Annotated in this window: 40 protein-coding genes (2 of these 40 only partly in view); 17 read left to right on the forward strand and 23 right to left on the reverse strand. The window is 35.3% G+C overall.

The features are described from left to right. The 10 genes from uxuA to OLM54_RS07425 all read left to right on the forward strand — a co-directional run. A protein-coding gene (gene uxuA, locus OLM54_RS07380; RefSeq protein WP_264537947.1) for a mannonate dehydratase crosses the window boundary here: on the forward strand, positions 1-467 show its end. It extends 718 nt beyond the left edge of the window; 467 of the gene's 1,185 nt are visible here — the last part of the coding sequence; its start codon lies off the left edge, out of view; its stop codon occupies positions 465-467. A 164-nt stretch (positions 468-631) separates the two neighbouring features. Beyond that, a complete protein-coding gene (locus OLM54_RS07385) occupies positions 632-2,269 on the forward strand; it encodes a glycoside hydrolase family 55 protein (protein WP_264537948.1) in 1,638 nt (545 codons plus the stop codon). 116 nt (positions 2,270-2,385) lie between these two features. Continuing rightward, complete coding sequence (locus OLM54_RS07390) at positions 2,386-6,480, forward strand: two-component regulator propeller domain-containing protein (protein ID WP_264537949.1); 4,095 nt, start codon at positions 2,386-2,388, stop codon at positions 6,478-6,480. Positions 6,481-6,694: 214 nt separating this feature from the next. Then, positions 6,695-9,697 carry a SusC/RagA family TonB-linked outer membrane protein gene (locus tag OLM54_RS07395; protein WP_264537950.1) on the forward strand — a complete coding sequence of 1,001 codons (3,003 nt, stop codon included), beginning with the start codon at positions 6,695-6,697 and terminating at the stop codon, positions 9,695-9,697. A 91-nt stretch (positions 9,698-9,788) separates the two neighbouring features. Continuing rightward, positions 9,789-11,306, forward strand: coding sequence for a RagB/SusD family nutrient uptake outer membrane protein (locus tag OLM54_RS07400; RefSeq protein WP_264537951.1), 1,518 nt, complete (start codon positions 9,789-9,791; stop codon positions 11,304-11,306). A 337-nt stretch (positions 11,307-11,643) separates the two neighbouring features. Next, the gene (locus tag OLM54_RS07405; protein ID WP_264537952.1) at positions 11,644-12,813 is read left to right on the forward strand and encodes a glycoside hydrolase family 88 protein; all 1,170 of its coding nucleotides are present in this window, start codon (positions 11,644-11,646) and stop codon (positions 12,811-12,813) included. A gap of 182 nt (positions 12,814-12,995) precedes the next feature. After that, entirely contained in the window at positions 12,996-15,434 is a 2,439-nt protein-coding gene (locus OLM54_RS07410; RefSeq protein ID WP_264537953.1) for a glycoside hydrolase family 2 protein, read from the forward strand. 152 nt (positions 15,435-15,586) lie between these two features. Then, complete coding sequence (locus tag OLM54_RS07415; protein ID WP_264537954.1) at positions 15,587-17,392, forward strand: glycoside hydrolase family 2 protein; 1,806 nt, start codon at positions 15,587-15,589, stop codon at positions 17,390-17,392. Between the two features lie 61 nt (positions 17,393-17,453). Further along, positions 17,454-18,017, forward strand: a complete 564-nt coding sequence (locus OLM54_RS07420) for a DUF2911 domain-containing protein (protein ID WP_264537955.1) — start codon at positions 17,454-17,456, stop codon at positions 18,015-18,017. Between the two features lie 136 nt (positions 18,018-18,153). After that, the gene (locus OLM54_RS07425; protein ID WP_264537956.1) at positions 18,154-19,551 is read left to right on the forward strand and encodes a serine hydrolase domain-containing protein; all 1,398 of its coding nucleotides are present in this window, start codon (positions 18,154-18,156) and stop codon (positions 19,549-19,551) included. A gap of 840 nt (positions 19,552-20,391) precedes the next feature. On the opposite strand, the gene OLM54_RS07430 is transcribed toward OLM54_RS07425, so the two are convergent. From OLM54_RS07430 to OLM54_RS07440, 3 genes are read right to left on the reverse strand one after another with little or no spacing between them, the layout of a single operon-like run. Next, entirely contained in the window at positions 20,392-22,599 is a 2,208-nt protein-coding gene (locus tag OLM54_RS07430; protein ID WP_264537957.1) for a xanthine dehydrogenase family protein molybdopterin-binding subunit, read from the reverse strand. 7 nt (positions 22,600-22,606) lie between these two features. Further along, the gene (locus OLM54_RS07435; RefSeq protein ID WP_264537958.1) at positions 22,607-23,587 is read right to left on the reverse strand and encodes an FAD binding domain-containing protein; all 981 of its coding nucleotides are present in this window, start codon (positions 23,585-23,587) and stop codon (positions 22,607-22,609) included. Further along, positions 23,584-24,222: a (2Fe-2S)-binding protein gene (locus OLM54_RS07440; protein ID WP_264537959.1), complete on the reverse strand. Its 639-nt coding sequence runs from the start codon at positions 24,220-24,222 to the stop codon at positions 23,584-23,586. Before OLM54_RS07440 ends, OLM54_RS07435 begins: the two co-directional genes overlap by 4 nt. A 178-nt stretch (positions 24,223-24,400) precedes the next feature. Here OLM54_RS07440 and OLM54_RS07445 point away from each other — a divergent pair, with 178 nt between their 5' ends. Then, positions 24,401-25,522 carry a cysteine desulfurase family protein gene (locus OLM54_RS07445; RefSeq protein ID WP_264537960.1) on the forward strand — a complete coding sequence of 374 codons (1,122 nt, stop codon included), beginning with the start codon at positions 24,401-24,403 and terminating at the stop codon, positions 25,520-25,522. 7 nt (positions 25,523-25,529) lie between these two features. On the opposite strand, the gene OLM54_RS07450 is transcribed toward OLM54_RS07445, so the two are convergent. The 4 genes from OLM54_RS07450 to OLM54_RS07465 all read right to left on the reverse strand — a co-directional run bounded on the left by OLM54_RS07450 (position 25,530) and on the right by OLM54_RS07465 (position 28,026). Further along, positions 25,530-25,982, reverse strand: coding sequence for an NTP transferase domain-containing protein (locus OLM54_RS07450; protein ID WP_264537961.1), 453 nt, complete (start codon positions 25,980-25,982; stop codon positions 25,530-25,532). A 38-nt stretch (positions 25,983-26,020) separates the two neighbouring features. Next, complete coding sequence (locus OLM54_RS07455; protein WP_264537962.1) at positions 26,021-26,131, reverse strand: NTP transferase domain-containing protein; 111 nt, start codon at positions 26,129-26,131, stop codon at positions 26,021-26,023. Then, complete coding sequence (locus OLM54_RS07460) at positions 26,118-27,245, reverse strand: XdhC family protein (RefSeq protein ID WP_264537963.1); 1,128 nt, start codon at positions 27,243-27,245, stop codon at positions 26,118-26,120. Before OLM54_RS07460 ends, OLM54_RS07455 begins: the two co-directional genes overlap by 14 nt. A gap of 295 nt (positions 27,246-27,540) precedes the next feature. Next, positions 27,541-28,026 carry a copper resistance protein NlpE gene (locus tag OLM54_RS07465; protein WP_264537964.1) on the reverse strand — a complete coding sequence of 162 codons (486 nt, stop codon included), beginning with the start codon at positions 28,024-28,026 and terminating at the stop codon, positions 27,541-27,543. A 253-nt stretch (positions 28,027-28,279) separates the two neighbouring features. On the opposite strand from OLM54_RS07465, the gene OLM54_RS07470 reads away from it, so the two are divergent. Beyond that, positions 28,280-28,612, forward strand: coding sequence for a YegP family protein (locus OLM54_RS07470; protein ID WP_264537965.1), 333 nt, complete (start codon positions 28,280-28,282; stop codon positions 28,610-28,612). Positions 28,613-28,669: 57 nt separating this feature from the next. Here the strand turns inward: OLM54_RS07470 and OLM54_RS07475 are convergent, their stop codons facing one another. The 11 genes from OLM54_RS07475 to rhaT form a co-directional block, all read right to left on the reverse strand. After that, positions 28,670-29,053 carry a helix-turn-helix transcriptional regulator gene (locus tag OLM54_RS07475; RefSeq protein ID WP_264537966.1) on the reverse strand — a complete coding sequence of 128 codons (384 nt, stop codon included), beginning with the start codon at positions 29,051-29,053 and terminating at the stop codon, positions 28,670-28,672. A 203-nt stretch (positions 29,054-29,256) separates the two neighbouring features. Further along, on the reverse strand, positions 29,257-29,658 hold the full coding sequence (locus OLM54_RS07480; protein WP_264537967.1) for a hypothetical protein: 402 nt from the start codon (positions 29,656-29,658) through the stop codon (positions 29,257-29,259). Positions 29,659-30,054: 396 nt separating this feature from the next. Continuing rightward, entirely contained in the window at positions 30,055-32,610 is a 2,556-nt protein-coding gene (locus OLM54_RS07485; RefSeq protein ID WP_264537968.1) for an adenosylcobalamin-dependent ribonucleoside-diphosphate reductase, read from the reverse strand. A 398-nt stretch (positions 32,611-33,008) separates the two neighbouring features. After that, positions 33,009-33,914, reverse strand: a complete 906-nt coding sequence (locus OLM54_RS07490) for a carbohydrate kinase family protein (protein ID WP_264537969.1) — start codon at positions 33,912-33,914, stop codon at positions 33,009-33,011. A 175-nt stretch (positions 33,915-34,089) separates the two neighbouring features. Then, entirely contained in the window at positions 34,090-34,680 is a 591-nt protein-coding gene (locus OLM54_RS07495; RefSeq protein ID WP_264537970.1) for a LutC/YkgG family protein, read from the reverse strand. After that, positions 34,670-36,073, reverse strand: a complete 1,404-nt coding sequence (locus OLM54_RS07500; RefSeq protein WP_264537971.1) for a lactate utilization protein B — start codon at positions 36,071-36,073, stop codon at positions 34,670-34,672. The genes OLM54_RS07495 and OLM54_RS07500 overlap by 11 nt, the downstream gene beginning before the upstream one ends. An 89-nt stretch (positions 36,074-36,162) precedes the next feature. Then, on the reverse strand, positions 36,163-36,903 hold the full coding sequence (locus OLM54_RS07505; protein WP_264537972.1) for a (Fe-S)-binding protein: 741 nt from the start codon (positions 36,901-36,903) through the stop codon (positions 36,163-36,165). A gap of 342 nt (positions 36,904-37,245) precedes the next feature. Next, on the reverse strand, positions 37,246-38,607 hold the full coding sequence (locus tag OLM54_RS07510) for an FGGY-family carbohydrate kinase (RefSeq protein ID WP_264537973.1): 1,362 nt from the start codon (positions 38,605-38,607) through the stop codon (positions 37,246-37,248). A gap of 93 nt (positions 38,608-38,700) precedes the next feature. Then, positions 38,701-39,975 (reverse strand): TIM barrel protein, encoded by a 1,275-nt coding sequence (locus tag OLM54_RS07515; protein ID WP_264537974.1) that lies wholly within the window; start codon positions 39,973-39,975, stop codon positions 38,701-38,703. A 185-nt stretch (positions 39,976-40,160) separates the two neighbouring features. Further along, entirely contained in the window at positions 40,161-42,302 is a 2,142-nt protein-coding gene (locus tag OLM54_RS07520) for a bifunctional aldolase/short-chain dehydrogenase (protein ID WP_264537975.1), read from the reverse strand. Positions 42,303-42,335: 33 nt separating this feature from the next. Continuing rightward, the gene (rhaT, locus tag OLM54_RS07525) at positions 42,336-43,385 is read right to left on the reverse strand and encodes an L-rhamnose/proton symporter RhaT (protein ID WP_264537976.1); all 1,050 of its coding nucleotides are present in this window, start codon (positions 43,383-43,385) and stop codon (positions 42,336-42,338) included. 370 nt (positions 43,386-43,755) lie between these two features. Here rhaT and OLM54_RS07530 point away from each other — a divergent pair, with 370 nt between their 5' ends. From OLM54_RS07530 to OLM54_RS07540, 3 genes are all read left to right on the forward strand, one after another. After that, positions 43,756-44,796, forward strand: coding sequence for a GntR family transcriptional regulator (locus tag OLM54_RS07530; protein WP_264537977.1), 1,041 nt, complete (start codon positions 43,756-43,758; stop codon positions 44,794-44,796). A gap of 97 nt (positions 44,797-44,893) precedes the next feature. Further along, positions 44,894-45,133, forward strand: a complete 240-nt coding sequence (locus OLM54_RS07535; protein ID WP_264537978.1) for a hypothetical protein — start codon at positions 44,894-44,896, stop codon at positions 45,131-45,133. After that, positions 45,117-45,422, forward strand: coding sequence for a type II toxin-antitoxin system RelE/ParE family toxin (locus tag OLM54_RS07540; protein ID WP_264537979.1), 306 nt, complete (start codon positions 45,117-45,119; stop codon positions 45,420-45,422). The genes OLM54_RS07535 and OLM54_RS07540 overlap by 17 nt, the downstream gene beginning before the upstream one ends. Positions 45,423-45,438: 16 nt before the next feature. Here the strand turns inward: OLM54_RS07540 and OLM54_RS07545 are convergent, their stop codons facing one another. Then, positions 45,439-46,809, reverse strand: a complete 1,371-nt coding sequence (locus tag OLM54_RS07545) for a glycoside hydrolase family 28 protein (RefSeq protein WP_264537980.1) — start codon at positions 46,807-46,809, stop codon at positions 45,439-45,441. A 297-nt stretch (positions 46,810-47,106) separates the two neighbouring features. Between OLM54_RS07545 and OLM54_RS07550 the strand changes: the two genes are divergently transcribed. Together OLM54_RS07550 and OLM54_RS07555 are read left to right on the forward strand one after the other, a co-directional pair. Then, positions 47,107-48,426 carry a rhamnogalacturonan acetylesterase gene (locus OLM54_RS07550; protein WP_264537981.1) on the forward strand — a complete coding sequence of 440 codons (1,320 nt, stop codon included), beginning with the start codon at positions 47,107-47,109 and terminating at the stop codon, positions 48,424-48,426. A gap of 21 nt (positions 48,427-48,447) precedes the next feature. After that, positions 48,448-51,303: a glycoside hydrolase family 2 protein gene (locus tag OLM54_RS07555; RefSeq protein WP_264537982.1), complete on the forward strand. Its 2,856-nt coding sequence runs from the start codon at positions 48,448-48,450 to the stop codon at positions 51,301-51,303. Positions 51,304-51,618: 315 nt separating this feature from the next. Here the strand turns inward: OLM54_RS07555 and OLM54_RS07560 are convergent, their stop codons facing one another. The 4 genes from OLM54_RS07560 to OLM54_RS07575 form a co-directional block, all read right to left on the reverse strand. Next, complete coding sequence (locus OLM54_RS07560) at positions 51,619-52,950, reverse strand: glycoside hydrolase family 105 protein (RefSeq protein WP_264537983.1); 1,332 nt, start codon at positions 52,948-52,950, stop codon at positions 51,619-51,621. Between the two features lie 221 nt (positions 52,951-53,171). After that, positions 53,172-53,501 carry an L-rhamnose mutarotase gene (gene rhaM / locus OLM54_RS07565; RefSeq protein ID WP_264537984.1) on the reverse strand — a complete coding sequence of 110 codons (330 nt, stop codon included), beginning with the start codon at positions 53,499-53,501 and terminating at the stop codon, positions 53,172-53,174. A 155-nt stretch (positions 53,502-53,656) separates the two neighbouring features. Next, entirely contained in the window at positions 53,657-55,603 is a 1,947-nt protein-coding gene (locus tag OLM54_RS07570; RefSeq protein ID WP_264537985.1) for a RagB/SusD family nutrient uptake outer membrane protein, read from the reverse strand. A gap of 21 nt (positions 55,604-55,624) precedes the next feature. Beyond that, positions 55,625-57,671: the 3' portion of a SusC/RagA family TonB-linked outer membrane protein gene (locus tag OLM54_RS07575; RefSeq protein ID WP_264537986.1), read on the reverse strand. It continues 1,091 nt past the right edge of the window; only the last 2,047 of its 3,138 coding nucleotides appear in the window; its start codon lies beyond the right edge, outside the window — the gene reads right to left on this strand; the stop codon is at positions 55,625-55,627.

Here is a 57,671-nt window from a genome sequence, read left to right on the forward strand (position 1 = left end):
CGATTCATCCTGACGATCCGCCCTACCCGATTCTTGGTTTGCCAAGAGTGGTAAGTACAGAGGAAGATTTAATCGAATTGATGAATGCTGCTCCTTCAAAATCAAACGGATTTACGATGTGTACGGGTTCTTACGGCGTTCGTGCCGATAATGATTTACCCGGAATTGTGAGACGAAACGGCGATAAAATGAATTTTATTCACCTAAGAAGTACGCAAAGAGATGAAGAAGGCAGTTTTTATGAAGCCAATCATCTTGAAGGCGATGTTGATATGTACGAAGTTGTAAAAGCGATTCTTGAAGTCGAAAAAAGAAATAACAGTTCGCTGCCAATGCGTCCGGATCACGGGCACCAAATGCTGGACGATTTAAATAAAAAAACAAATCCCGGCTATTCAGCGATTGGGCGTTTACGTGGTCTGGCTGAATTGAGAGGACTTGAAATGGGGATTAAGAAATCTGTTTAAAGTTTTTTTAGCCCCGCAATATTGTCATTTCGACGGAGGAGAAATCGCACACAAAACTCCGTATAGATAATCGCCAATCTTTGTCGAATTACTAGTGTGATTTCTCCTCCGTCGAAATGACAAATAGTGACAAACTACTAACTAACCAAACCAACCACAAAACCATGATTCGTCAAGCCATTATTATCTGTTGCAGCCTTTTTGTAAATAGTATTACAATGGCTCAGGAATTGCCTAAAATTCTACAATCAAAAACCAATTATTTACCTGATTTTAGCTACGCGGGTTATCACTTCGGCGAAAGCCAGATTCCTGAATTTCAAGGGAAAATTATTAATGCCACAGATTTTGGTGTAAAAGCAAATGACGGTTTAGATGATTCTAAAGCTTTATTGAAAGCCATAAAAGCCGCCACGGAAACCGAAGGAAATGTAATTTTGCAATTGCCTGCCGGAAAAATTATTCTGAGTGCTGTTTTATATATCGAAAGAAGCAATTTTGTGCTTCGCGGTACAGGTTCCGGCGAAAACGGAACTGAGATTTATTGCCCGCGACCGATGATGTATTTAAAAGATCCTGAATCGCTGGCAGAACTTCGCGAATATTTAACCACTTTTGATAAAAGACAACGCGAACCTGAAAACAATGTCGATTTGTCTTTTTCGCAATATGCATGGTCGGGAGGATTTATCTGGACACAAATTCCCGGCGAACGTGTAAAATCATATCTCGATAAATACGAACCTACTCCAAATCCTTTGGCGAAAGTAAGTTCCGGAAATATGGGCGAACATATTATAAATGTTTCTGATGTAAAAGGTTTGAAAGCTGGTGATATTGTCGAACTTCAATTGTTTAATAAAGATGGCGAAAACGGCGAAATCATTCAGGATCTTTATAAAGGCGCAAAAGTAAAGCCGGGTTCTCATCATTGGAAATTTCCAATGCTTCCAATTATAAGACAACAAGTTGAAATTACTAAAATTTCAGGCTCTAAAATCACCATAAAAACGCCTTTGACAATTTCGATAAAACCAAGTTATCAGGCGCAATTGGTCGAATGGAAACATCTAAACGAAGTTGGCATCGAACATATTCGGTTTACTTTTCCTGATATTCCAAGAGTTGCGCATCATGTAGAACCGGGAAATAATGCTATATTTTTAACGCGTGTTTTTAATAGTTGGGTAAAAGATGTCACGATCACAAATGCCGACAGCGGAATTTTAGGTGAAGAAATTTCAAACGTTACGATTCAGGATATTGTAACCGATGGAAATCATATGGCGCATTATACCGTTACTTTAGGCGGCGTTCATAATGTTTTGGTGAAGAATTTAAAAATTTATAATAAAGCTGTTCATCCGTTAAGTTTCAACACTTTTGCGACTAAAAACGTGTATCAAAACTGTGAAATTTTTGCCGATGCGCTTTTAGATCAGCATTCTGGAGCAAATCATCAAAATTTATTTGATCATATTACCGTGCATATTTCACCGGACAAAAACAATAGTTATTATTTGTTTGGCGGCGGCGGTGCCGATTATTGGAAACCTTCACACGGACCTTTCAGCACGTTTTGGAATTTGAATGTTCAGGTCGAAAACCCTTCTGAAATAACGAAACCGGTTTTGCTTTACGGCATGAAAGATGGACCGTTTGCAAGAATTATTGGTGTAAATGGCAACGCTAAATTCGAAGTAAAATACGAACCTGACGCTTATATTGAATTTTTAAATACGTCGTTGGACAAAGTGCCTTCGCTGTATGATTATCAATTAAATAAGCGCTTGAAGAAATAATTTTTAAAAAGTTACAAAGGTGCAAAGATACAAAGGCTCAGAGATAATGAGTTTATATCTATTTGTTCCTTTGAACCTTTGAACCTCTGCCTCTTTGCACCTTTAAAAAAAACCTCATGAAATACAAAATAGCTTTTCTGGTTTTACTGTTTATTTCCGGGAATATGTTTTCCCAAAATAAATATCGTCTTAAAAATATCTCGACAACTGACGGGCTTTCGCAGAGTTCGGTTATTGCGATTCATCAGGATAAATTTGGGCAAATGTGGTTTGGTACACGCGACGGTCTTAATAAATACGACGGAAGCCGATTTACTATTTTTAGAAACGATGTAACGAATAAATCATCTATTAGCAACAACGATATTCTGGCTATTGAAGAAGATGATTCGGGACAATTATGGGTTGGAACTTACAACGGACTGAATTGCTATAATCCTGTTACGAACACATTTACAAGATATTTACATACCAAAAACAATCATACGATAAGCAGTAACGCCATTTGGTCGATCAAAAAAATTGGCGGCGAAATGTGGTTTGGAACTTCAAAAGGTTTGACGATTTATAATAGAAAAACAAGTCAGTTTACGTCTGTTTTTAATTCAGAAACAGATAATTCGACCTTGCCAAGCAATAATATTCTGAGTATTTTAAAAACCAAAAAAGGAGAAATCTGGATTGGAACTACGAAAGGTTTGTGTTTGCTGACGAGTAGAAAAAACGGAAAATTCATTTTTAAAAATTATCCTTTAAACAATACCGATTTACTGAATGTTCAGGCTCTTGCCGAAGATAAACAAGGTAATTTATGGATTGGAACAAAAAACGTTGGTCTTTTAAAATTTGATACTTCAGCGAACAAATTTGTTTCTTTTTTATCTCCCGAAAAATACCGCCAAATTAATACGGATATTCGTGCTTTGGCCATTGATAATAACGGTTCGTTGTGGATTGGCGCATACGACGGAATCTACATTTTAGGCGAAGATAAAAGCATTCATGAAATAAATAACAGTAATAACAGCAACGGAATCGATAAGGTGAAATCGGTTTATATGGATAAAAAAGGTTCTGTCTGGATTGGCTGTTATTATAAAGGTGTGAATATTTGGGATGTTTCAAACGTGAATTTCTCCAATTATAATCAGAATTCGAAAAAGATTCCGATGAGTTTTGATGTCGTAAGTTCGATTATTGCTGATAAAAATCAGAATGTTTATTTTGGAACTGAAGGCGGCGGAATCACGATTTACAATACAAAAAACGAAACTACGAGTTACATTAACAGCAAAAGTGGTCAGACGACTAAAAACGACATTAAATCGATGTGTCTCGACAAAGATCATGTTTTGTGGCTGGGCACTTTTTCTAAGGGAATTTCGGCTTATAACACGATTTCTAAACGAATTGAAGACTATAGAATTTCATCGGAACTAAATGATTTACTGAAAGAAACCGGCGTTTATTCGATTAAAACAGAAGGAAACGGCATTTTATGGATTGGTACTTTTAGCAAAGGATTAATCAGGTACAATACGCTTTCTAAAACTTTTCAGATTATTGGAAACGACAATACAAAACCCAATTTTTTAACCAATAATATCATTCGTACAATTCTTGTCGATAGACAAAAACGTCTTTGGGTTGGTTCGCAAAATGGTTTGAATCTTATTTCGTTACAAAATTTCAACCCGAATAAATATGCGATAAAACATTTCTTTTTTGATAGTGCCGCTTTGTCCGGCGATGATATTTTGACATTGTTTCAGGATTCTCAAAACAAAATATGGGTGGGAACAAAAGCAAAAGGACTGCATTATTTTGATGGGAAAAAATTCAACAGAATAAACCTGAAAATAGGAAATACAGTTATCACATCAATCCATTCTATTTTGGAAGATGATGATAAAAACCTTTGGATTAGTACCAATCAGGGTATTATAAAATACAGCACAACCCGAAAAACGGTTATCATTTACGATCAAAAAGATGGTTTGGCGAGCAATGAATTTAATGACAATGCGGCTTTAAAACTTGATTCGAACAAATTTTATTTCGGAAGTCCGTCCGGAGCGACTTATTTTGATGCCCGAAAAATTTCCTTAAATCAATATGCGCCTCAGGTTTTAATTACAGATTTGAAAATCAAAAACGAGACGGTTCATGCCAACGATTCTACAGAAATTTTAGAAGAAAGTATTGGTTATACCAAAACAATAACGCTGGATTACGACAAGGCAAATTTCTCCATTAATTTTGCGATTCCAAACTACATTCGGTCAAAAAACAATCAATACAGTTATCGTTTAACGGGGCTTGAAAATAACTGGACAACGACTAAAAATCCGGAAGCGATTTATGCAATTCAAAATCCGGGAACGTATGTTTTTGAAGTACGCGGCGCCAATAACGACGGAGTTTGGAACAGAGTTCCAACTACTTTAACTGTTGTTGTAAAACCGGCTCCGTGGCGCAGTATCTGGGCATTTTTATTGTACGGAATTGTAATTGGTCTGGGATTATATGGTTTAATCTGGATTATGAAATCGAAAGCCAGATTGAAACAAAAACTGGAACTGGAGTATCTGGAAACCAAACGTATTGAAGAAAATAACCGTGCAAAACTGGATTTCTTTACTAATATTTCGCACGAATTCAGAACGCCGCTGACTTTGATTTTAGGACCATTACAGCAAATTTTAGCCGATTATAACGGTACAAATGAAATGTACAAAAAGCTGTTGGTTATTGAAGGAAGCGCGAATCATCTTCTAAGTTTAATTAACCGCTTGATGGATTTTAGAAAACTTGAAAATCATCAGGTTACATTAGAATCTGCAAACGGAAATATTGTAAAATTTACCAGAGAAATCTTTTTATCCTTTATAGAATATGCGAAAGACGGCGGTTACGACTATACTTTTGAATCATCAAATGAGGAAATTCTGGTGTATTTTGACCGTTATAAACTCGAACGTGTGTTTTATAATTTAATCTCGAATGCATTTCGTTACACACCAAAAGGCGGTACTATTAATATTAAAATCAATCATGATCACGAGAATTTATTTATCGCCGTCGAAGATTCCGGACCCGGAATTGCCGATGAACATATTGACAAAATTTTTGATTTATTTTTTGAAGTTCCGTTGCATAATAACGTTCAGAAAAATTATAATAAAGGAACTGGAATTGGTTTGTCTATCGTAAAAAACATTGTCAAATTGCATAAAGGAAGTATCGATGTAGCAAATAAAAAAACAGGCGGAGTTGTTTTTAAAGTTACGCTTCCGTTAGGTCGGGCGCATTTACTAGACAGTGAAATTATCGAAGATTTTAAAATCAGCGATGATATTGCCCAATATTCCGCACAACTCGAAACGCAGGAAATTACAGAACATGAAGATATTGACGATTTTGTAGTCGATGGCGAAAAACAAACTATTCTGTTAGTCGAAGATCATAAGGTTCTGCGAACTTTTATGAAAAATTTACTCAAAAAAGAATACAATATTATTGAAGCCGAAAACGGAAAAGTGGCTTTTGAAAAAGCACAGCAACATGTTCCTAATTTAATTATCAGCGATGTAATTATGCCCGAAATGGTGGGAACTGAATTGTGTTCTAAAATAAAAGAAAACCTAAAAACGAGTCATATTCCGGTTATTCTGCTCACATCGAGATCATCATTAGTTTATAAATTTGAAGGTTTAGAAAGCGGCGCTGATGATTATATCAGTAAACCGTTTAATTTAATGGAATTTAAACTTCGTGTTAAAAACCTTTTGAATTCAACCGAAAGACTCAAAAACAAATTTGCCAGCGAAGACAATTTTGTTCCGTCAGAAATTACGGTTTCATCTCTGGATGAAGAATTATTGAAAAAAGCATTCAAGATTGTTGAAGAAAACATTTCGAACGAGCAATTTGATATTCCGTTTTTCTGTGCAGAATTAGGCGTAAGCCGCACCATGTTGTTTTTAAAAATAAAAGCGTGGACAAATTATACGCCAAACGAATTTATTCATGAAATACGTTTAAAACGTGCTGCTCAATTATTGGAACAAAATAAACTGAATGTTTCAGAAGTGAGTTATAAAGTTGGTTTTAATAATCCGAAATATTTCAGCAAATGCTTCCAGAAAAGATATGGAGAAACTCCGACACAATTTGCTGATAAATTTTCCAAATCTGCAAGTGTAATTTAGAAAATCCAGTGTTTTCAAGGCTTAAAAAAGGGTATCTGTATTTTTAGATACCCTTTTTTGTATTTCTATATCGTTTGCGACATCTACATTTGTACAATGAAAATCCAAAAAACAAAATTCATATTACTGCAAATTCTATTTATGCTGTTAATAATCGGAATGAGTTTATTGCTTTTTTATTTTATCTAACATTAACCTTAAAACCACAAAATGAATGTTTACAAACCTCAAAATTAAATCGCTTAAATGGTGTTTTCCGGTGCTTTTTTTACTGGCAAATATCATGATGAATGCACAGGAGAAAAAAATTACGGGTAAAGTTACTTCCAGCGAAGATTTACTCGGGCTTCCGGGTGCTAATGTGTATGTCAAAGGATCTTCTGTTGGAGGATCTGCGGATATGGATGGAAATTATAGTGTTTTTGTTTCAGAGAAAAATGCTGTTTTGGTCTTCAACTTTGTTGGCTATCAAACCGTAGAAATTCCTGTAGGTAATAAAACAGTAATCAATGTAAGTTTAAAACCAGATACCAAAAATCTTGACGAGGTAATCGTGGTTGGTTACGGTACTCGTAAAAAAAGCGACATTACCGGTTCTGTATCTTCGGTTACGGCAAAAGAATTAACTGCTTATCCTTTATTAAATGCAGAACAGGCTTTACAAGGTCGTGCAGCGGGGGTTTCGGTACAATCGAATAATGGTGGTGAACCGGGCGCACCTGTAAAAATCAGGGTTCGTGGCGGTACATCGATCAATGCCAGCGGTGATGCACTTGTTGTAGTCGATGGTTTTGCGGGAGTTTCTATGCCGGCGCCTCAGGATATTGCTTCTATCGAGGTTTTAAAAGATGCATCTGCAACGGCAATTTACGGTTCAAGAGGTTCAAACGGGGTTATTATGGTTACGACCAAAAAAGGAAAACCGGGAAAACCTGTTATCGAATTCAGCAATTCTACATCAGTACAATCTGTAAATAACAAACTGGATTTATTAGATGCACAGCAATTTGTGGCGTACAGAAAAAGTTTTACAACACATACAGATGGCGGCGCAAACACAGATTGGCAAGATGTTATTTATCGTGAAGGATTGGTTTCGAATACATCACTTTCGTTTTCGGGCGGATCTGAAAACGTGAGATATTATGTTTCCGGAAACTACTTTAACCAAAACGGGGTTGTAATTAATTCAGGAATAGATAAATACACGATTGTAAGTAATCTTGAAGCTGATTTATCAGATCGTTTTAAAGTGGGTTTGAATTTATTTCAAAGCAAACAAAATAAAGAAGGAATTATTAGCCAGACTGGCGCCGGAGGAACTGGTGCTGCGGGTGTAATTGCTGCTGCATATCGTTTTATGCCTGATAAAGGAATTTATAATGCTGACGGATCTTATACATCAACGGCGCCAATTGGCGATGATATTGATAATCCATACGCAACTGCAATGGAAAATGTTTTAGAAACCGTTTCTATTGTAAACAGATCGAATTTCTTTGCGCAATATAAAATCACAAAAGATCTTGACTTTAAAACTACGTTAGGATTAACAGATAATAATTCGCAAACCGGAAGATTTATTCCGTCAACTTTAATTGCAGGAAAAAATATTAAAGGAGAAGCTTCTGTAAACAATACAAGATTTTCTTCGTTCCTGACGGAAAATTATCTTACGTATAAAAAAGAAATTATCGACAAAGGAATCCTGACGGTTCTTGGTGGTTATTCGTATCAAAAAAATAAAAACGAAGGTTCGTTTGCCGCTTCAAGAGGATTTTTGACTAATACAAATTCGTATCACAATTTAGGTGCGGGAACTGTTTTCTTAAAACCGACTTCTGATTTATCTGAAACGGAATTGATTTCTGCTTTCGGAAGGTTGAATTTTGATTATGACGACAAATATTTATTTACGTTTACAGCGCGTCGTGACGGTTCGTCAAGTTTTAGTAAAAACTACAAATACGGAACTTTTCCTTCCGGTGCTGTGGGCTGGAATATCGGTAAAGAGAATTTTTTAAAGGATAATAAAACCATTTCAAACCTTAAATTAAGAGCGAGTTATGGTGCAACCGGAAATCCGTCAATTGGCGCCTACTCTACTCTTTCGAGGTTTTCTGAAATTTATGATGTAAGCGGTGACGTTATTGTAAACGCGGTTCAGCTGACTTCTTTGGATAATCCGAATTTAAAATGGGAAACATCTTATCAACAGGATTACGGAATTGATTTGGGTTTATTTGATAACAGAATCAATATTACGGCAGATTATTATAAAACAATTACGAAAGATTTATTGTTTAACAGACCTTTGCCGGGCGTTTCCGGAATTGCTTCTCAACTTCAAAACGTTGGTGAATTAGAAAACAAAGGCTGGGAATTGGGCATAAATTCTAAAAACTTTATTGGTGCCGATTTTACGTGGTCTACAAGTTTTAATATTTCTTCGAACAAGAACAAAATGTTGAAATTAGCAGATAATAAAGATCTTATTATCAACTCTACTCCAGGACATTTTCTTGCAACAGATTCTCAAATTTTAAGAGTTGGTCAGCCGGTTGGTGCATTCTACGGCTTTATTTATGATGGTGTAATTCAACAAGGTGAAACTGTGCTTCCGGGAAATTTTGAAACGACTCCGGGTGGAGAAAAATTCAAAGATTATAATGGTGACGGAAAACTGGATTCTAACGATAAAACGATTATCGGAAATCCAAATCCTGATTTTATCTTCGGTTTAAACAATGATTTCAATTATAAAAATATTGATCTGAATATCTTTTTTCAAGGTTCAGAAGGAAATCAAATCTTAAATTATACGTTGATGGAACTGGCTTCTGGAAACAATAATGCAACTACTGAAGTTTTAGATGCCTGGACGCCAACGCACACAGATACAGATGTGCCAATTAATGCGGCAAGAACTAAAAGGGTTACTTCGAGATTTGTGTATGATGGAAGTTATATTCGTTTAAAAAATGTTTCTATAGGATATAGTTTAGATGAAAAAGTGGTGTCTAAAATTGGTTTGAGCAAAGTTCGTTTCTACATCAGCGCGCAAAACCTTTGGACCATTACAGATTATCCAGGTTCTGATCCTGAAGGAAATTATCTAAACGATACGAACGCAAGAAGTAACACCAACTTAGGATTAGAATATGGAAGTTACCCAAATGTGAGAACATTTACTTTCGGTTTTAATTTAAAATTTTAGTTTAAATAATTATTAAACACATAGAAACATAGATTTCAAACTAGCTAACTATGTTTCTATGTGTTAAAATATACCTTAAAAATATAATATTATGAAAAAATATATAGCCTTTCTTTTCTTGGGAATATTCGCTTTTGGATGTTCTGATCTTGAAGAACATCCGGTGGGAGTTATCCGCCCTGACAACTTTTTTAACAATACAGATGACTTGCAAGCCGCTGTAAACGGAGCTTTTGCCAACATTGCCCACAATAATTATTGGGGACGTGAATTTACAATTGCTTTAATGCTTCGCGACGATATGGCAGATATTGGCGACAGAACCACTCAGGCTGCGCGTATCGATGTTAATGATATGAATATGAATGATACCAACGCACTTGTAGCTAACTTTTGGCCACAATCGTATATCATTATTACAGCTGCAAATCAGGCGATTGAAGGTGCTAAAAAAACGCCCGGAGATCCTGCAAAAGTAAACGCAATTGTGGCTCAGGCTTATTTTGCAAGAGCATTTGCGTATTATCATTTGGTTCGAATTTTTGGAGATATTCCGTATGTTGACTTTGTGGTTAACGATGTTTCGCAGGTAAATTCTTTAAGCAGAATGAAAGAAGCAGACGTTTACCCAAAAATTATTGCCGATTTGGAATTTGCAAAACAATGGCTGGAAGACAAACCAAAAGTAAAAGCTGTTCCCGGAAAAGGTACTGCGGCAGGTTATTTGGCATCGGTTTATTTGACTTTAGGAAACTACCAAAAAGCCTATGATGAAGCGAAATATGTGATTTCAAATGAAGCGAAATTTGGTTTAGGTTTAGATGCTGATTTTCAGGATTTATTTAACGCTACAAAAGCGGCGACATTAAAAGAACCTTTGTTTACAATTGATTTTAATAACTTAGTATCAGGAAATTACGGTCAGGATTATACAGCGTTTTTTACAGGTTCATTAAAAGATGACAGTTATAGTTACGGTCAGGGATTTTCTGTTGCAGTTCCGTCTTTAAAAGTTTTTAATACCTGGGATCAAAGGGATTACAGACGTGCAGTAAGTTTTGATACTATTATCAGAAAGAAAACCGGTCCGGGCGGAGCTTTGCAGATTTATCCATCAAGCGATAACGAAAAAGCGCCACGTCCGCATATTGCAAAATATTATCGTTTTCCCGGAAAAGCCGGAGCAAACGGAAGAACTTCGCAACACAATTATATCACAATGCGTTACGCAGAAGTTCTATTGACAGCTGCCGAAGCTTTAAACGAGATCACGCCGGGAACTACAGAAGCTGATGGTTATGTAAACCGTGTTCGTGCCAGAGCGAGAAATAAAGCCGGAAAACAGGTTTCGTTTCCTGCAAATGTAACTCCGGGGCTTTCTCAGGCTGATTTTAGAAAAATGGTTATTGATGAAAGAAGACTGGAACTGGCGTTTGAATACATCAGATGGTATGATATCAAGCGACTGAAAAATGGTCCTGAAGTATTTGGCCCGAACGGATTGGAGCCTCACGCAAATTTTGATCCGAACAAAGATTATTTGTGGCCGTTACCGGGAACTGAATTAGCGATTAACCCTAATTTAAAACCGAATAATCCCGGTTATTAATTGAACGCAGTTATTATTCAACGCAGATGAAACGGATTCGCTATCGCGAAGACGCAGAAAAAAAGGATTTTTAAAATAGTTTAAAAAAAATCTGCGTAAATCAGCTTTTTCGCGATAGCGAATCTGTCAAATCTGCGTGAAAAATTTAAACACATAGAAACATAGATTTATATGCAGAAATCAAAAAAGAGCATAAAAAGAAACTAGTTTCTCACACATAGCTATCTATGTTTGTTAATGCAAGTAAAATGCCTTTTTCAAGCTGTAAAAACTATGTTTCTATGTGTTAAAATGAAATATTTCAATGGTTAATTCCATAAAAAAATAGAACGTAAGTATGAATAAAGTTAGTAATTTTGCTTTAATCCTGGGGTTTGCATTGCTGGTAACAGCGTGCAAATCAGGGATTAATTCTACAACCTCTGCAATAGCAGAAAACCTTCTTGAAAACCGATATAAAATGTTACTGGATTATCCGGTAGATTCGATGTCGATGCCACGAAGTATGACCATCAAAACCAATATAATAAAAAAAGTTCCGTCGCGAGACTGGACAAGCGGTTTCTTTGCCGGAAACTTATGGCAATTATACCGCCTTACAAACGATTCAAAATACAAAGAACAAGCCCAAAAATGGACACCTTTCAGTAAAAAAGAAAGCGTTAATAGTAATTCGCACGATGTTGGTTTTAAGGTGTTTTGCAGTTTTGGAGAAGCGCTGAAAGTGGAAAACAAACAAGAATACAAAGATGTGATTATTAAAGGCGCCGAAACTTTATGCACGCGTTTCAACGCAAAAGTTGGTGCGATTCGTTCCTGGGATTTCAACAAAGAAATTTGGGATTATCCGGTTATTATCGATAATATGATGAATCTCGAATTGTTGTTTGAAGCGTCAAAATTATCAGGAAATCAAAAGTATCATGATATTGCCGTAAAACATGCCAACACCACGTTGAAAAATCAGTTTAGAGAAGACAACAGCTGTTATCATGTTATTGATTATAACCCAAATACAGGCGAAGTTAGAAAGAAAACAACTTTGCAGGGTTACAATGACGACTCGGTTTGGGCACGCGGACAAGGCTGGGCAGTTTATGGTTTTACGATGTCGTATCGATATACCAAAGATCCGGCATATTTAAAACAAGCCGAAGCGACAGCTCATTTTTTTATGACCAATAAAAATTTGCCCGAAGACGGAATTCCGTATTGGGATTTTAAAGATCCGGGTATTCCGAATTCGCCACGTGATGTTTCTGCTGCAACCGTTATGGCTTCTGCATTGTATGAACTTTACGGCTATACTAAAAATAAAAGTTATCTGGCTTTTGCCGATAAAATAATGACGTCTTTACAATCTGAAAAATATATTTTAATCGATGCCGTAAAAGCACCTTTTATTTTGGATCACAGCACCGGAAACTGGCCAAAACACGACGAAATCGATGAACCAATAATCTATGCCGACTATTATTTTCTGGAGGCATTATTAAGAAAAAAGTAATTATTAAGCTACAGAGCGACAGAGGTACAGAGTTACAAAGGGACAAAGGTTTTAAGTCTTTGAACCTATCACTTTTGGGACTTTGAGACTTTGAGACTTTCGACCTTTGAACCTTTGTCCCTTTGAGCCTTTGTCCCTTTACACCTTTGCACCTTTGCACCTAAAAAAAAGCCTTATAAGCTATGAAGAACCGACCGTACCATTATAATTCATTATCTATTTTTGCACTTTTTATTGTTTTTCAATTTTGTCTGAATATTGGTTTTGCCCAGAATAATTCGGCAATGCGAACCAAAACAAATATTAATGATAACTGGCTGTATTTAGAAAATCATACTTCGAATCTTAACGAAGCAAAAAATGCGGTAAACTGGACGTCTTTAAATTTACCACATACGTGGAATGCGGAAGATGCAACAGATTTAAATCCGGGTTACCGACGTGATGCAAGCTGGTATCAAAAAAAGCTGAACATTGCCCAAATAGATAAAAACAAACGCTATTTTTTATATTTTGAAGGCTCGAACGTAACCACCAAAGTATATGTAAACGGCAAAGAAGCCGGCGGACATATTGGTGGTTATATTGGGTTTACGATCGATATTACGAATTTTATAAACGAAGGAAACAACGACATTTTTGTACGCGTTGATAATAGTTATGACATCGAAATAATTCCGTCGCAAAAAAGTGATTTCTTTATTTATGGAGGTATCACAAGAGATGTATGGTTATTGTCGCAATACAAAAACCGAATCGATAATTTGAAAATTACAACACCTGAAGTTTCTGCAAAAAAGGCTTCGGTACAAATTCTGGCTTCGACCATAAATCCTGAAAACAATACAGATTTATCGTTAACCGTGATTCTTAAAAATCCGAAAGGGAAAAAAGTTGCGAGCAAAACAATTTCCGTTTCAGATAAAACTTCAAATATTACTTTCGAAAACATTAAAAATCCTGAATTGTGGGATACTGATAATCCTAATTTATATTCGGTTACGGCAATTTTATCCGAGAAAAACCAAATAAAAGACAGTGTAAACGAAAAAGTAGGTTTTAGATGGTTTGAGTTTAAAGATCACGGTCCGTTTTTCCTTAACGGAAAGCGATTATTGATTCGAGGAACACATCGTCATGAAGAACAAGCCGGTGTTGGCGCTGCAATGACAAACGAGCAACATTGGGCAGATATGAAATCCATAAAAAATATGGGTGCCAACTTTGTTCGTTTGGCGCATTATCCGCAAGATCCTGAAATTTACAAAGCCTGCGACGAACTTGGTTTACTGGTTTGGGATGAATTGCCGTGGTGTCGCGGCGGAATTGGTGATGAACTTTGGCAAACCAATACTAAAAATATGCTTGCCGAAATCATCAATCAAAATTACAATCATCCGAGTATTATAATTTGGTCTTTAGGAAACGAAATGAACTGGCTTCCTGATTTTCCTGATGGTGATAATACCGAAAAAACAAATGTGTTTTTAACTGAATTAAATGACATTGCACACAAACTGGATCCGAACCGAAAAACGGCAATCAGAAAATATTATGAAGGTTCGCAAATTGTAGACGTCTTCTCCCCTTCTATCTGGTCTGGCTGGTATTCAGGAAGTTACAAAAGTTATCAAAAAGCAATTAACGTTTACAAAAAAGAATACAAACATTTTATTCATGCAGAATATGGCGGTGACAGTCACGTTGGGCGTCACAGCGAGAATCCGGTTACGGGCGAAAATGTCATAAAAGCCGAAGGCTGGGAAGAAGCAATTGTACAAACTAAAGTGGCAAATATTGCACAAATTGGCGATTGGAGCGAGAATTATATCGTCGATTTATTCGATTGGCATTTGCATATATCCGAGAACGATCCAACATTTGTGGGTAATGTTCAATGGGCGTTTAAGGATTTTGCAACGCCATTGCGCCCGGAAGATGATATTCCGTACATGAACCAAAAAGGTCTTGTAGACAGAAACGGAATTCCGAAAGATGCGTATTATGTGTTTAAAAGTTATTGGAGCAAAGAACCGTTTACATACATCGAATCGCATACCTGGACAGAACGTCAAGGTCCTGAAAATACGCCAAGAACGCTTAGTGTTTTTAGCAATTGCGAGAAAGTTACCTTGTATCATGACGGGAAATCACTTGGCGAAAAAACAAGAAATCTTGCTCTATATCCTGCAAATGGCTTAACTTGGGATGTCAATTTTAAAAAAGGAGAAAATATTCTGATTGCAATTGGTAAAAATAAAGAAGGCAAAACGGTTTCGGATACTTTGAAAGTAAACTATCGTTTTAACAAAAATGATACGGCAACTTCTTTACAATTGTCTTCTGAAAAATTAAAAAACGGCAATTATCTGGTTACGGCAATTGCAATTGACAATAACAATTTACGCTGTCTGGATTATGAAGAAAGTGTTTATTTTCAATGTTTGAAAGGCGGAAAAACCATGAAAAATCAAGGAACGCCAACGGGAAGTGAATCGATTAGAATGGCAAATGGAAAGGCTTCGATTGAAGTGGTTCCGGATGGTTCCGGTTTACCAATTGAAATGACGGCTTTGAATCAGAGTTTTAAAGGTGAATATTTAAAAATAATACCGCAGTAAGATGCATTTTTTTTTGTCTCTCGCAGATTTTGCAGATTGAGCAGATTTAATTTTAAAAACTTTGCTAATAAAAAATCTGCTCAATCTGCAAAATCTGCGAGAAAAAAAATCATTTAATCTGTGGCAAAAAACAAACAATAATATACATACCAATGAAAAAACTAATAACCACATTACTCCTAACCTTTTCCATTTTTGGATTTGCACAAAATCAAAACTTAATATCAAATGTTCCAAACAGACATACAACTTCACTAAACGGTGTTTGGAATTATATTGTCGATCCTTATCAAACGGGATATTACAGCTTTCATCTTGATCAATATGACAAACAGGAAAAACCTGCGAAATCTGCATTTTTTAGTAATTATCACGCGGTAAACAAACAGGAATTGGTAGAATACGATTTTGATAAATCGCCTACAATTACTATTCCGGGCGATTGGACTTCTCAGGTTACTGAATTGAAATATTATGAAGGAAACGTTTGGTTCAAAAAATCTTTCGACTATGATCTAAAAGCAGGAAAACGTCTGTTTGTTTACTTGGGAGCGATCAATTATAAAGCTGATGTTTATTTGAACGGAAAAAAACTCGGAACTCATATTGGTGGTTTTACGCCTTTTAATTACGAGGTGACTTCGATTGTTAAAACAAAAGACAATTATTTGGTGATTAAAGTGGATAATACGCGCCATAAAGAAGATGTTCCAACCATAAATACGGATTGGTGGAATTATGGCGGTATCACGCGCGATGTTACTTTGATTGAAGAAGAAGCTTCTTTTGTGGAAGATTATAATATTCAGCTGAAAAAGAATAATGCAGGTTTAATTTCGGGGTTTATCAAAATCAATAATTTAAACGCTTCACAAAATGCGGTGGCGATTTCGATTCCTGAATTGAAGATTAATTTTAAAGGAAAAATTGGTGCTGACGGAATTTTAAACTTCGAAATTCCGGCGAAAAAAATATCGTATTGGTCACCGGAAAACCCGAAATTATATGATGTTACGATTGATTTTAACGGACAAAAACTGAAAGATAATATCGGTTTCAGAACTATTGAAACAAAAGAGGATAAAATTCTTTTAAACGGAAAACAGATTTTTTTACGCGGTATTTCGATTCATGAAGAAAACGCAAAAGGCGGACGCGCAAATTCTGAAGAAGATGCTTTGCGTTTATTAAACTGGGCAAAAGAACTGGGCTGCAATTATGTTCGTCTGGCACATTATCCGCATAACGAAAATATTATCAGAACGGCTGATAAAATGGGTTTAATGGTTTGGGAAGAAATTCCGGTCTATTGGACGGTTGAATTTACAAACGATGCAACTTATAAAAATGCCGAAGATCAGTTAACAGCGGCGATTACAAGAGATAAAAACAGGGCTTGTATTATTATTTGGTCGATGGCAAATGAAACGCCAATATCTGATGCGAGAAATACTTTTATTAAAAATTTAGTCGATCACACAAAATCTTTAGACAATACACGCTTAATCAGCGCGGCTTTATTGACGAAAAAAGAAACAATCGATGATGCAATTGGCGAATTTTTGGATATAATTGCCTTTAATCAATATTTAGGATGGTACGGCGGTAATCTCGAAGATGCTGAAAAAATAACCTGGAAAACGAAATACAACAAACCGGTTGTGGTTTCTGAATTTGGCGGAGATGCAAAACAAGGTTTTCACGGAGAAAAAAATGAACGCTGGACAGAAGAATATCAGGAGTACCTGTACATTCAGAATTTAAAAATGATCGAAAAAATTCCGCATTTAAGCGGTACAAGTCCGTGGATTCTGGTAGATTTCAGATCTCCAAAACGACTTTTACCGGGAATTCAGGACGGATATAATCGAAAAGGACTGATCTCAAATGACGGAAATAAAAAGAAAGCTTTTTACATCATGCAGGATTGGTATGCGAAGAAGAAAAAAGAATACTAATTTTTATGATTTCTCTTTGTTATTTTCTTACTTTGTATGAATCTAATAAATTATTATTCTTATGAAAAAATTTAGTTTATTGGCAATTACGCTTTTAATTGCCATTTCTGTTCAGGCACAAGATGCAGTGAAATTTGCTCCGCTTGATGCAAGTCCGCTTGATATTGCCTATTCCCCAAATAAAGCTGTCAAATTCAAAAAAACAGATAATCCATCGCCTGCAATTAAGGTAATTTATTCAAGACCTTCTGTAAAAGGACGTGTGGTTTTTGGAGACTTAATTAAGTTTGGTGAGGTTTGGAGAATTGGTGCAAATGAAAATACAGAAATAAAATTCTACAAACCTGCAACGATTAACGGGGTTTCGGTTCCGGCAGGAACGTACAGTTTGTTCGCAATTCCTGAAAAAGACAAATGGACTATCATCATCAATAAGGAGCTTGATATGTGGGGATCTTATGCTTATGATGAAAGTAAGGATCTTGTTAGAATTTCAGTTCCGGTTAAACCGGTTTCTACAGTAATTGAAACTTTATCAATTGCATTTACATCAAAAGATGCTGTTACGAATTTAGTAATTGGCTGGGACAAAACAACTGTTGAAGTTCCGATAACAATAAAATAATTGCTTGTTATTTCAATTTAAATATCAAAAAGAGACACTTAATTAAATTTAATTAGTGTCTCTTTTTTATTTATTATCATAGTCTATTATACTACAACTATAACTAACCGAAAAACCAACCAAAAACCAACCAAAAATGAAAAAAAACTGTTTATTACTACTATTTTCATTGTCCGTTTTTTCAGGATATGCACAGCAAAAGTTTAAAGTTAACTATGAACAATTAAAAGAATATGAAGGTGTTTATGAATATCAAAATAATACGACCTTACAAATAGCAGCTTCGCCAAAAGACACTATTTTGTATGCTATTATTAATGAAAGCAAATATCCTTTAAAACCTTCTGAAAAAGACGTTTTTCTAAATTCGTCTAAAGAAAAAGTGACTTTTTTAAGAAATAAAACGTCGGTTATTACAGGTTATTCTTCTGATGAAAAAACGTTTAATCTGATCAATAAAAAGGTAGTTTTTCCAAAAGAAATGTGGTATCCAAGACTCAATGCAAAAGATTTTAAATATGTCTATCAGCAGCCTAAAAAAGAACTTGACGGTTTAGTAACCGGAACGCTCGATAATACGGGATTAGACAAAGTATTATTGAATGAAATGATGCAAAAAATTGTCGACGGAGTTTACCCAAACGTACATAGTGTTTTGATTATAAAAGATGGAAAACTTGTTTTTGAAGAGTATTTTTATGAGTACAACAAAACGAAATTGCACGAAATGCGTTCTGCTACAAAAAGCATCGTTTCTGCCCTTACGGGAATTGCAATTGATAAAGGTTTGATTAAAGGCAAGGATGAAACGGTACTTTCTTATTTTCCCGAATATACTTTTAAAAACCTGACGGATGATAAAAGGCAAATTACTATAGAAAATCTTCTAACAAATCAAAGTGGTCTTGATTGCGATGTCAGTAATCCAAAATCTGAAGGAAATGAAACCAAAATGAATTATTCTGATGACTGGATACAATATACCCTTGATTTACCAATGATTGATGTTCCTAACGGACGTGGAATGTATTGCTCCGGAAATCCGATAATAGTGGGCAGAATTATTGAAAAAGCAACAAAAATGACGCTTCCTGATTTTGCAAAACAAACACTTTTTAAAGATATTGGCATTACAAATTTTAAATGGAATTTTAAGCCGGATATATCCAGCGCCGAAACATTTTGCCAGGTTTATTTAACACCAAGAGATATGGCAAAATTTGGTTTGCTTTATCTAAACAAAGGGTTGTGGGGCAGCAAACAGGTTGTTTCTAAAGCATGGATTCAGGAATCGCTAACCAAACATGCTGTTGTTCAAGGTGTAAATTACGGTTATTTATGGTGGCTTAAATATCTTGAAGTAAACGGTGTTCGTTATAACGGAAAAGTGGCGCAGGGAAACGGCGGTCAGAAAATTTATATTTGGGAAGATCAAAATATGATTACTGTTATTACCGGAGGAAACTACAACGTACAATCGCCTGCCGATGAACTGATTCAAAAATATATTTTGCCGTCATTTAACAAAAAATAATTTGATATTAAAAAATGTAAATAACACATTTACATTCGTTTAAAATACCAATTTTAACACCTTTCCAGATGCATAGAGATATAAATTTCATAAAAACATGGGAATTATATAATATTTTATGTAAATTGTGTAAATTTGGTTTTTATAGCCGTTTTATTTTTGGAAGGTATAGATCAAATAATTATTAAGAAACGTTCCACAACTTGTAAAAAGCTTAACTATTATTCAATCAAAAATTCTATACTAACCAAAACCAAATTGAAAAATGGTGCATTGTCATAAACGAAATTTAGATATTATGATTGTGACATTTGCATCATTTTTTTAATAGGGACAAGCATTTTTATTTAAAAACTTCATGACTGGCTCAATTAAAAAATCCCTTTAAAAACAAATGTTGATTTGCTTTTAAAGGGATTCTAATTTATTAATTGATATTAAAATATTTAATCCCTACGGGATATTTTTATCATAGAATCAATATTCTTTTGCTACCAATATTTAAATCCTAACGGATTATTATCTCGTAGAGATTATATGTTTGTGAAAAAATAAAATCACAAAATATTATCCCCTTTTGCTACCAATATTTAAATCCTAACGGATTATTATCTCGTAGAGATTATATGTTGGTAGAAAAAACTACCAATATTTAAATCCTAACGGATTATTATCTCGTAGAGATTATATGTTTGTGAAAAAATAAAATCACAAAATATTGTCTCCTTTTGCTACCATATTTAATCTCAGAATTATCTCGTAGAGATTATATGTTGGTAGAAAAAACAGATAAAATTACACAATATTGTCCCGTAGGGACTACACATTTTATGGATTAAATCATGAAAATGCTACAATTGGCTCTAAAATTTTATCCAGTGTAATTGGCAAATCCCTAACCCGTTTTCCGGTTGCATTAAAAACAGCATTTGCAATAGCCGGAGCCATTCCTACCAAAGCGGTTTCGCCAAGTCCTTTTGTTCCCATCGGGTTGCTTACAGGATCTTTTTTATTGACAAAAAACACTTCTTGTTTTTCAATATCGGCATTTACGGGAACATGATAATCTGCAAAATTATTATTAATCGGACGACCAAAACGATGGTCAATTTCTAAAGCTTCCATCAATCCCATTCCTATTCCGCCAACTGCTCCGCCATACATTTGTCCGGCAGAGGTTTTCTGATTGATTACGGTACCAATATCAGCACAGGAAACCACATGTGCAATTCTGATTTTACCTAAATTCGGGTTAACCAAAACTTTTACAAAATGTACCGAAAAGGAATAAATAGAATATTTTTTGGCTTCTTCTGAACCTTTTGATTCGTTTTCTACCGACAATTCTTCCAGTTTATTTGCAGTAAGCAATGCCGCTAAAGAAACAGATTTCGAACTATTTTTAGCAGAAACAGTTCCGTTTGAAAAAGCTAAATCTGTAATTGGTATATTTTTAAAAGTCGGATTTTCAGAGGCAAGTTCGATAGCTTTACTCACCAGTAAATTACACGCATCATGAACCGCAGAACCTACCGATGATGTTGTTGCAGAACCACCCTGTGTTGGTCCTTTTGGAAGTCCGCTTCGACCCATTTCAATTACCACATTTTCAGACGGTATTCCTGTAATTTCTGCACCAATCGCCGTCATCATTGTTGCCGTTCCCGGTCCCATATCGTTAACGCTGCATTGGAGTACTAAATTTCCATCAGCCAAAAATTTTGCTTTTACTGTACTTGCGTTTCTGTATGAACCAAAAGTTCCCGTTCCCATTCCGTAACCTACAAGCCATTCACCTTCGCGCACGCTTCCCGGTTTATTTTTTCTGTTTTTCCAGCCAACGCGTTCCATTCCGGCTTCATAACATTCTAAAAGATATTTACTGCTCCATGGTTTATTTTGTTCCTGATCTTTTTCGGCGTGATTGCGTTTTCGAAATTCAATAGGATCCATGTCTAATTTATGAGCCAGTTCATCCATTGAACTTTCAAGTGCAAAAGAACCTGTTGCTTCGCCGGGACCACGCATCCAGATTGGCGTACAAGTATCCAGTTCGGCAATTCGATATCGCGTTGAAACATTGGCGCAATCATACATAAAACGCGACATGTTTACGGTTGCTTCTGTAAAATCTTCATAATTAGAAGTCATCGCCGTAGCTTCATGCGTTAATCCGGTAAGTTTGCCGTCTTTGGTGGCACCCAAACCTATTTTTTGAATGGTATAAGGGCGAAATCCAACATTGGTAAACATTTGTTCGCGATGCAAAACTAATTTAACCGGCTTTCCTATTTTTTTTGATCCTATAAGTGCTGCAATTTCATACGGCCAGGTATGTAATCCCATTCCAAAAGCGCCTCCCAGATATTCAGAATGCACTTCAACATCTTCTGGCGGAATTCCAAACACGTTTCCAACGCTTTTTCGGGTTCCTTCAACACCTTGGCTTTTTGTATATAAAACAGGTTTATTTCCGTCCCATTTGGCAATTATATTAGCTAATTCCATCGGGTTATGAACTTCTGACGGAATTGTATATTCTTCTTCTAAAACAACTTCTGCATTTTTATAACCATCTTCGACTCCACGAATATAATCTTTAGCGCGATCGCCTCCCGGAAGTCTGCCTTTATCCTTTACTTTTTCAAGCTCCGTTGCATGTTCTTCTTTTAAATATTCAGCTTTAATAAGACTTGCTGCATATTGCATGCGTTCGAAAGTATCGGCAATTACCAAAGCAATTGGCTGATCGTAATAACGAACGGAATCATCTTTAAATATCTGAAGCGGCTGTCCTAAATTATTGCGCTGTTTTGGCTGTTCGTAGCCGGCAGGTTTATCTACATTTAAATGCGTTATAACCGCCAATACTCCCGGCGCCCATTCGGCTTTTTTAGTATCGATCGTTTTTATTCGGCCTTTGGCAATCGTACTTCCCACTAAACATGCGTAAGTAATTCCAGCGGTTTTATATTCTGCCGAATAAGTGGCCGTTCCCGTTACTTTAGCAAATCCGTCAACTCTGTTTATATTACTTGTCTTGCTCATAATCGAATTATTTAGATGCTGCTATAGTTAACGCTTCGGTGATTGCATTTGGACCAAGTGTTAATTTAAACTCGTTGTCACCATAACTTCTGGCGCCTTTCATGCCTAAATTTGCTGCTTGTTTAAACAGGTCTTCAGAAACTGTTTTTCCTTTCAAAAATTCTTCCACTTCTGTTAATCGCCACGGTTTATGTGCAACGCCACCCATAGCAAGTCTTGCATCATAAATTACATTATTTTTTATATCTAATCCTGCTGCTACAGAAACTAATGCAAAGGCATAACTGCTGCGGTCACGAACTTTTAAATAATGTACATTTTTAGTAAAATTATTGCTGGGAATTTCAACTGAAGTTATGAGTTCTTTACTTTCTAATGTATTGTCTTTTTCAGGATTATTTCCCGGAAGACGATGAAAATCTCTAAATTTAATTTGTCTTTTTCCTTTCGGACCTTCCACAAAAACTACGGCGTCTAAGGCTGCAAGCGCCACACACATATCACTTGGATGAACGGCGATGCAACTATCCGAAGCTCCAAAAATAGCATGCATTCGGTTAGAACCGCCAATGGCTCCGCAACCGCTTTTAGGCGTTCGTTTATTGCACGGCATATCTGTATTGTAGAAATATGAACAACGTGTGCGCTGCAACATATTTCCGCCTACTGTCGCCATATGCCTGATTTGCTGTGATGCTCCGGCGGCTAAAGCCAAAGCCAGCAATGGATATTTTTCTTTGATGGACAGATCTTCGGCAACCTGGCTGTTTTTTGCCAATGCGCCAATAGATACTTTTCCGGTTAGAAATTCTATTTTCTTTAAATCCAAAGCGGTGATGTCGACCAGTTTTTCAGGAGCAACAACATTCTTCTTCATTAAATCTACCAAATTTGTTCCGCCGGCAATAAACATAGCCGAAGGATCTTTGCTAATATTGGTTACTGCAGAGCCGGACGAAAGCGCTCTTATTATTTGAAAATTTTTCATAATGGTTTCCCTCCTTCCTTAACTTCTGTAATGGCATCTACAATATTATGATAAGCGCCACATCTACAGATGTTTCCGCTCATATATTCTCTGATTTCTTCTCTGCTGTTGGCGTGACCTTCTTTAATACAGGCAATTCCAGACATGATTTGTCCGGGTGTACAATATCCGCACTGAAACCCATCATTTTTAATGAAAGCTTCCTGCATTGGATGTAGTTTTTTTCCTTTTGAAAGTCCTTCGATCGTAGTAATTTGTGCATTTTGCTGCATGGATGCCAAGGATAAACAAGATAAAATTCTGGTTCCGTTTACATGCACCGTGCAGGCGCCACATTGCCCGTGATCACAGCCTTTTTTTGTTCCTGTAAGGTGTAAATTCTCTCTTAATAAATCAAGTAAAGTGGTTCTTGGCTCGACATTTAGATTGTGTTTTGTACCATTAACTTCAATGGAAAGCGGTACCGTTTCTAAATATTCTGCAATCTTTTCATCCCATTTATTTTCAGAAGCCATAACCAATGACGGCGGAGCAAAAGCAAGTGCGGTAAATAATCCCGATTTCTTTATAAAATCACGACGAGAATTAGCATCGTCTTCGATTATTTTTTTATTATTTGTTTTTTTAGAAGCCATGCATACTGTTTTAAATTAACAAATTGCCAGAATTAATTCTACCAAATTTAAGAATACTTGATGAAATAATGTTATAAAATTCACACAAACCATCTATTCAGAAAATTTCTATATAAGGAACAATCTTATTTAATTTTCAAAATTGTATTTTTACAATAACAGAAGAAATTTCACCACAATGATTTACCTCGACAATAATGCAAGTACTCGTGTAGATGAACGGGTGTTAAATGCTATGCTTCCGTATTTTACAGATTTTTATGCCAATGCCGGAAGTTCGCATATTGCAGGATTATCTGTAAACGAAGCGGTTGCTTTGGCAACTTGGCAAACGGCAAATTTAATTGGTGCCAGCGAAGAAGAAATCCTATTTACCTCCGGAGCAACTGAGGCTATCAATTTGGCTATTAAAGGTCTTTTAAATCAAGATCGCAAACACATTGTTACGGTGGCAACAGAACATAAAGCCGTGCTTAATACGTGCCGCTTTATGGAAAGCAATGGGTTTGAAGTTACGTACTTGCCAGTTGCGCCAGATGGGGCTTTAGACTTTAATGTTTTAAATGAATCAATTACAGATAAAACACTGATTGTCATAATAATGTTATCCAATAATGAAATCGGTTACATTCAAAATATTGAAGCGGTTTCTACAATAGCTGATGCCAAAAATGCCTTGCTAATGTGTGATGCCACGCAGGCAATTGGAAAAATTAATGTTGATGTAAAAAAACTCGGAATTGATTTTTTGGCACTTTCTGCACATAAATTTTATGGTCCAAAAGGAATTGGTGCTTTGTATATTTCGGCGAAAGCCAAATTAAAATTAATGCCTCAAATACACGGCGGCAATCAACAACGAAAATTGAGAAGCGGCACATTAAACGTGCCCGGAATTATTGGTTTAGGCAAAGCGGCTGAAATTGCTTTTGATGAATTAGAAAGTGATCAAAAGAGAATTTCGAAACTTAGAAATAAATTAGAAAACGGTTTATTAAAATTTGAAGGTTCGTTTGTAAACGGAAATACTGAAAACAGAATTTGCAATACTTCTAACATTTGTTTTCCGGGTGTAAACTCCGAAACATTAATTCTGGCTTTGCAGGATATTTCAGTTTCAAATGGTTCGTCTTGTTCTGCGGTAACATCAGAACCTTCGCATGTTTTAAAAGCTTTGGGTTTATCTGATGAAAATGCGTTGAGTTCGATACGCTTTAGTTTGGGAAGATTTACAACTGAAAATGAAATCGACGAGACAATTGAGCGTGTTTTGGTTTTGGCGGAGAGGTTAAGAGTGTAATTTAATCTCAAAGAATTAGCTTATTATAATCTTCAATTGTATCAATATCGATATTGCCTTTTTCGAACGGAACGGCAATTACATCATCAATAAAACGGTTAATTATCTTTTTTGCGCCTTCATGACCTTGTAATTCGAGAAGTTCATCAAAATATTTTTCATTAAAAAGTACGGGAGTTCCTATCGTTTCAGCGTAAGCAGAAGCAACAATTCCTTTTGATGTATTTTGATATTCTGTAATTAAATTTTCAAAAACAGCCGCTGTTATATAAGGCTGATCGCACACGGCAAAAATACAGCTATCACAATCAGGAGATAAAATCAATAATTCTTTAAGTCCTTTTGCAATTGAAGTTGCTATTCCGTCTTCCCACTCTGAATTGAAACACGTTTTTATTTCGGGAAAATTAAGATCATTTTCTATTAATTCTGTGTTTGATCCTGTAACTATAATAATCATAGTATTGGATACAATAGAAGCTTCTTTAATCGTGTTTTTTAAAGTGTTGTTTCTTTATATTCTAATAATTGTTTGGGCCGGCCTAATCTTGACGAGTTTCCTGCTGCTAAAATAATGATTCCGGTTTTATTCGTTTTATGATTCGGCATATGGCGCTGTAGTATGTATTTTACCCGTTTTATATTTCAGTGAAGTTCCTGTTTTGCCGCTTATTACTGCTTTAATTTCAGCCATAATCGATAAGGCAATTTCTTCCGATGTTTCTGCGCCAATATCAAGACCAATTGGACCGTAAATACGATTTAATTGTTCTTCGGTTATTTTTATTCCTTCGTTATACAAATCATCAAACATTCGGTTCAGCTTTGTTTTTGGTCCTAAAATTCCGATATAATTACAATTTGTCTGTAAAAGTAATTTTAGCATTGCCAAGTCGTATTTGTAATTATGGGTGATTAACACAAAATAAGTCTGACTGTCAATATTTATGTTCTCTAATACTGTTTCCGGTTTTCCAACCTGTATATTTTTAGCTTCAGGAAATCTCTTTTTTGTGGCATGCGTGGCGCGGCCTTCGGCTATTGTAATTTCCCAGCCTATTATTTCGACCATTTTTACCAATGGCTGAACGTCGTTTCCTGCGCCAACAATAACGAGCGAAACGGGTGGCGAAATGTATTCGATTAAAGCTTCCGTTTCAGTATTTTCTTCTATTTCTTTTACAATGGTAAGTTTTTTGCTTAATACTTGTTTAGCATCTGTAATAAGCTGTAATGCAATACTGTCATGATAAACAGGTTCTGTGTTTTCTCTATAAAACAATACTGTTCCGGATTGTTTGGCTTGTTTTTTTAATGAAAATAATGTCGCAATAATCGCCGGTTTTCTTTCTGCTTGCAATTGCTGTAAAAGATGAATTGGATTGTTTTGAATGTTGTCGTCAATGTATTCAAAAAGAATATGCACAACACCGTTACAGCCTAACTGCAATCCTAATTCAAGATCATCATCGTTGTTTGTGTTGTAAATTATTAATTTATTTTGCTGCTGATGAATCGAAAGTAATGCTTTTCGCAACGCATCTCCTTCAAGACAGCCTCCACTTATTGCACCTGTTAAAAAACCATCTTCTATAACCAGCATTCTTGCTCCTGGTTGTCTGTACGACGATCCTTCTACTTTAACGACTGTTGCCAAAGCTGCTTTTTTTCCCTCAAGTTTTGCTTGTGAATATGCGTTAAGAATTTCGGTGATTTCTTTCATAAATTAACTCCTCTTAACAAAAATAGAGAATTATTTTTTGCAAAACACGTGATTTTACCAAAAAGTACTGCGTTAAAATTGGCACTTTGGCACAAAATAAAACGAGTTAAAGTATTCAATTAAATACTTTAACTCATTGGTGTAATTATTTTTAACACATAGAAACATAGGTCTTTTTAGCTAAAAAAAGGCGTTTCACTTATTTAAATGCAAAAAGCCAGCTATGTGAAATAAATATATTCCTTTTTGCTCACTCTTTTGCATCTAAAACCTATATTTCTCTGTTTAAAACTTTTTATTTTTTGAGAACTAAGGAATAATTTAAATCTGATTTAATTATTTCTCTTTTATTATTCAGTAAATAAATTTTGTTTGAGTCGTGGCTAAAAACGCCATAATATATTTGTCTGGATTCAGGCTGATCCCAATTTAGAACATAAATTGTTCCATCCGGATCGTTTTCTAAACCTCTTTCAAGATTAAAATTACCGTGATCTACAAAATTTTTACTTGGTTTACCTTTGTAAATGCTTGTTAGTTCAAATTTATGACTTTCTATTGTTCCGTCTCCCTGATAAATTTTCAATACAGTTTCAATTCCGCTGCAATCTGCGCAAGGTAATGTACCTAAATATATTGTTGCTTCATTTAAGCTGTTGCTGTCTTCAATAATATTTGTTTCAATATCTCGTAAAGGTGTTTCTGTTAGTTTTTCATTCTTTTGGGAATTACAAGACAGCAAAACACATGCAACTATAAGTGTGATCAATAAATTTTTCATAGTACTACTATTTAAAAAGGATAAATATACAGAATATTCTTATATAACAAAAAATGTTCTTTACCCAAATTATTATGATGAATCAAAAATGTCTCCAAAAGGGATAAATTCATTCTTAATTTAATCTTAAAAAATATTTTTTTAGTGCTTGAAATTCTCCAATTTTATTTCCGGCAAAGTATATTTTGTAATACTAAGTTTTGTATTTTTAGCTCTTGCAAAATATCATACCTAACTTTAATAAAAAAAATACATGGGAAAATTTGTAATTACTAAAAGAGCGAACGGCGAATTTCAATTCAATTTAAAAGCAGGAAATGGTCAGACTATTCTGTCTAGTGAAGGTTATGCAACAAAAGCTGCCTGCGCGAACGGAATTGAATCTGTAAAAACAAATTCGCAGGACGATAATCGATTCGAAAGAAAAGAATCAAGTAATGGAAAGCCATATTTTAATCTAAAAGCTTCAAACGGCCAGATAATTGGCAATAGTGAAATGTACGAAAGCACTTCGGCAAGAGATAATGGAATTACATCTGTAAAAACCAACGCAGCTGATGCTGATACAGACGATCAAACTGTTTAATTTTCAAGGATATTATACTAAAAAACGAGGCGTTAAAAACCTCGTTTTTTTTATGTTTTATATTTGTCCGAATTTCTTTTTATAACGAAATAATTCTTCTTCTGTTTTTTTAAGAAGTTTTTCAAGAAGCTTTATTTTATCTTCATAAAGCGTTTTTAAAGTTTCATTCTCCTGATTAATGAGAATGCTTCCGTTATTATTTCCTTTTACATTATTGAAATTATTAAAATATCTCTGGCTGTCGAAACTAATGATATCTTCTACACTAACATCTAAAATACGAGCAATTTCAACCAATTTAACATAAGAAAGAATTGTTTTTCCTTTCTCAATTTTACTATAACCCGCCTGGGTAACGCCTAATTGATCTGCCATATATTCCTGAGTATAATTTTTTAACTCTCTAATGCTTTTGATTTTGTTTTTTATTGAAGTGGCCATAAACTTTATTTGGGGGGTGTGGTATAGCTATAACTACAATACTTAATCTAAAATTTGCCTCAAATGTAGGTCAATGAAGCTTGTATTTGTATGTTATTTTTTTTTCATGGTAATGATGAAACCGTACACAATTGCAACGATCATAAATACCAAATCGAAACGTGAAATTCCGAATAATAATTGATCCATTTGATATATTGGTTTTATGTTCTTTGCAAAATCTGATCGAATTTCAAGCTTGAATACTGATCAATTTGTTTTGCAATTGTAGTTCGGTCGAGGGGATTGATTTTAATTTTGGTTTCTTTTTTATAGACATCTTTTACAATAACATAATAGTCAAATTCGATGTTTGTATAAAACCTTAAAATAATTAAAATCGTGTAACACAATAAAGTAGGAATAATGTAATAGAGCTCTACCAAATCTGAAAAAACCATAAAATAATAGGCTACCGCTGTAATGGCTACAAAAGCACTATTTTCAAGAAAGAAAGATCTCTTTTTTTTGAGCAATCCGAGCTCGACAACTTCATTAAAGTTATATTGCCAGTGTTCTGATCCGTAGTAAAACTGGACTTGATCATGTGTGAGGGTAATAAACATAGTATTTAATTGTTATTTTTAAAAAAGTATAAGAAATCTCATAAAGATTCTTAAAATTCAGTAGAAAAAATTAATTTTACACCTTTATGTCATGTATAAAATTGTCCGAATGCTAAATAAACATTCGTAATCGCAATATTACGCATAATCTGCTTTTTTATTCCTACAAACTACCTTATAGAATATAACTAAACGTTGTAATTCAATCTAAATATCAATTTTTACTTATTTTTTATCTAACATGATTGGGATTTTACCTATATATATTTTCCATATAAAATGGCGTGTAATTTCAGCGCATTAGCACTAACAAAAATACCCGCAGGAAAATGCTGCGGGTATTTTTTTATTTTCTTTTAATAGTATATTCAGAGCAAACTGAAATCGATTTAAGGATTAGCCACATTTAGACGAACCACAATCGTTGCACGTAAGACAGCCTTCCTGATAGATCAGATTATCAGAATTACAGTTACTGCATTTTTGCCCGTTAACCTCTGTGCCGTCAACTATATAACGTTTAAGAGCTCGTGTTACTCCGTTTTTCCAGGTGCTTATTGATTCGCCATCCAATTGCAGGCTGCTCACCAATTCTACCACTTTATCAATAGGCATTCCGTGTCTTAAAGTGCTCGAAATCAGCTTAGCATAATTCCAGTATTCAGGATTAAATTTATGCGAAAGCCCTTCAATTGTTGTTTTATAACCTCTTGTATTTTTATATTGAAAATCATAACGGCTGGTTCCGTCTTCATTTTTATTTTTAATAATAAGCCCTTCAGAAACCCAACGCGGAATCAAAATTCCATCTTCGTCATCAACAAGACCTGTAAAAATTTCATAAGGTCTGTCTTCTACTAATCCTATAAAAGCGATCCATTTATCTTTACTGTTTTGAAAACGAACAACGTCTCCTTTTAATATCTGCGGGCGTTTTGTTGGAAAAGCACTTAAATGTGTTTCAACAGTTTCTTCTTTTTTCTCTGTATTCGAAATTAATACGCCGGAGCGCGAGCCGTCTCTATATACTGTAACACCTTTACAGCCTTCTTCCCAGGCTTGCATATATAATTTACCCACCATTTCTTCTGGCGTATCATTTGGTACATTAATGGTTACCGAAATAGAGTGATCTACCCATTTTTGTATTTTGCCCTGCATGCGCACTTTGCTTAACCAATCGATATCGTTGCTTGTTGCTTTAAAGTAAGGCGATTTTTGTACCAAAATATCAATTTCCTCCTGCGTATAATTTTTAGTTATATCATATCCGTTTACAAGCATCCATTCTTTAAACCTGTGATGAAAAACAACGTATTCTTCCCAACTATCGCCTACTTCATCAACAAAATCTACGCGTACGTCTTTATCATTTGGATTTACTTTTCTTCGGCGTTTATACACCGGTAAAAAAACAGGCTCTATTCCGGATGTTGTTTGCGTCATTAAACTTGTTGTACCCGTTGGCGCAATAGTTAACAAAGCAATATTACGGCGTCCGTATTTTTGCATTTCACGATACAAATCGGCGTCGGCTTCTTTTAATCGAAGTACAAACGGGTTATTTTTTTCTCTTTCGGCATTATAAATACCAAACATACCGCGTTCTTTAGCCAGATTTACAGATCCGCGATAGGCTTCAATAGCCAAGAGTTTATGTATTTTCTCTGAAAATTCGATACCTTCATCACTTCCGTAACGCAAACCCATTGCCGCAAGCATATCTCCTTCGGCAGTAATACCAATACCGGTTCTACGACCTTCATTTGCCTTATTTTTAATGTTAAGCCAAAGGTTTTTCTCTACCAATTTTATTTCTTCGCTTTCAGGATCTTCGTTGATTTTTTCTAATATTGAATCGATTTTTTCCAATTCCAAATCAATAATATCATCCATTATTTTCTGAGCTGCGGCAATATGTTTTTTGAAAAGATCAAAATCAAATGAAGCATTTTTTGTAAAAGGTTTATTTACATAAGAAAATAAATTGATGGCCAGCAAACGACAAGAATCATAAGCGCAAAGCGGAATTTCTCCGCACGGATTTGTCGACAATGTTTTGTATCCTAAATCAGCGTAACAATCCGGCAATGATTCGTTTATGATAGTATCCCAAAACAAAATTCCCGGTTCTGCTGATTTCCATGCATTATGGATAATTTTGCTCCATAATTCCTTTGCTTTTATTTCTTTACTGTATAATGGATTATCGCTAAAAATGGGATATTTCTGCAAATAACCTGAATCTGACTTTACGGCTTTCATAAAAGCATCATCAATACGAACCGATACATTTGCGCCGGTTACCTTTCCCTGTTCCATCTTTGCATCAATAAAATCAGATGCATCGGGATGATTTATAGAAACTGACAACATTAAAGCACCGCGTCGGCCATCTTGTGCGACTTCACGGGTCGAATTAGAATAACGTTCCATAAACGGAACAAGTCCTGTAGAGGTCAACGCTGAATTTTTAACCGGTGAACCTTTTGGGCGAATATGCGAAAGATCATGACCAACGCCTCCCCTGCGCTTCATTAACTGCACTTGTTCCTGATCAATTTTCATGATTCCGCCGTAAGAATCTGAACTGTTATTTCCTATCACAAAACAATTTGACAATGATGCAATTTGAAACGGATTACCAATTCCCGTCATCGGACTTCCCTGAGGAACAAGGTATTTAAAGTCTTTTATGAGATCAAAAATTTCCTTTTCAGAAAATGGATTTGTGTATTTCTTTTCAATTCTCGCAATTTCAGCTGCAATACGGCGATGCATATCTTGTGGTGATTTTTCGAAAATATTTCCATCTGAATCTTTAAGTGCGTATTTATTAATCCAAACGGTAGCTGCAAGACTATCTCCTTTAAAATACGCTAAAGAAGCCTCCATAACTTCATCTTGAGTGTAAGTTATTTTTGTGTTTTTTTCGTTCAGAATTTGATCCATAATAGTGAAATTTTAAAGGTGATATTGTGTCAGCAAATTTAAAAACAAATAAACTATCAAAAAAAATAATTTAAAAAAGTGAGCAAAAAAATCAACTCAAATTACTTATTATCAATTAATTAAAAATTTATAAACACCAAAAAGTTAACAAATAATTTATTTTTAAGTAATAATTAATAACAAAATTGATATAAATCATTGTCTGATAAAAACGAAATTTATCTGCTAAAAAAAAACTCAAAAAAGAAAATATTATGCGTTTAAATAAAGTATTGTTTTTTTATTAAGAGTTTTGACGAACGCCTAAAAAATCTTTATTTCAGAACTTCATTATTTTGCATAAAAAAACCACTCTCGGATAAGAATGGTTAATGGCAAGTTACATTTTTCAAAAAGCCTTATTTCGACTCTTTGGATAGTATTTTTTCAATTCTGGAAGATGAAATTTCAGGATTTGCTCCGACAGATTCAGCAACTAAAGCGCCAATTGCACAAGCAAAATCCAGCGCAGTCTGAGGTTCTTTCCCTGTAAGTAAAGATGTTGTTAAAGCGGCCAAAAAGGAATCTCCTGCTCCAACGGTGTCAGCAACTTTTACGGTATAACCTTCATTTTCATAAAGTTGTCCTTTCCATAATAACACAGCGCCGTCTTTTCCTCTGGTAACACAAATTGATTTTGTATGGGTTTGTTCTGCTATAAAATGGATATTTTCTTCGAGACTTGTAAAAGGTGATTGTAAAGCTGCGGCAATTTCTAGAATTTCCTCATCGTTAAACTTTATAAAATTGGCAGAAAGCATTAATCTTTCAAGAACTTCGTAAGTATAATGCGGCTTTCTTAAATTAACGTCAAACACTTTATAAACATTAGTCTGCAATAAATTTTTAAGCGATTTTCTTGATACTTCATCACGGCAAACTAAACTTCCGTATACTAAAACATCTGCATTTATAACCAGCGTTTCGGCTAAATTATTCAGCACAATTTTATCCCATGCCGATGGATAATTTATTTCGTAAGTTGCAGAACCACTTTCGTTTAGAGTTACATTCACCAATCCTGTCGGAAACATTTCAGAAACCATAACAGTATCTGTTTGAAGCCCTAATTGTTTGATGTGATTTAGAATTGCTTTTCCATCCTCGTCATTTCCTACGCAGCTAATCATGGCAACTTCGCAGCCTAATGTTTTCATGCGCAGCGCCACATTTAATGGTGCGCCGCCTATTTTTTTCTTATCATCAAAAACATCCCAAAGTACTTCTCCGTAAGCAACTGCTTTAAGGCTTTTTGTGTTATTCATTCTTAACTTATTTAATATTTGTTTGCGGATTCAATATTATAAAGTTAAACTTTTATTTTTTGATGCATTGTGATATGCAGTATTTTGTCATTCTGAGGAACGAAGAATCTCCGTAAGAAACTCGCCAATCTTTATCGATTCAGCAACGGAGATTCTTCGTTCCTCAGAATGACAATTAAGCGGATAATAAAAAAACGATTAAACCTCTTGCTCCGTGCGCTCCTAAAACTAAAGATTGCTCAATATCAGCTGTTTTTGAAGGTCCGGCGATAAAAGTTGCAAAACCATATTCCTGGCTTCCAATTCGTTCATACGCCTGATGCATGGTTGGTATAATATCTTTTTTATTTACAACAATCGCCAGATATTGCGCAATAAAAGGCGCTACACGCTGACCTAAAATATCATCGGTTACCCAAAGTGCACTATTTTCGGCAACGCCAAAATGTGCTTTTATAATCGTTAATTCTACGTTTTGCAGCGAATGTGGATCTTCATTTTTCCAGTCTAAAACCGCTACTTCTGAAAGTTCCGGAATTGTAGTAATAATGCGTCTTTCAAGTGCGTAATTGGTTTTTAAGTAATCAATTATTTCATCGTAATTCGCTACTTCAACAAAATCACCGCCAATGTTTTTCAATACGGTTTTATAAGTATCTAAAACCTCAAAATTATCTGAACCTAAAACATTTAAGTCAGGCAAATCAGCAATTATATTGGGCTGGCTGTTTTTTATTTTCTGTAAAATTTCTGCTTTACTGCTCATCTTTTTTCGCTTTAGCTTCTCTCGAATTTTTCTTGTACCATTCTCTAAAAGATTCCTCAGGAACGTCGGGCATTTCACGCTGATCGTACCATTTGTTCATTTTATTGTTTACCAAAGCCGGAATATTTTTCATTACAAATCTTCCCGATTTTCCTGCAATATTAAAAATAGTTGGGTTTGATAAAACGGTTGCCATTGTTTTCATTGCGACGGTTTTTGCAGCTGGCGTATGTCCTTCTTTTACTAAAACCTGACGCCATTTGTACAATTGATCGTGAATATCAATTTTTACGGGACAAACATTGGTACACGAACCACAAAGCGTACTTGCAAAAGGCAAATCGGCATTTTTGCTCATATCGAGATTGGGTGCCAAAATAGCGCCAATTGGTCCCGCAACAGCATTATGATAACTGTGTCCGCCGCTTCGTCTATAAACAGGACATGTATTCATACACGCGCCGCAACGAATACATTTTAACGAGTTTTTAAAATCTTCTCTGCCCAATTGGGTGCTTCTTCCATTGTCGACAATTACAATGTGAAGTTCTTTTCCGTCTCTTGGTTTTTTAAAATGACTTGAAAAAGTCGTAATTGGTTGTCCGGTTGCGCTTCTGGCTAATAATCTCAGGAAAACGCCTAAATGTTTTCGCTGCGGAATCAGTTTTTCAAATCCCATACAAGCAATATGAACATCGGCTAAATGCGCGCCCATATCGGCGTTTCCTTCATTGGTACAAACCACAAATTCGCCCGTTTCTGCAATGGCAAAATTAACTCCGGTTAAAGCTACTTTACGGGTTAAGAATGTATCTCTTAAAGTTAAACGTGCAGATTCTGTTAAATATTGAGGATCAATGTTTCCTTTTTCTGTACCTAAATGTTCGTGAAAAGTCTCGCTTACATCTTCTTTTTTAAGGTGAATTGCCGGCAAAACAATATGACTTGGCGGTTCTTTTCGAAGCTGAACAATATATTCTCCTAAATCAGAATCGATTACTTCGATGCCTTTTTCGGCCAGATAATCATTCAAATGACATTCTTCTGTAAGCATTGATTTTGATTTCACCATTTGCTTTACATCGTGTTTTGCCATGATCGAATGCACGATTTCGTTATGCTCTTTTGCATCAGCCGCCCAATGCACAATGATTCCGTTTTTTTGAGCATTTACCTCAAATTCAACTAAATAATCATGAATATTTGAGAGTACATTATTTTTTATTTGTGAAGCCGTTTCACGAAGCAATTCCCAATCGGGAATATTATGTGCAGCTTTATCGCGTTTTTCACGAACAAACCAAAGTGTTTCATCATGCCAGTTTACGCGTTCTACATCTTTGTTAAAACGTGTTGCGGCTTCGCTATGTTCGATTATTTTTTTTGAAGACATCTTTTGTTATTTATTTAACCATTAAGCTAAGCTTTATAAACTTAATCTCTTAATGGTAAAAAGAAAATTAAGTTTAATTTTAAAATCGCTTAGTTTTCGAACGAGTTTAATATTTCGGCAATATGAATGGTTTTGATGTTGCTTTTTTGCCTTTTCAGAATTCCTTCTAAATGCATTAAACACGACATATCGCCGCCTGTAATATAATCAACCTGATGATTTTCATGGTCCGTGATTCGGTCTTGTCCCATTTTTACCGAAACTGCTTCTTCGGTTACACAAAATGTTCCACCAAAACCACAGCATTCATCTTTTCTCGATAAAGAAACCAAATCGATTCCGTTAATTTTGCTTAGTAATTGTTCCGGTTTTGAAAAAAATGGTGCGTTTAATTCCGTCATCTGCGAAAGCTTTAACCCACGTTGACCGTGACAGCTTACATGCATACCAACTCTGTACGGAAAATTCCCGTCGATATGATCTATTTTCAGAATATCAGTAATAAACTCCGTTAATTCGAAAACTTTTTTACGCATTTCTGCTGCCAATTCTTCTTGTTTTTCGTCGTGCAAATGTTCTTTTACATGCAAAACACAACTTCCCGAAGGGCAAACAATATAATCAAATCCTGTAAAATTGGCTATGAAATTAGCGTCGCAGCCTTTCGTTAAATATTGGTATCCGCTATTCGCCATTGGTTGTCCGCAGCAGGTTTGACCCATCGGAAAATGAACCTCGCAGCCTAATTTCTGTAAAAGTTCATAGGTTGCAATCGCTACTTTTGGGTAAAACTGATCGACATAACACGGTATAAATAATCCGATTTTCATATTACTGTATTATTATTTTCTTTTTAAACACGATTATGTGTTTACTATTTTTTCACGCAGATTTCAAAAGATTTAAGCTGATGCGCGCAGATAATTAATCAAAATGAATCTGCTAAAATCTGCAGAATCTGCGTGAAACAAAAATCTTTTTAATCTTTAAATCTGTGGCTATAATTTTCTCTCGCAGATTCTGCAGATTGAGCAGATTTTTAATTTTAATTTTATTTCACGCTGACTTTAAAAGATTTAAACAAATGCGCGCAGATAATTAATCAAAAATGCTAAAATCTGCAGAATCTGCGTGAAAAAATCTTTTTAATCTTTTAAATCTGTGGCTATATATCAATGTTTATAAAATTTCAAATCAATTAAATCATTTTGTATTGGTTTCGGGTTCCAGTTTTGATGAATTGCCAATGCTGCGCCCAATGCACTTGCCTGCGCCATCGATGCTGCATAAACTTCAATATCAGGGAATGCTTCGGCGAGTAAATTCATGAAAATTGAATTTTTACTAAAACCTCCATCCACAAAAATCTTCTTTACGGGACTGTTATGAATCACTAAATTAGTCGAAAAAAACTGTTGTTCAACGAGATCAAGCATTAATTGATGATAGGCAATATCGTAACTTTTAAACGTATTTAAATCTCTTTTTTGAAACGGACATTCTTTCAGAATATCAAAATCATATTTCTTCGGATAAACGATCTGGAAGTTTAAAGCTCTTAAATTTGAAACGATTTTTTTATCAAAATAAATATCTTTGAAACTGTCAAACGGCACATTAAAATGTTCTGCTAATCTTTTTGCCTGAATTTCATGCTCATTTCCCGAAAATAATCGTGCTGCTTTTACCGGTTTTTCGGTGTATTGCATGTAACACAAACAATCGTTTTGAAGTTCTACAAACGTTAAAGGCTTATTATTAAAAGGATTGAGCGAAATACTCCAGGTTCCTGTTGATAATAAAACAAAAGGTTCTGTAAAGTTGATGGTGTAAGGAATAATCGCCGATGAACTATCATGCAGACCAATTCCTACTGACAAATCATTTTCTTTTTTGATAATGTCTCTACCGGGATGAATTGGCGGAAGCTTCTCTTTTATACCTTCTTTTTTTAGCCATTTGTGATACTTCATCTTTTTAAAATTCCAAAGATTAGTATGGCATCCAATGCTTGTAATATCAGTATATGCTTCGCCTGTTAACAGAAAACTCAAATATTGCGGTAAATGCAGGCAATATTTTACTTTTTCAAATAACTCCGGTTTTTCTTCTTTCAATCTGTAAATCTGCATTCCCGAATTCAGACTTCCTAAAACAGGAGAAGCTGTTTTTACTGCAAAAACTTCTTCTCCTTTATATGTAGCATAAAAATGGTCTTTTAGTTCTTTTGGATAATCTTTTAGATAGTTGTACAAAGGTGTTAAAACTTCACCTTTATCATCAACATATACAAAACTAGCGCCGTAAGTACTAAAATTTATGGCTTTTAGAACGTAATTATTCAGTTCTTTTATTTCTGATAATCGGTCAAGAATCCAGTTTTTGAGTACTTCAATATCTTCACACGGAAAACCGTCTTCATCAACTGTTTCGTTCAGATTTACTGATTTTTCCCAAACAATTCTATAGTTTTCATCAAATAAAAATACTTTTTTGTTGGTTTTACCAATATCAAAAATTGCAACTACATTCATTTTTTTAATTGTAAATTGTGAGTTGTGAATTGTGAATTGTGATTTTTATTCAGTCTTTTTACTAACTCATAATTCACAACTCACAATTCATAATTATAATCCTGTTGCCATCGTTTTTAATCCTCTTTCGCCAATTAGATTGTTTCTAACAGCAAGACTGCGGTATAATTCCACAGGATTTAAAGCCGCTCCTGAACGCAAACGAGCCTCAGCAACCAAAGCGCGAACATCTGTACGGAAAGCATTTTGCAGAATTTCCTGTGCTTTTACCACATCGTTCTCATCCTGAGCAATTTCTAACGATTTTCTGTCTACCAAAAGTGCCTGCGCATAAGCAATCATAATCGCTTCTACAGATTGCAATAAATCTTCTAAAGGATCTTTTATGTTGTGAGAAGCATCGATCATCCAGCCTAAATCTTTGGCGTGATTCATTCCTCTGGCATCCATTCCTTCAACTAATTCATTGAAAATCAAGAATAATTGATATGGTTTTAAAGCTCCGGCTGTTAAATCATCATCTCCGTATTTTGAATCGTTAAAATGGAATCCGCCTAATTTGTTTTCCATCAATAATAAAGAAACGATTTGCTCAATATTAGCATTTGGCAAATGATGTCCTAAATCGACTAAAGTCTGCGCTTTGTCTCCTAATTTTTTTACATATGAATATGATTGTCCCCAATCTGCCACTGTTGTGGAATAAAAGTTAGGTTCAGCACATTTATATTCTAAAAATAATTTCCAGTTTGAAGGCAATGCATCGTAGATTTCTTCTAAACTTTCTAAGGTATTTTGGTAGGCGCGACGAAAGTTTAATTGTCCCGGAAATGAAGATCCATCTGCTAACCAAACCGTTAACGATTCTGATCCTAATTCGATTCCGTGTTTAATAACTTCGATATTATGAGCGATCGCTTGTTTACGAACCGCTTTATTTACGTTTTGTAAAGAACCAAATTTATACGTATGTTCCTGATTTGCCTGATCCTGAAATGTATTTGAGTTCATGGCGTCAAACTTTAAACCGTGTTGTCCGGCTAAGTTTTTTATGGCCTGATAATCTGTTGGAATATCCCACGGAATGTGCAATGAAATCGCTCCCGAAGCTTTGTTTAAAGCATGAAGCAAACCTACATCTTCGATTTTTTCTTCAATCGAACGTGGTTCTCCGCCTCCGGCAAAACGTCCAAATCTTGTTCCTCCTGTTCCTAATGCCCAAGATGGAATCGCGATTTGAAATTCGATTAGTTTTTTAATAATTGCTTCTGCATCTCCAATTTCTGAAGTTGTAAAAGCAAATTTATTTTGATGTTTTTTTAATAACTCATCATTATGCGAGTCTATTTTGTTTGATCCAATTAACATATTATTTTCTTTTAATGAAATTCAATTGCTAAATATATAATTTGAATTTCTGTTTTACTATACTTTTTATGTTATTTCGTTTGTTTAAAATTCATCTCTTCATTTTAAATACTAACGTTCGAAATCATCGAACGTTAGATCACAAAAAACCACTTTTGCTTAAACAAACTTAAAAAAAACTATTTTTATCTATAGAAGCCCATTGCTACACCGCCGTCTACATTTAAGGCGTTTCCTGTTGATTTGCTCAACAATCCTCCTGTAAATGCAAAACATGCATTGGCAATATCATCAGGCAATATGATTTCATTTAGTAAGGTGCGTTTGGCATAATATGCCGGTAATTCTTCTACCGTAACGCCATATGCTTTGGCTCTTCCTTCTGCCCAGCCTCCGGACCAAATGTTTGAATCTGAAATTACGGCATCAGGATTTACCGTGTTCACGCGAATTTTATCGGGTCCCAATTCTGCTGCCATAAGGCGCGTTAAATGTGCCTGAGCCGCTTTTGCTGATCCGTAACCCGGATTGTTTGGTCCTGCAACAACCGCATTTTTTGATACGATGTTTACAATGTCTCCACCAAATCCCTGTTTGCGCATTACTTCGATTCCCGCTTTTGAAACGATGAATTGTCCTTTTACCAGAATATCGTATAATCTGTCCCATTCTTCGAGCGTATGTTCGGCTATTGATTTTGAGATGCTGATTCCGGCATTGTTCACTACGATATCAACTCCTCCAAAAGCAAGACAGGCTTCGTCAAGTGCTTTTTCGGTGCTGTTTTCGTTTGTAACATTTAAAAGTGTGCTTGAAACGGCATCTTTTCCAAAGGTTTTTATGAAGTCTTTTGTGGCTTCTTCCAAACGTTCTTCGTTGATGTCGTTGATAATTACGCAAGCGCCTTCCTGTGCAAACTTTTTGGCAATTGCTTTTCCTATTCCTCCGGCTGATCCGGTAATTAAGGCAACTCTTCCTGAAAGTGCTTTTGGTTTTGGCATTCTTTGCAGTTTTGCTTCTTCCAATAACCAATACTCGATATCAAAAGCTTCCTGATGCGGAAGTGAGGTATATTCTGAAACGGCTTCTGCGCCTTTCATAACATTCACTGCATTCACATAATATTCTGATGCCAGTCTTGCCATCGTTTTATCTTTGGCAAAAGTGAACATTCCAACTCCGGGATATAAAATAACCACAGGATTTGGGTCGCGCATTGCAGGCGAATTTGATTTTTTGCAGGTATTGTAATAATCCTTGTACATCGCTCTGTAGGCTTCAAAAGCAGGCTGTAGTTTTGCTTTGATGGCGTTTACATCTGATAAATCTTCGTTTGGGTCAAGTTCCAAAACAAGCGGACTGATTTTGGTTCTTAAAAAGTGGTCCGGACATGAAGTTCCAAGCGGAGCCAGTTTTTCAAGATCATTTGAATTGATGAATTCCAAAACTCTTTGATCATCTGTATAATGTCCAATCATCTGGCGTTCTGACGAGCAGAATCCTCTCAGGATTGGCGCTACTTTTGCTGCTTTTAGTTTTCTTGCTTCTTCCGGCAGACTTTGTATTTTTTGTCCTCCAAAAACAGGACGTTTTTTTCCGTAGTTATTCTCTAAATATGTCGCGCATTTCTCGATTACTTCAAGGGTGTTGATGTAGCTTTCGTAGGCTGTGTCTCCCCAGGTAAAAAGTCCGTGGGAACCAAGCATGATGCCACGTAGTTTTTTTCCTTTTTTCTCTGCTTCCTCAAGGCAAGATCTTAATTGTAATCCAAGATCAAAACCGGGACGCTGCCAGCCTACCCAGCCAATTTCGCCGTCGAATAATTCTTCGGTAATTTTTGCCCCGTCTTTGGCAGCAGCGATTGCAATGGCCGCATCGGGATGCAAATGGTCGATATGTTTAAATGGCAAGAATCCGTGCAATGGCGTATCGATTGACGGTGCTTTTGAAGCCAAATCAAAAATACAGTGGTTGAAAAGTTCTACCATTTCATCTTCGAATTCAATACCTCTGTATACGTTTTCCAGATTACGAAGTCTTTCTAAATAAAGTGCCGCACAACCTGATTTTGTCAGGGTTCCAATATCCCCGCCTGATCCTTTGATCCACATTACTTCTGAGTTTTCTCCCGTTAAGGGGTCTTTGTCTGTAATTTTTACAGAAGTGTTTCCTCCTCCGTAATTGGTCAATCGCAAATCGGCGCCAAGTAAATTAGAACGATAAATGAAAAGCGCTACTTCATCTCCTGCCAGGGCTGCTGCTTTGGCTTCATCCCAAAGGTAGCTCACGTGCTTAAAATTCATATGTGTGGTATTTGTATTCGACATTGTATAAATGTTAATTGGTTGTCTGTCTTTATTTTATAATGAATTTCCAATTCCGACTAATACTATTGAAAGCATGATCAATCCAATTCCCCATAAAAAAGTATTGAATGTTTTTTTGGAAACTCCTTTCCATTCTTTCAGATAAAATCCCCAGAAATTGGCTGTCAAAATAATCGTCGCCATGTGTAAAATCCATGAACTGGCTCCGTTTCCTAATTTGCTTTCGCCCATTCCGTAGAAGAAAAACTGCAAAAACCACATGGTTCCGGCAAGTGCAGAAAAAAGAATGTTTTTAGTAATTGGTGATTGTTTATTAGTGTAATCTCCAAAAGTTTTATTTTTGAAATTAAGATACATACACCAGATAAAATTGGTTGTAAGTCCGCCCCAAAGCAGCACGATATAGGTTACATTATTCTGAAACAAAGGATTACAGCCTGAAATTACAGCAGCTTCCGCCATTGGTTTTCCGGCTTCGATTCCGTAATTGAAAAACGAGCTTAAAATACCCGATATCACAGCGATGATAAGTCCTTTAGTCAGATTAAAATCTTTGTCTTTATCTTCATGTCCAACGGCAAAATCTTTTTCTTTTAAAATTCCCGCTTTTCCGGAAATAGCAATTCCGATAAGACAAACGGCAACACCCAGCAAAACCAATTGTCCACCAGTGCTGTGCAGCATATCTGTAAAAGAAATTTTTCCTTCTGTTGGATAAAAATTATAATAAATGGAAGGCACCAAAGCTCCAAAAGCAGAACAGAAACCTAATACAATAGAATTTCCTAGTGACATTCCTAAATAACGAACGCCTAAACCGTAGGTTAATCCGCCAATTCCCCAAATAAGCCCCATTGAGAAAGTAAATGCTTTGATTGCCGGTGAGGCTGCGGCGATGATTTCAGGAAAATTCGGAATCGTTAAATAGGCTGCAATTGGCGGAACGATAAGCCAGGAGAAAAAACCTCCTACGAGCCAGTAGCTTTCCCAAGCCCAATTTTTAACTTTTTTGAATGGCATGTAAAAACTCCCTGAAGAAAATCCTCCAATGGAGTGAAAAATGATTCCTAATAATGATTCCATTTATAAATTTGTTTGTGGTTATTGTGATAGTTAATCTCGTTTGGTAAAATAAGAAAATGTAAAAAACAAAACTATCCTGTACTATCCTTTATATTATATGTTAAAACCAAGAGGTATTGCAAAGAAGTATCGAATTAAATTAAAAAAATAAATTTAAAATTTCTATTTTAGCAATCGATTTCGCAATTATTAAAAACACATTTATTTAATAAATAAAGAATCAGATTGAGAATTAAGTTCCTTAAATTTAGTGCTGCCTTTTCTTGAAAACAACAGCAAAAAAGGTAACCAACTAAAATAAAGCTTTTTACAAAAAATATAATTTAAAATTGCGTTTTTAAAACAAGCGTAATTTGCAATTACAAGCCCCATGATCAAACTTATTAAAATAGATGAAGATTCAAGAGTTCCGAAATACAAACAAATTGTAGACTCGATTCTGCAGAATATTGCCAACGGAAATCTGAAAATAAATCAAAAAATTCCTTCTATAAACAGCTTCAGTGAAGAATTTTATATGTCGAGAGATACGGTTGAGAAGGCTTATAATATTTTAAAAGAGCGAAAAATAATTTCATCTATTCGGGGAAAAGGCTATTATATTACGCGAACCAAGCTTGAATCTAAGGTAAATATTTTGTTTTTGTTTAATAAACTGAGTGCGTACAAAATGAAAACGTACAACTCGTTTATTAATACTGTTGGTGCAAATGCTCACGTTGATTTACATATTTACCATTGTGATGAAACTTTATTCCTGAATTTACTGGACAAATTTGAAGGCGTTTATGATTATTACGTAATCACCACTCATTTTAAAACAGATGAATTAAAACATTTGAGTTTTACCGATGATGTTGTAAAAGCGATTCAGAGAATTCCGCAGGAAAAATTGGTTATTATGGACAACATAAAGCTAAATATGGAAGGCGAAATCATTAAAATTTATCAGGATTTTGAAAACGATATTTACAATGCTTTAAAAGAAGGACTTGCCAAAATATCCAAATACAAAAGACTGATCCTGATCTATCCTGAAAAAGCGGTTTATCCTTATCCACGCAGAATTTTACACGGTTTTAAAAAGTTTTGTGTTGAACACGAAATAAATTTCGAAATTCTGAGTGAGGTTTACGACGATATGGTTTTGAAAAAAGGCGATTTATTTATTACTATCGAAGAATCTGATCTTGTTAATTTAATGAAACAAATTCGCGATGAAGAATATGTTTTAGGAAAAGATATTGGCGTAATCTCTTATAATGACACGCCTTTAAAAGAGCTTTTAGGCATAACAGTAATGTCTACCGATTTTAATGTTATGGGTGAAACGGCCGCCAGAATGATTTTGAATAAAGAAAAAGGTTCGGTTAAAGTGCCGTTTAATTTTATTGACAGGAATTCGATTTAAAAGAAGTCTTTTTAAGGATGTGAACTATAGTTTAACACCACGTTATATACAACTTTTGAAATTAAAATGTACTTTTGAAAAGTAATTCTATTTGAATATGAAAGCTGATTTAAATATACAAAGTAAAAAGTTAGAATTGATTCAATGGTTATCAACTATTGAGGATTTATCCGTGCTAAATAAAATCATTGATCTAAAAAAACAAGAAAATAAAGATTGGTGGAATTCAATTTCTGAAAATGAAAAGCAATCAATAGAAAAAGGATTGCAAGATGCAGAAGCAGGAAAATTAAATTCACATTCAAAAGCAAAACAACTTTATGACAAATGGTTATAAAATCTTATGGACTGATTTTGCTTTAATTGAATTAAAAGATACTATTGAATACATCAAAGAAAACTGGACAGAAAGAGAATTACAAAATCTCGCAAGCGAAATTGAAAAAACTGTAAACTTACTTTCACACAACCCAAATCTTTTTCAAGCCTCAGATTTTAAAAAAGAAATTCGAAGAGTTATTGTTGCAAAACACAATACATTATATTATCAGGTAAAAGATAATACAGTTGAAATTTTATCATTCTTTTCAAATCGTCAAAATCCAAGAATAAGGAAATTAAAGTAAAACAGGTTTCAACCAATCAATCCTTCCTTTCAAAATTGACCACATTTTCATGAATATCATTTTGCACTGAAACATTCTGTGCACTAATATTTTTAAGAAAAACATTCTCAACCGGAAGTTCTTTTTGAGCAAGAATCCTTGAGATAAACTTTACGTTTGTTGCTTTTATATTTTTCAGATAAACGTTTTTTATTGGCGTCAGTTTTCGTTCAATTGTGGGAACCAGATTTCGCCATTGATACATAACGTCCGTTTCAATTCCAAGAATTCCCTCGTCGATTTTGCCAGATGTTATGTTACTCATGTAAATATTTATGACGTATCCGCCTCGTCGTTCATTGGTTTTAATGAAAAGAAGATGGTTTAGTTTTGCGCCATCTACGACAGTGCAATTATCAATAAATACATTTTCTATTCCGCCCGAAAGTTCGCTTCCTATAGCGACTAATTGATGTCCGTTTTTAACCGTGCAATTGCGCATGATAATATTTTTTGAAGGTGTATTTAATCGCCACGCATCCTGATTACTTCCTGATTTAATGGCAATTGCATCGTCACCCTGATCAAAAACGCAGTTTTCAATTAATACATTTTGACTCATTTCAGGATCGACACCGTCATTATTATGTCCGTGTGCATAAACATTTAGGTTTCTCAGCACAACATCTTTTGACAAAAAAGGATGAATCGTCCAAAACGGGCTATTTGTGATCGTAACGCCATCCATTAAAACATTTTCACAGCGATTAAACTGAATAAACTGTGGTCGAAAATGTGCCGAATCATTTGCCATTTGTCGCTCTTTCAACGGTTTATTGTATGAAGCCAGATAATACAATCTTTTTAAACTTTCCATATGGGCTTTTGGTCGGGCAAACCAAACTTTCCAAATATCCATTTTTGCCTTTAATTCGCCTTCTCCAGTAATGGCTATGTTTTTACATTGATATGCATAAATCAACGGCGAATAATTATAACATTCATATCCTTCCCAGGTTGAACTTACGGCGGGTAAATAGTCATTTGGATCTTCTGAAAAAAGCAAAACAGCTCCTTTTTTCAAATGAAGGTTAATATTGCTCTTAAAATGGATTTTTTTCGTAATCCATTCGCCTTCAGGAATCACGATAATTCCGCCGCCCGCTTTATTCGCTTTTGTGATCGCTTTATTTATCGCATTAGATATTTTGTCCTTATTTCCTTTTATAGCACCAAAATCTACAATCGAATATTCCTTGCAATTACTAAAATCCGGAATTTTGATTGCAGGCATTTCAAAAGGAGTTTTTACAACAACTGCTGTTAACGTTACACAAGATTGATCTTTCTTAAAAGATAAAAAAACCAGCGAAAGTAAAACCATAAAACCAAATAGTATCTTTTTCATAATGAACTGTTTTTAAATTACAATTAAACAATTTTCTGTTTTTTGCATCGATTTATTCAAAATCTTCAATAAAATCAAAACTAAATTGATTTAGTAAAATAAGAAAATCCTTAAAAGAAAACTATCCTGCACTATCCTTTTATAATTACGAAAAAATATAGTATTATTTTAAATATAATGTCACATATTAATAAAATTCATAATTATCATATTCTGATTTTAACATCATAGTACAGGATACTATTTTAAAACTTAAAAATTAGATTTGAATAACAAATTCATCATAATCTTACAAAAGTGGCAAAAATCAGAACCTTATTTCTTTGTTTTTTTATTTCGGGATTTGCCTTTGGTTTGCCAATTAATGATAGTATTAAAAACAAAAAGTCGATATGGTTTGATTTTGGAATTACTCCAAAAAACTCAAAAGCAACCGTAATTAATACTAATTTAGTTTATGATTCGAATTTGGGATACGGTTTTGATTTTAATACGGCTTCGAATGTAAAAATCAATTCTAATTCCTTTTCAACAACAAAACCAACTTACTTTTCTGTGGCACTTCCTGAAGGAAATTATCAGGTTGAAATTGTTATGGGAAATTCTCAAAAAGAATCGAACGTTACCATAAAAGCAGAATCCCGAAGATTAATGCTGGATCAGCTTGCTGTCAAAAAAGGAAAATTGGTTACAAAGATTTTCAACGTAAATATCAGAACTCCCAAAATAAACGACAATCAAAACATAACCTTAAAAGACCGCGAAAAAGACATTTTTGATTGGGACGATAAACTGACGCTTGAATTTTTGGGTGAAGTTGCCGTGCAAAGCATAAAAATCACTTTAAAAGAAAACGTAACGGTTGTTTATTTAGCCGGAGATTCTACGGTTACAGATCAGGATGTTGAGCCCTGGGCTTCTTGGGGACAGTTTATTACGAATTATTTTGACAACGATATTGTTGTCGCCAATTATGCATATTCCGGTTCTTCATTAAGTTCTTTTAAAAATTCAAACCGATTGAAAAAGATTTTGTTGCAAATAAAAAAAGGCGATTATCTGTTTGTAGAATTTGGTCATAATGATGAAAAAATAAAAGGCGCAGGAAATAGCGCGTGGGAATCTTATTCTGATTTATTGACTGAATTTGTTCTTTCGGCAAAAGAAAAAGGTGCGATTCCAGTTTTGGTTACGCCAACACAACGCAGGTTTTTTAATGAAAACGGAACTTTAAAAGAAACACACGGTGATTTTCCTGCTGCGATGCGTGCTGTGGCTCAAAAAAATAATGTAGCACTAATTGATATCACAAAAATAACAACTGAACTTTATGAAACCTGGGGCGACGAAGTTTCACGAAAAGCTTTTGTACAATATCCTGCAAACACTTTTCCGGGACAGGAAAAGGCTTTAGACGACAATACTCATTTTAATAGTTTTGGCGCCAACGAAATTGCACTTTGTGTACTTAAAGGAATTCGGGAACTTGATATTCCGTTAAAAAAATACATCACAAAAGAAACACCAAATTACAATCCAAAAAAACCAAATTACATTTCAAACTGGACTCTTCCTATGAGTAATCGTTTTGAGATTGCCAAACCAGATGGTAATTAATCATCCAATAATCTGACTATTATGCTGCTAAAAAACACATTTCAAACTACTGTTATTGCTGCGTTTTTGATTTTGTCAACTCAAAATATAACGGCACAGCAAACCGATAAAATTTATCTTTCGGGAAAAGATTTTGAGCATCCTGTGCAATGGGATTTTTATTGTACGGGTGGAAATAACAGCCAAAAATGGTCTAAAATAAATGTGCCATCGCAATGGGAATTAGAAGGTTTTGGCGAATATACCTACGGTCGCTGGTACAAAGAACTGAACCAAAAAGAACCAAGCAAAGAGGAAGGTTTATACAAATATGAATTTGAAATTCCGGCAAATTATAAAGACAAAGATGTTTTAATCGCGTTTGGCGGAGCAATGACGGATACGGAAGTAAAAGTTAACGGAAAACTGGCGGGAGCGATTCATCAGGGCGGATTTTATGAATTTAAATATGATATTTCGTCTTTATTAAAATTTGGTTCTAAGAATATTTTAGAAGTTCATGTCTGGAAACAATCTGCCAATAAATCAGTTAATGCGGCAGAACGTCGGGCAGATTGGTGGCTTTTTGGCGGAATTTATCGCCCTGTTTGGCTGGAAGTTTCTCCGAAAACCCATATTGAACATATTGCAGTAAATCCGAAAATGGACGGTTCTGTTGCAGTTGATCTGAATTTGAAAAACATTCCTAAAAACACTATTTTAGAAGTTACATTGAAAGGATTAAATGGTGAAAATTTCGAGACTTTTACATTTCCGCTTAAAGCGAAAAGCACTCGGGAATCTATAGCTGCAAAATGGAAAAATATTAAACCGTGGAATCCTGAAAATCCTAATTTGTATGATTTACAGCTTGTTTTAAAACAAAACGGAATCATTCTCCATCAATACAATAAACGCATTGGTTTTAGAACTTTAGAGTTTAAAAAACAGGATGGAATTTATGTAAATGGCACTAAAATTATCATGAAAGGTATTAACCGTCATTCGTTTTGGCCTGAAGGCGGAAGGAGTACGAGCAAGCGAATCAGCGAACTGGACGTAAAATTACTTAAAGACATGAATATGAATGCGGTTCGCGGGCATTATCCACCTGACGATCATTTTTTAGATGTTTGCGATTCGCTGGGTCTTTTTGTTTTGGATGAATTAGCGGGCTGGCAAAACTCGTATGATACGGAAACGGGAACAAAATTAGCGACTGAAATGATCACACGCGATGTTAATCATCCGTCGGTTATTATTTGGGATAATGGCAATGAAGGCGGCTGGAATTATGATGTTGACAACGTTTTTACCGAAAATGATCCGCAAAAAAGAATTGTGATTCATCCGTGGGCTGATTTTAATGGTTGGGACACGCATCATTATCCTACTTATTTAACGGGAATGCATCGTTTTAATGCGGGTGAAAATGTCTTTTTTCCGACGGAATTTATGCACGGAACTTACGATAACGGACACGGAGCGGCTCTTGAAGATTTCTGGAATCGGTATAAAGAAAGTCCGCTTTTTGCCGGAGGATTTATGTGGGCAATGTTAGACGAGGCCGTAAAACGTTCTGACTGGTCGGGCGATACAAAATTTGATTCGAAAGGTTCGCTTGCCGCCGATGGAATTCTTGGACCTCATCGCGAAAGAGAAGGAAGTTATTATACGGTTAAAGAAATATGGGCGCCCATTCAGTTTCTGCCAAAACAGGTTACGGAAACTTTTGACGGTTCGTTTTTAATTTCAAATGATTATCTTTTTAGTAATTTGAATTCCTGCAATATGGAATTTAAGGTTCTAAAATCAGATAATAATGTTTTGTATACGAATGAAACTTCAACAGCAATTAGTTCGGGAAAAATTGAGATTCCGAGTATTGAACCGGGCGAAACACGTAAAATTCAATTTGCTGTACCTAATAATTTTACTGATGGTGATGTTTTGTCCATTTCTGCTTTTGATCAGTTTAATAAAGAAATTTATACGTGGACGTGGCCTATTCACAAAGCAAAATATTACGCTGACAAGTTTTTAGCCATTCAAAATATAAAAGCAAAAGCTTCCGCAGAAAAATCAGGCAATGAAATTATTTTAAAAGGAAATAATATCACGGTAACTTTAGATGCTTTGAGCGGGGAAATTTCTTCTGTAAAAAATAAAACTTCCACTATTCCGTTGACAAATGGCCCGCGACCAATTGGCATGAAAGCAAAATTAAAAGATTTGCAAGTTTCTCAGGAAGGCGATAAAGCAGTTTGTATCGTAAATTATACAGGCGGTTTATCTTCGATAAAATGGATTATGGAATCTGACGGAAGGTTTAAAATGGAATTAGTTGCGCTGAAAAATGCTTCTGGTGGAGAAGGTTTTGACGGTGCTTTTTTTGAAGATAAAATCAGCGCTTTCGGCATCACGTTTAGTTTTCCTGAAAAAGAAGTTACGGGCATTAAATGGTTTGGAAGAGGTCCGTATCATGTTTGGAAAAACCGAATTAAAGGAACGACTTACGGTATTTGGGAGAAAGCATATAACAATACCATAACCGGAGAAAGTTTCGAAAATCTGATTTATCCTGAATTTAAAGGATATCACGCTAATGTATTGGCAGCCAATTTAAAAGCCGGAACCTCATCGTTTAAATTTTTCAGTGAATCTGATAATTTATTTCTGAGATTATTTACGCCCGATTTGCCTAAAAATGGTTTCCCGGGAAGTAATCCGCAGCCGCCATTTCCGGAAGGTGATATTTCGTTTATGTATGAAATTCCGGCAATGCGTGATTTTAAACCTTTAGAACAGCAAGGTCCGCAAAGTCAGCCAACCAATATTCGTATTAAAAGCGGTGATGATGGGATTAAAATGAATTTGTGGTTTGATTTTAGGAATTAGAGGAGTTTTCAGTCTCAGTTTACAGTCTCAGTTTACAGTCTCAGTTTACAGTCTCGGTCTCAGTCTCAGTTTTCAATTGCAGTTTTTTTGTCATTTCGACCGGAGGGAGAAATCACACTAGAAACTCTGCTATCAAAATCGCCTATGTTTGTCGATTTACGTGTGTGATTTCTCCCTCCGGTCGAAATGACAATACTTTGAGTGTAAACTTTAGTTTATAAACAAAAGTTTAAACCTGAGACCGTAAACCGAGACTGAAAACCGAGACTGAAAACCGAGACTGTAAACTGAAACCTGAAACAAAAAAACTGAAAACTAAAAACCCTTCACCTGAATAGAACTATCATTAATCTCAAACTGCGTATTTTTTAAAAGCAAAATCATTTCGGCGCCGGCTAATAAAACGGGACCGTAACCGTGTGCGGCATATAAATTTACGGGGCGATAATAATAAAATGCGGGATCAAAACCCATTCCTGTTCCTACGCAGGTTCCTTCGACCTGACCTTTTGCATTTACTTTTGACGCAACTGCATTCCACGCTAAAACAACTGCGGGCGTATACGCCAGTTTATCAACATAACCGCGATTAATGGCTCTGGCAATGGCGTAGGTATAAATGGCTGTCGCCGAAGTTTCTAAATATGTATCATTTCTATCCAATAACTGATGCCAAAAACCGGTTCCGTCCTGATATTGCAATAATCCGGCGATGTGTTTTTGCAGTTGTGCCAAAACCTGTTGATATCCGGGATGATTTTTTGGCAAAACTTCTAATAATTCGACCATTGTCATGACCGCCCAGCCATTGGCTCTTGCCCAATGAAACTCGGGATGAACCTGCATTGACTCAACCCAGCCGTGCATATAAATTCCCTTTTGCTCATTAAACATTCTTTGAGAAAACTGATTTACTTGTTTTACGGCATCGTCAAAATATTTTACGTCACCTGTGTAACTTCCCATTTGCGCAAGCGCGGGCACGCTCATAAACATATCGTCGAGCCAAAGCGTATTATTCTGAGGTCGGTTTCTGGCGAGCGTTCCATCTTTTAGGCGGAATTCCTTTTCACTTATGTATTTGATAAAATTATTGATTACAGGATCGACATTGGTATTAATTCCTGCTTTTTTGGCTTTTATAAATGCGGCACACAAGGCGCCTGCATCGTCTAAAGCATGCGGATTAAGAACTGTATGTACGGGAGAATCTTTTAGGTTTTCGGGTTTATAATTCCCCGCAATTTCAGCAATCAGTTTTAGGCGTTTATTGGTGTAATCTGCATATTGTTTATTTCCGGTTGCTTCGGTTGCTAAAAGCATTCCGGCATACGTTACGCCCCATTCGTAGCTTGTTAACCGAAAAGCTCCGGGAGAAAATTTGATTTTCCCTTTTGTTTTCTTAAAATCTTGTACTTCTGAATTATCACTAAGATTTATAACTTTTGAAGCTGTATTTTCTTCGAGAAAAGTATACACTCTGTTCAATACATTTTCGATATTATTTTTTTCAGGAATAGTATACGGAGTGACATAATCGGGCTTTGATAAATGTAATGGCGCCGTTGCATCGGTTGTTTGTGCATGTATAGAAGTAGATATTCCGAATGCGAATAATGTTATTATTTTGGCTGATGTATAGCTCATGGTTAATATCTTTTAAAGTGAGAATTAATTAAATTAATTTTAACACATAGAAACATAGATTTTGTAATCTCAAAAAAGGCGTTTCACTTGTTTAAACAAACATAGTTAGTAGGTAAGCTATGTGTTGAAAATCTTGATTTTCTTTAAATGACTTTTTATTTAAAGAAATTTAAATCTATGTTTCTATGTGTTGAAATATTTTTTCCACAGATTACGTGCATTTAATCTAAATGAAAAACTTCTTTTAATGAAATGGCAACTGGCGAATTATCAGGATTTGTTTCCATAATATCTGCCATATATTTCCACCAGGTTTTTACAATGGGATGATTTGGCAAATAGCTTTGATCAAAGTCTGCACTGATTTTTTGAACTGCAAAAAGCGTCAGGGTTTCTTCATCAAAAAAAATGCTGTAATCCTGAATTCCGGTTTCTGAAAGTAATGACGCTAATTCTGGCCAAATTTCATCGTGCCGTTTTTTATATTCTGCTTCAAAACCACTTTTTAATTTCATTTTAAAAGCATTCCGAATTGTTGTATTGCTTTGCATGCTAAATGTGTTTTAGGAAGTTATTTACAGATTAAAAAGCAACACGAATTTCACTAATTACCACTAATTCTCTTTCTTGAAATTAATTTCACAAAAAGTTAAACTCTTAGATTGGTGACAATTCCTGAAATTCGTGTTTGTAATCTATATTAATCTTAATAATTCGGATTTTGCATGGCGTCTTTTTCAGCAGCTGTTAATGGTTTCCCGTTTGAATAAACGCCGTCAAGGAATGTTTGCGGAATTGGACGTACATTATGATAATCCATAATATTTGGATTGGCTTCTATATTATACGCTTTTGCTCTGGCTACTAAAGTTTTGGTTCTGCTTAGATCTTCCCAACGATGAAATTCTCCACAAAGTTCTCTGGTTCTTTCGTTAAGTATCAAACACAGCATTCGGTCGTAATCGCTTGCATATCCAAGCTTTGAAATTACAGCCTGATCTTCGGCCGGTAAAGCACCAATACTTGTAATCGCCAAACTTGTAGCGGTGGTTGTAACTGCAATATTATTCGATTCATAATAGGAATTTTCAGGAACAAAAGAAATTGGAATTCCGGCCTGACCTGTTGCTGTATATGCGGCAGAACCATCTGTATAAGCAGCACGATTTTCTCCGGTTTTATAGGCGGCGCGTGTACGAACGGCGTTGATATACGGTAACGCATCAGAAAATGTGGCTGAACCAAGTTGTGCTAATTTTACTTTTGCTTCTGCTGCCTGCAAATAAGTTTCTGCAGAACGTGCTAAAATAATATCACGCGATCCTTTTATATTACTCAAATCTATTCTGTTTCCGTCCATATATTTGCTTAAAGACGGAAATCTCACATCGGCCATTAAACCAATATTATCAGCCGCATGCGCTACATAAACACTTGGAATTGTTTTTCCGGTTTTTGAGTCAATAATCGCATCTGCATTTTTAGTTTTGGCAAAACGGGTATCGGTTGTACTATTAACGATATACATGATTCCTAAATCGCCATTGTTATAATAATTTCCCGATTTGTTGTTGATGATACTTTTTGTCTGGAAGCTTTTCCAAAAACGAGAATCATTTACATGATCAAATACATCATACACAAAATAAGTTGGTGCCAAACGGCTAAATGGTCTTCCTCCGGCAAGATTACGTCTCATTTGCGGCAATTGATCATACGTAGAAAGGAAATACAAATGCTGCTGGTTTCCTCCTGTTGTTAAGGGACTTGCGTTAAACTGTGCTGACAAAATCAACTCCGGAAGTTTTTCGTTTGCACCATCTGCAGTCGTATAATTCCATAATTCAACAAAATTTGCCGCTAACGGATGATGCGCAATTACTTCATCAGACAAGGTTACAACTTGTTGCAAATCTGCCACTTTTGTTGCTGCGTTCCAGCTATCGTTTATTTCGCTGGCACGTGTTAAATAGGCTTTTGCCAAATAATGTGCTGCTGCATCTTTTGTAATTTTAGCCGGAGCGCCCGCATTGCTCAATAAATTATAGGCTTGCGTAAAATCAGCAATTACCTGATCGAGAACTTCTTTTGGCGTTGCTCTGCTAAATTCTAATTCGACTGTAGAACTGGTGGTTAATTTTAAAGGTACGCCTCCATATTGATTTACTAATTTTAAATAATTAAAAGCTCTCAAAAAATATCCTTCGCCTAAAGCTATTTTCTTAATGGCATCGTTTGTTGATGGAATTGCTATTGATGATTCTATCAATTGATTGGCATTTCCGATTCCGATATATAAATTATCCCAGTTTGTATTTGCGGCAACCGTATTGGCATTCGAAACGGTTACAAAAGCTCTAAAACCTGAAGAATACGAATTCCAAATCCAGTTTGAAGGATCTCCGCCTGCATGAAATTCATCTGTACCTGATTCTGTTGCCGTAAGCGGAACTTCACCTTGAAATTCTGCAGCAAATACCTGATAATAGGTTCCAATGGCCAAAGCCTGAATTCCTGCTTCGGTTTTATAATATTCCTGACTGTACGCTGTGGTCAATTCTTCGTCAAGAAAATCTTTGTTGCATGATGTAGTACTTAAAATAAATAAAGTAAAAAACATCAGGCTGATATATTGTTTTTTATAATTTTTCATAATGATTTTTTTTAGTTTAATTTAGAATTCTACATTTAAACCTAAAGTCACGCCTCGGTTTGAAGCTGTTGTCTGCGTATCTAAATCTGTCCATTTTACTTTGGTGAAAATCATACCCGGATTGGTTGCCTGACAGTATAATTTCATTTTAGAAATTCCCAGTTTTTGTATTAAATCTTTATCAAAATGATAGCCTAATGAAATGTTTCGCATTTTTATAAATGCCCCATTTCTATACCCTAAAATAGGAAAATAAGAATCTCCTGTTCCGGCAGAATAAATTGGTTTCTGATATTCGGCATTTGTATTATTATCAGTATAATAATTTATAGAACGCTGGCTTCCTTTTGCGCCTTCGTTTTCTCCTAAAGTATCATATAAATAACCCATTCGACCATAAACAAAAAAGGATAATTCTACATTTTTGTAAACAAAAGTATTGGTTAAACCCACTATATATTTTGGATCTTTTGAACCAATAATTACACGGTCGTTATTGGCATCTATTTTATAATCTCCATTTTGATCTACGGGTCTTGCGTTACCAAACGAAAAAATATTTGAACCTGCAGCCGCATTAAATTTTGCCATTTCTGCAGCATCTTCCGGTTTCCAGATTCCGTTTGATTCAAAACCATAAATTACATTTTGCGATTCACCAATAAATAAGTTGTTGTTAATATCATCAAATTTTCCATTTTGAAGCGCTACAATTTTACTTTGTTGATATGATGCGCTAAAATTAGAACTCCACTCAAAATCTTTCAGGGCTACATTTATTGTATTTAAAGTAAGTTCGACTCCGTTTCCTTCTGTTTCACCCACGTTTTGGTAGGTATCTCGTACACCAAGAACGGTTGGAACGCTGCTTTTTAACAACAAATCAGTCGTATTACTGGTATAATAATCCAAAGCACCTGAAACTCTGCTATTGAAAAAAGAAAAATCGATACCATAATTAAACTGCGATGTTTGCTCCCAGCCCAATTGTATATTTCCTAAAGATGTATTGTTTGTTACACCGGATCCGTTTGGATAAACAACGCCAATTAATGGCGGCTGAGTGGCATAAGCGGGAACTGCTGCGTTTCCGGTAACTCCGTAACCAACTCTCATCTTTAACTGATTGATCCAGGTTACGTTTTCCAGAAATTTTTCTTTGTTGATTACCCACGCAACAGAAGCACTCGGGAAAAATGCCCATCTGTTGTCTGGCGCTAATTGCGAAGCTCCGTCAAAACGACCAGATGCGGTAAGCAAATATTTATCGGCATAACCGTAATTTACCCTTCCCATATACGATAATAAACCTGTATCTGTCAAGCCCGAAGAATATCCGGCAAGCGTAACGTTGGCAGGATTTAATGCATTCCATTTATTGGCCGGATTTTTTATATCATTGGCAGACATTGAACTTTGCTCATTGTGATATTCTGTCTGGCTCATTAATAAGGTGGCGCCAAAATTATGATTGCCAACTGTTTTATTATAAAATATCAGATTATCTAATGTGTACGAAATTGATTTTTCATTGTATAAAGAAGCAAAGCTTGTTCCGGAACGAACGGCTGATTTTCCATCTAAAAAAACACCATCACGGTACGAAGTAATATCGGGACCAAAATTAATTCGGTATTTTAAACCATTCAGTTTAGGATTAAAAGCACCAAAATCCAATTGCGCATATAAACTACCAAAAGCACGCAATGTAACACGCTGATCTTGTGATAATTTATCTTCATCAACCGGAGTTCTGATTGTAGAATCTCCTCCCGGACTATCAATTCGAACTCCGTTAGCATCATACGGAACCGCATAAGGAAGATTGGTACGCGCCGTGGCGTAAATTCCCGTAGTCGTTGTAACGGCAGTTCTACCCACAGTAGATTGTCCGTATTCATTTATACCATAACTTGTGTTAAGGCTTACTCCCATCTGGAACCATTTTGTTGGGGTAATATCAACACTTGCAGTACCGCTGTAGCGAATATAACCCTGACCTTTTAATGTTCCAGTGTTGTTTAAATATCCAAAAGAACCATAGGCTTTCATTTTTTCTGTACCACCG

The sequence above is a fragment of the Flavobacterium sp. N1736 genome (assembly GCF_025947065.1).
GTDB lineage: Bacteria > Bacteroidota > Bacteroidia > Flavobacteriales > Flavobacteriaceae > Flavobacterium.

Excerpts from the sequence above, each read along its gene's own strand:
- OLM54_RS07410 (WP_264537953.1), top strand. The coding sequence starts at position 12,996 with ATGAAGAACCGACCGTACCATTATAATTCATTATCTATTTTTGCACTT.
- OLM54_RS07405 (WP_264537952.1), top strand. The coding sequence starts at position 11,644 with ATGAATAAAGTTAGTAATTTTGCTTTAATCCTGGGGTTTGCATTGCTG.
- OLM54_RS07520 (WP_264537975.1), bottom strand. The coding sequence starts at position 42,302 with ATGTCGAATACAAATACCACACATATGAATTTTAAGCACGTGAGCTAC.
- OLM54_RS07485 (WP_264537968.1), bottom strand. The coding sequence starts at position 32,610 with ATGGATCAAATTCTGAACGAAAAAAACACAAAAATAACTTACACTCAA.
- OLM54_RS07415 (WP_264537954.1), top strand. The coding sequence starts at position 15,587 with ATGAAAAAACTAATAACCACATTACTCCTAACCTTTTCCATTTTTGGA.
- OLM54_RS07460 (WP_264537963.1), bottom strand. The coding sequence starts at position 27,245 with ATGAAAGAAATCACCGAAATTCTTAACGCATATTCACAAGCAAAACTT.
- OLM54_RS07470 (WP_264537965.1), top strand. The coding sequence starts at position 28,280 with ATGGGAAAATTTGTAATTACTAAAAGAGCGAACGGCGAATTTCAATTC.
- OLM54_RS07535 (WP_264537978.1), top strand. The coding sequence starts at position 44,894 with ATGAAAGCTGATTTAAATATACAAAGTAAAAAGTTAGAATTGATTCAA.
- OLM54_RS07400 (WP_264537951.1), top strand. The coding sequence starts at position 9,789 with ATGAAAAAATATATAGCCTTTCTTTTCTTGGGAATATTCGCTTTTGGA.
- OLM54_RS07505 (WP_264537972.1), bottom strand. The coding sequence starts at position 36,903 with ATGAAAATCGGATTATTTATACCGTGTTATGTCGATCAGTTTTACCCA.
- OLM54_RS07540 (WP_264537979.1), top strand. The coding sequence starts at position 45,117 with ATGACAAATGGTTATAAAATCTTATGGACTGATTTTGCTTTAATTGAA.
- OLM54_RS07465 (WP_264537964.1), bottom strand. The coding sequence starts at position 28,026 with ATGAAAAATTTATTGATCACACTTATAGTTGCATGTGTTTTGCTGTCT.
- OLM54_RS07420 (WP_264537955.1), top strand. The coding sequence starts at position 17,454 with ATGAAAAAATTTAGTTTATTGGCAATTACGCTTTTAATTGCCATTTCT.
- OLM54_RS07440 (WP_264537959.1), bottom strand. The coding sequence starts at position 24,222 with ATGGCTTCTAAAAAAACAAATAATAAAAAAATAATCGAAGACGATGCT.
- OLM54_RS07555 (WP_264537982.1), top strand. The coding sequence starts at position 48,448 with ATGCTGCTAAAAAACACATTTCAAACTACTGTTATTGCTGCGTTTTTG.
- OLM54_RS07435 (WP_264537958.1), bottom strand. The coding sequence starts at position 23,587 with ATGAAAAATTTTCAAATAATAAGAGCGCTTTCGTCCGGCTCTGCAGTA.
- OLM54_RS07500 (WP_264537971.1), bottom strand. The coding sequence starts at position 36,073 with ATGTCTTCAAAAAAAATAATCGAACATAGCGAAGCCGCAACACGTTTT.
- rhaM (WP_264537984.1), bottom strand. The coding sequence starts at position 53,501 with ATGCAAAGCAATACAACAATTCGGAATGCTTTTAAAATGAAATTAAAA.
- OLM54_RS07395 (WP_264537950.1), top strand. The coding sequence starts at position 6,695 with ATGTTTACAAACCTCAAAATTAAATCGCTTAAATGGTGTTTTCCGGTG.
- OLM54_RS07455 (WP_264537962.1), bottom strand. The coding sequence starts at position 26,131 with ATGCCGAATCATAAAACGAATAAAACCGGAATCATTATTTTAGCAGCA.
- OLM54_RS07560 (WP_264537983.1), bottom strand. The coding sequence starts at position 52,950 with ATGAGCTATACATCAGCCAAAATAATAACATTATTCGCATTCGGAATA.
- OLM54_RS07495 (WP_264537970.1), bottom strand. The coding sequence starts at position 34,680 with ATGAGCAGTAAAGCAGAAATTTTACAGAAAATAAAAAACAGCCAGCCC.
- OLM54_RS07515 (WP_264537974.1), bottom strand. The coding sequence starts at position 39,975 with ATGTTAATTGGATCAAACAAAATAGACTCGCATAATGATGAGTTATTA.
- OLM54_RS07570 (WP_264537985.1), bottom strand. The coding sequence starts at position 55,603 with ATGAAAAATTATAAAAAACAATATATCAGCCTGATGTTTTTTACTTTA.
- OLM54_RS07450 (WP_264537961.1), bottom strand. The coding sequence starts at position 25,982 with ATGATTATTATAGTTACAGGATCAAACACAGAATTAATAGAAAATGAT.
- OLM54_RS07385 (WP_264537948.1), top strand. The coding sequence starts at position 632 with ATGATTCGTCAAGCCATTATTATCTGTTGCAGCCTTTTTGTAAATAGT.
- OLM54_RS07510 (WP_264537973.1), bottom strand. The coding sequence starts at position 38,607 with ATGAATGTAGTTGCAATTTTTGATATTGGTAAAACCAACAAAAAAGTA.
- OLM54_RS07390 (WP_264537949.1), top strand. The coding sequence starts at position 2,386 with ATGAAATACAAAATAGCTTTTCTGGTTTTACTGTTTATTTCCGGGAAT.
- OLM54_RS07430 (WP_264537957.1), bottom strand. The coding sequence starts at position 22,599 with ATGAGCAAGACAAGTAATATAAACAGAGTTGACGGATTTGCTAAAGTA.
- OLM54_RS07545 (WP_264537980.1), bottom strand. The coding sequence starts at position 46,809 with ATGAAAAAGATACTATTTGGTTTTATGGTTTTACTTTCGCTGGTTTTT.
- OLM54_RS07475 (WP_264537966.1), bottom strand. The coding sequence starts at position 29,053 with ATGGCCACTTCAATAAAAAACAAAATCAAAAGCATTAGAGAGTTAAAA.
- OLM54_RS07480 (WP_264537967.1), bottom strand. The coding sequence starts at position 29,658 with ATGTTTATTACCCTCACACATGATCAAGTCCAGTTTTACTACGGATCA.
- OLM54_RS07445 (WP_264537960.1), top strand. The coding sequence starts at position 24,401 with ATGATTTACCTCGACAATAATGCAAGTACTCGTGTAGATGAACGGGTG.
- OLM54_RS07530 (WP_264537977.1), top strand. The coding sequence starts at position 43,756 with ATGATCAAACTTATTAAAATAGATGAAGATTCAAGAGTTCCGAAATAC.
- rhaT (WP_264537976.1), bottom strand. The coding sequence starts at position 43,385 with ATGGAATCATTATTAGGAATCATTTTTCACTCCATTGGAGGATTTTCT.
- OLM54_RS07490 (WP_264537969.1), bottom strand. The coding sequence starts at position 33,914 with ATGAATAACACAAAAAGCCTTAAAGCAGTTGCTTACGGAGAAGTACTT.
- OLM54_RS07425 (WP_264537956.1), top strand. The coding sequence starts at position 18,154 with ATGAAAAAAAACTGTTTATTACTACTATTTTCATTGTCCGTTTTTTCA.